48 protein-coding genes (2 of these 48 cut by a window edge) are annotated in these 57,671 nt (G+C 56.7%); 16 read left to right on the plus strand and 32 right to left on the minus strand.

Features of this window, described 5'->3' with window-relative positions; translation table 11 throughout:
• From P0120_17665 to P0120_17700, 8 genes are all read right to left on the minus strand, one after another.
• Positions 1-1,086: the 5' portion of an FG-GAP-like repeat-containing protein gene (locus P0120_17665; GenBank protein MDF0676139.1), read on the minus strand. Its footprint begins 492 nt before the window's first position; the window shows 1,086 of its 1,578 coding nt (coding positions 1-1,086); the start codon lies at positions 1,084-1,086; the stop codon falls past the left edge of the window.
• A 491-nt stretch (positions 1,087-1,577) separates the two neighbouring features.
• Positions 1,578-1,922, minus strand: a complete 345-nt coding sequence (locus P0120_17670) for a hypothetical protein (GenBank protein MDF0676140.1) — start codon at positions 1,920-1,922, stop codon at positions 1,578-1,580.
• A gap of 671 nt (positions 1,923-2,593) precedes the next feature.
• Positions 2,594-3,214, minus strand: a complete 621-nt coding sequence (gene msrA, locus P0120_17675) for a peptide-methionine (S)-S-oxide reductase MsrA (protein MDF0676141.1) — start codon at positions 3,212-3,214, stop codon at positions 2,594-2,596.
• A 136-nt stretch (positions 3,215-3,350) separates the two neighbouring features.
• Positions 3,351-3,893 carry a hypothetical protein gene (locus P0120_17680; protein MDF0676142.1) on the minus strand — a complete coding sequence of 181 codons (543 nt, stop codon included), beginning with the start codon at positions 3,891-3,893 and terminating at the stop codon, positions 3,351-3,353.
• A 31-nt stretch (positions 3,894-3,924) separates the two neighbouring features.
• Complete coding sequence (locus P0120_17685; protein ID MDF0676143.1) at positions 3,925-5,562, minus strand: hypothetical protein; 1,638 nt, start codon at positions 5,560-5,562, stop codon at positions 3,925-3,927.
• A 162-nt stretch (positions 5,563-5,724) separates the two neighbouring features.
• On the minus strand, positions 5,725-6,384 hold the full coding sequence (locus tag P0120_17690; protein MDF0676144.1) for a hypothetical protein: 660 nt from the start codon (positions 6,382-6,384) through the stop codon (positions 5,725-5,727).
• A 124-nt stretch (positions 6,385-6,508) separates the two neighbouring features.
• The gene (locus P0120_17695; GenBank protein MDF0676145.1) at positions 6,509-7,849 is read right to left on the minus strand and encodes a TldD/PmbA family protein; all 1,341 of its coding nucleotides are present in this window, start codon (positions 7,847-7,849) and stop codon (positions 6,509-6,511) included.
• Positions 7,846-9,303, minus strand: coding sequence for a TldD/PmbA family protein (locus tag P0120_17700; GenBank protein MDF0676146.1), 1,458 nt, complete (start codon positions 9,301-9,303; stop codon positions 7,846-7,848). Before P0120_17700 ends, P0120_17695 begins: the two co-directional genes overlap by 4 nt.
• Before the next feature lie 495 nt (positions 9,304-9,798).
• Between P0120_17700 and P0120_17705 the strand changes: the two genes are divergently transcribed.
• Complete coding sequence (locus P0120_17705) at positions 9,799-10,029, plus strand: hypothetical protein (GenBank protein ID MDF0676147.1); 231 nt, start codon at positions 9,799-9,801, stop codon at positions 10,027-10,029.
• A 161-nt stretch (positions 10,030-10,190) separates the two neighbouring features.
• Here P0120_17705 and P0120_17710 read toward each other — a convergent pair whose 3' ends face one another.
• The 6 genes from P0120_17710 to hpnR all read right to left on the minus strand — a co-directional run bounded on the left by P0120_17710 (position 10,191) and on the right by hpnR (position 17,122).
• Positions 10,191-10,658 carry a cupin domain-containing protein gene (locus P0120_17710; GenBank protein ID MDF0676148.1) on the minus strand — a complete coding sequence of 156 codons (468 nt, stop codon included), beginning with the start codon at positions 10,656-10,658 and terminating at the stop codon, positions 10,191-10,193.
• 253 nt (positions 10,659-10,911) lie between these two features.
• Positions 10,912-11,589 (minus strand): hypothetical protein, encoded by a 678-nt coding sequence (locus P0120_17715; protein ID MDF0676149.1) that lies wholly within the window; start codon positions 11,587-11,589, stop codon positions 10,912-10,914.
• A gap of 292 nt (positions 11,590-11,881) precedes the next feature.
• Positions 11,882-12,958, minus strand: a complete 1,077-nt coding sequence (locus P0120_17720) for a TIR domain-containing protein (GenBank protein ID MDF0676150.1) — start codon at positions 12,956-12,958, stop codon at positions 11,882-11,884.
• A 49-nt stretch (positions 12,959-13,007) separates the two neighbouring features.
• Entirely contained in the window at positions 13,008-13,544 is a 537-nt protein-coding gene (locus P0120_17725) for a hypothetical protein (protein ID MDF0676151.1), read from the minus strand.
• Between the two features lie 97 nt (positions 13,545-13,641).
• Entirely contained in the window at positions 13,642-14,736 is a 1,095-nt protein-coding gene (locus P0120_17730) for a toll/interleukin-1 receptor domain-containing protein (protein MDF0676152.1), read from the minus strand.
• Positions 14,737-15,571: 835 nt separating this feature from the next.
• Entirely contained in the window at positions 15,572-17,122 is a 1,551-nt protein-coding gene (hpnR, locus tag P0120_17735) for a hopanoid C-3 methylase HpnR (protein MDF0676153.1), read from the minus strand.
• Positions 17,123-17,715: 593 nt separating this feature from the next.
• Between hpnR and P0120_17740 the strand changes: the two genes are divergently transcribed.
• Positions 17,716-17,937: a hypothetical protein gene (locus P0120_17740; GenBank protein ID MDF0676154.1), complete on the plus strand. Its 222-nt coding sequence runs from the start codon at positions 17,716-17,718 to the stop codon at positions 17,935-17,937.
• 27 nt (positions 17,938-17,964) lie between these two features.
• Here the strand turns inward: P0120_17740 and P0120_17745 are convergent, their stop codons facing one another.
• From P0120_17745 to ettA, 3 genes are read right to left on the minus strand one after another with little or no spacing between them, the layout of a single operon-like run.
• Positions 17,965-18,798: a DUF1295 domain-containing protein gene (locus tag P0120_17745; GenBank protein ID MDF0676155.1), complete on the minus strand. Its 834-nt coding sequence runs from the start codon at positions 18,796-18,798 to the stop codon at positions 17,965-17,967.
• Between the two features lie 14 nt (positions 18,799-18,812).
• A complete protein-coding gene (locus tag P0120_17750) occupies positions 18,813-19,700 on the minus strand; it encodes an SDR family oxidoreductase (GenBank protein ID MDF0676156.1) in 888 nt (295 codons plus the stop codon).
• A 10-nt stretch (positions 19,701-19,710) separates the two neighbouring features.
• A complete protein-coding gene (gene ettA / locus P0120_17755; protein MDF0676157.1) occupies positions 19,711-21,393 on the minus strand; it encodes an energy-dependent translational throttle protein EttA in 1,683 nt (560 codons plus the stop codon).
• Positions 21,394-21,556: 163 nt separating this feature from the next.
• Between ettA and P0120_17760 the strand changes: the two genes are divergently transcribed.
• From P0120_17760 to P0120_17770, 3 genes are all read left to right on the plus strand, one after another.
• Positions 21,557-22,294, plus strand: a complete 738-nt coding sequence (locus tag P0120_17760; GenBank protein MDF0676158.1) for a lipid-binding SYLF domain-containing protein — start codon at positions 21,557-21,559, stop codon at positions 22,292-22,294.
• 113 nt (positions 22,295-22,407) lie between these two features.
• Entirely contained in the window at positions 22,408-23,391 is a 984-nt protein-coding gene (locus P0120_17765; protein MDF0676159.1) for a TIR domain-containing protein, read from the plus strand.
• Positions 23,388-25,343 carry a hypothetical protein gene (locus P0120_17770; GenBank protein MDF0676160.1) on the plus strand — a complete coding sequence of 652 codons (1,956 nt, stop codon included), beginning with the start codon at positions 23,388-23,390 and terminating at the stop codon, positions 25,341-25,343. Before P0120_17765 ends, P0120_17770 begins: the two co-directional genes overlap by 4 nt.
• Before the next feature lie 35 nt (positions 25,344-25,378).
• On the opposite strand, the gene P0120_17775 is transcribed toward P0120_17770, so the two are convergent.
• The gene (locus P0120_17775) at positions 25,379-25,645 is read right to left on the minus strand and encodes a type II toxin-antitoxin system RelE/ParE family toxin (GenBank protein ID MDF0676161.1); all 267 of its coding nucleotides are present in this window, start codon (positions 25,643-25,645) and stop codon (positions 25,379-25,381) included.
• The gene (locus P0120_17780; GenBank protein MDF0676162.1) at positions 25,642-25,917 is read right to left on the minus strand and encodes a type II toxin-antitoxin system prevent-host-death family antitoxin; all 276 of its coding nucleotides are present in this window, start codon (positions 25,915-25,917) and stop codon (positions 25,642-25,644) included. The genes P0120_17775 and P0120_17780 overlap by 4 nt, the downstream gene beginning before the upstream one ends.
• 292 nt (positions 25,918-26,209) lie before the next feature.
• Here P0120_17780 and P0120_17785 point away from each other — a divergent pair, with 292 nt between their 5' ends.
• The gene (locus tag P0120_17785) at positions 26,210-27,439 is read left to right on the plus strand and encodes an FAD-dependent oxidoreductase (GenBank protein ID MDF0676163.1); all 1,230 of its coding nucleotides are present in this window, start codon (positions 26,210-26,212) and stop codon (positions 27,437-27,439) included.
• On the opposite strand, the gene P0120_17790 is transcribed toward P0120_17785, so the two are convergent.
• Both P0120_17790 and P0120_17795 read right to left on the minus strand, forming a co-directional pair.
• The gene (locus P0120_17790) at positions 27,424-28,731 is read right to left on the minus strand and encodes a type II toxin-antitoxin system HipA family toxin (protein ID MDF0676164.1); all 1,308 of its coding nucleotides are present in this window, start codon (positions 28,729-28,731) and stop codon (positions 27,424-27,426) included. The genes P0120_17785 and P0120_17790 overlap by 16 nt on opposite strands.
• Complete coding sequence (locus P0120_17795) at positions 28,731-28,982, minus strand: helix-turn-helix domain-containing protein (protein ID MDF0676165.1); 252 nt, start codon at positions 28,980-28,982, stop codon at positions 28,731-28,733. The genes P0120_17790 and P0120_17795 overlap by 1 nt, the downstream gene beginning before the upstream one ends.
• 329 nt (positions 28,983-29,311) lie before the next feature.
• Here P0120_17795 and P0120_17800 point away from each other — a divergent pair, with 329 nt between their 5' ends.
• The 4 genes from P0120_17800 to uvrC all read left to right on the plus strand — a co-directional run bounded on the left by P0120_17800 (position 29,312) and on the right by uvrC (position 35,733).
• A complete protein-coding gene (locus P0120_17800; GenBank protein MDF0676166.1) occupies positions 29,312-30,529 on the plus strand; it encodes an FAD-dependent oxidoreductase in 1,218 nt (405 codons plus the stop codon).
• A gap of 91 nt (positions 30,530-30,620) precedes the next feature.
• Positions 30,621-31,490 (plus strand): diaminopimelate epimerase, encoded by an 870-nt coding sequence (gene dapF, locus P0120_17805; protein ID MDF0676167.1) that lies wholly within the window; start codon positions 30,621-30,623, stop codon positions 31,488-31,490.
• A gap of 352 nt (positions 31,491-31,842) precedes the next feature.
• Entirely contained in the window at positions 31,843-33,816 is a 1,974-nt protein-coding gene (locus P0120_17810) for a PAS domain S-box protein (protein MDF0676168.1), read from the plus strand.
• 111 nt (positions 33,817-33,927) lie between these two features.
• Entirely contained in the window at positions 33,928-35,733 is a 1,806-nt protein-coding gene (gene uvrC / locus P0120_17815) for an excinuclease ABC subunit UvrC (protein ID MDF0676169.1), read from the plus strand.
• Positions 35,734-35,757: 24 nt separating this feature from the next.
• On the opposite strand, the gene P0120_17820 is transcribed toward uvrC, so the two are convergent.
• On the minus strand, positions 35,758-37,131 hold the full coding sequence (locus tag P0120_17820) for an outer membrane protein transport protein (protein ID MDF0676170.1): 1,374 nt from the start codon (positions 37,129-37,131) through the stop codon (positions 35,758-35,760).
• Positions 37,132-37,365: 234 nt separating this feature from the next.
• Between P0120_17820 and P0120_17825 the strand changes: the two genes are divergently transcribed.
• Positions 37,366-38,190 (plus strand): LuxR C-terminal-related transcriptional regulator, encoded by an 825-nt coding sequence (locus P0120_17825; GenBank protein MDF0676171.1) that lies wholly within the window; start codon positions 37,366-37,368, stop codon positions 38,188-38,190.
• A 54-nt stretch (positions 38,191-38,244) separates the two neighbouring features.
• Here the strand turns inward: P0120_17825 and P0120_17830 are convergent, their stop codons facing one another.
• A complete protein-coding gene (locus P0120_17830; GenBank protein ID MDF0676172.1) occupies positions 38,245-39,000 on the minus strand; it encodes a GNAT family N-acetyltransferase in 756 nt (251 codons plus the stop codon).
• Between the two features lie 671 nt (positions 39,001-39,671).
• Between P0120_17830 and P0120_17835 the strand changes: the two genes are divergently transcribed.
• From P0120_17835 to P0120_17855, 5 genes are all read left to right on the plus strand, one after another.
• Entirely contained in the window at positions 39,672-40,475 is an 804-nt protein-coding gene (locus P0120_17835) for an ATP-binding protein (protein MDF0676173.1), read from the plus strand.
• 9 nt (positions 40,476-40,484) lie between these two features.
• Positions 40,485-41,165: a response regulator transcription factor gene (locus tag P0120_17840; GenBank protein MDF0676174.1), complete on the plus strand. Its 681-nt coding sequence runs from the start codon at positions 40,485-40,487 to the stop codon at positions 41,163-41,165.
• Positions 41,166-41,379: 214 nt separating this feature from the next.
• Positions 41,380-44,034, plus strand: coding sequence for a PAS domain S-box protein (locus P0120_17845; GenBank protein MDF0676175.1), 2,655 nt, complete (start codon positions 41,380-41,382; stop codon positions 44,032-44,034).
• Positions 44,027-44,761 carry a response regulator transcription factor gene (locus tag P0120_17850; protein MDF0676176.1) on the plus strand — a complete coding sequence of 245 codons (735 nt, stop codon included), beginning with the start codon at positions 44,027-44,029 and terminating at the stop codon, positions 44,759-44,761. Before P0120_17845 ends, P0120_17850 begins: the two co-directional genes overlap by 8 nt.
• A 208-nt stretch (positions 44,762-44,969) precedes the next feature.
• A complete protein-coding gene (locus P0120_17855; protein MDF0676177.1) occupies positions 44,970-45,545 on the plus strand; it encodes a TIGR00645 family protein in 576 nt (191 codons plus the stop codon).
• A gap of 6 nt (positions 45,546-45,551) precedes the next feature.
• Here the strand turns inward: P0120_17855 and P0120_17860 are convergent, their stop codons facing one another.
• From P0120_17860 to P0120_17900, 9 genes are all read right to left on the minus strand, one after another.
• Positions 45,552-46,316, minus strand: a complete 765-nt coding sequence (locus tag P0120_17860; protein MDF0676178.1) for a response regulator transcription factor — start codon at positions 46,314-46,316, stop codon at positions 45,552-45,554.
• Positions 46,317-46,464: 148 nt separating this feature from the next.
• On the minus strand, positions 46,465-47,091 hold the full coding sequence (locus P0120_17865) for a response regulator transcription factor (GenBank protein ID MDF0676179.1): 627 nt from the start codon (positions 47,089-47,091) through the stop codon (positions 46,465-46,467).
• A 206-nt stretch (positions 47,092-47,297) separates the two neighbouring features.
• Positions 47,298-47,939, minus strand: a complete 642-nt coding sequence (locus tag P0120_17870) for a response regulator transcription factor (protein ID MDF0676180.1) — start codon at positions 47,937-47,939, stop codon at positions 47,298-47,300.
• A complete protein-coding gene (locus P0120_17875; protein MDF0676181.1) occupies positions 47,929-50,418 on the minus strand; it encodes a PAS domain S-box protein in 2,490 nt (829 codons plus the stop codon). Before P0120_17875 ends, P0120_17870 begins: the two co-directional genes overlap by 11 nt.
• A gap of 115 nt (positions 50,419-50,533) precedes the next feature.
• Positions 50,534-53,116 carry an ATP-binding protein gene (locus P0120_17880; GenBank protein ID MDF0676182.1) on the minus strand — a complete coding sequence of 861 codons (2,583 nt, stop codon included), beginning with the start codon at positions 53,114-53,116 and terminating at the stop codon, positions 50,534-50,536.
• A 966-nt stretch (positions 53,117-54,082) separates the two neighbouring features.
• The gene (locus tag P0120_17885) at positions 54,083-56,239 is read right to left on the minus strand and encodes a DUF4157 domain-containing protein (protein MDF0676183.1); all 2,157 of its coding nucleotides are present in this window, start codon (positions 56,237-56,239) and stop codon (positions 54,083-54,085) included.
• Positions 56,240-56,313: 74 nt separating this feature from the next.
• On the minus strand, positions 56,314-56,556 hold the full coding sequence (locus P0120_17890) for a hypothetical protein (protein MDF0676184.1): 243 nt from the start codon (positions 56,554-56,556) through the stop codon (positions 56,314-56,316).
• 29 nt (positions 56,557-56,585) lie between these two features.
• Positions 56,586-57,128, minus strand: a complete 543-nt coding sequence (locus P0120_17895; GenBank protein ID MDF0676185.1) for a hypothetical protein — start codon at positions 57,126-57,128, stop codon at positions 56,586-56,588.
• 215 nt (positions 57,129-57,343) lie between these two features.
• Positions 57,344-57,671, minus strand: the 3' end of a protein-coding gene (locus P0120_17900) for a hypothetical protein (GenBank protein ID MDF0676186.1). 911 nt of this gene lie beyond the right edge of the window; only the last 328 of its 1,239 coding nucleotides appear in the window; its start codon lies off the right edge, out of view — the gene reads right to left on this strand; it ends in the stop codon at positions 57,344-57,346.

The following is a 57,671-nucleotide window of genomic DNA, read 5'->3' on the forward strand; positions in this document are numbered from 1 at the left end:
GGTACCGTCGGCCTGGGCGCGGGACACCCAGACCCCGGCGTTGCCGAAGCCGACGATGTCGGCCCGCCCATCGCCGGTGATGTCGGCCAGGAACCGCGGATGTTGGTCGACCCGCCAGCCTCCAGCGTCATAGCCAAAGCCGGCGACCACCAGCTGCGGGGCCGCGAAGGTACCGTCGGCCTGGGCGCGGGACACCCAGACGCCGGCGTTGCCGAAGCCGACGATGTCGGCCCGCCCATCGCCGGTGGTGTCGGCCAGGAACCGCGGATGTTGGTCGACCCGCCAGCCTCCGGCGTCATAGCCAAAGTTGGCGACCACCAGCTGTGGCGTCTCGAAGCGGCCATCTGTCTGGGCGCGGGATACCCAGACCCCGGCGTTGCCGAAGCCGACGATGTCGGCCCGCCCATCGCCGGTGGTGTCGGCCAGGAACCGCGGATGTTGGCCGACCCGCCAGCCTCCGGCGTCATAACCGAAGTTGCGGACTACCAGTTGCGGGGCCCAACCGAGGTGGCTAGGCGTGTACCCACAGAGGCTGAAGGTGTTGCCCTTCATGAGGCAGTCGACACCGGTGCCGGCAGCACAGTTCGCGCAGTTGCCGTTGACGATGCCGAAGCGTCCCCAGCCACCGCCACAATTGCACCCGCTGCTCGCATACTCGTCGGGGCAACCGAAGATGTGTCCGGTCTCGTGGGCAAACACTCGGTCGATGTTGTCGGGACCCCAACCATTGTTGTTGTAGTCCATAACAAGTCGCGGTCCGCCGATGCTCGCGTAAGCGAAATGCCCGAGCGGGTATTTCGTAAAAAAGGCGCAGTAGGTCCAGCGCGTGCCGAATCGGCTCCGAATATCTTCGATGTAGGACAGCACACCGTCCCAGTCCGCGCTGAAGCCGATTGCTCCCATCGCGGGGTTCCGCCAGTGGGCCTCCAGGTCGGGCGCCGCGGGATCTGCCGGTGTAGCCAGGTTCACATTCTGTATATCGTACGAGAAACTGATTCCAACGATTGGATTCGTCGTCGCGAACCAGCCGAGGCCGTTCTGAACCTCGGCGATGACTTTCGTGAGCTCGGCATCCGAGAACTTCAAGACGGCCGTTGGGCCCTGGACGATGATGATGCCGACTGCAACGGTCCCCTCAAGGTACGCGCTCGTCGGCCCAGCCGACCGCGCGCCGACTCCCCGTGCTCTGGCCCGCGGGGTAGGCATCACCGTGGTACAGGTAGGCATATCCCATTGCTCACCGGCTCGTGGTCGGTCGCGCGTGGCGTTGCTGTAGGCTTGCGATTCTCGCAGCCGCAGAGCGGCAAGCCCCAATTGCTCAACCTCGTTGAGACCATCCGGCCTGAGATCAGTCACACTAGGCGCACGTTCGGCCGTTGCCTTATCGGGCACAGCCAGGATGCTTACCCGGCCATAGCGATGGATGGTACGTCCCGGTACTTGTCGGCTCAGTGCTGCAGCCGACGGCTGCGGTGCTCCTTCGAACACAGCCCGTTCTGCTATGTTAAGGTCACCTGCCATTGAACACCTCCCTACCGTTACGAACGTTGAAGCTTGCTGCGGGTCGAAGCCTCCTATCAGCGACGGTTGACGGGTGGATCTGGTGGGAGAAAGTTCGGTGCATCCCATGAGAGGCCCTCACCGGGCCTGGTCTTGGCTTGCCGTCGTGCTTCCCAGGCGGAGACGAACAAACGCTCCGACGGCGTGAAATCCTGTGGGAGTTCAGCCAAAGTGCCATCGATCACGCTGAGCACGCCCTCGATCTGGGCAGCACGTGCCATGGTGTCCGGGGCAACTTGGACTAGGGCCAGCCGAGGCGCGAGCACCTGGGTGACATGACCGATGGCTCGCAGGTGCGCGAGCGCTCGGTCGGCTAAACGTGGTTCAAGTACAACGAGGAATTCACGTCGGGGGTCCGGCATTGCTTGGGTACCTCCCTGGGCAGGAGCCGCGAAGGCGATCAGCGAGGAGGAGAAGACCGGTAGCATGGATCCAACGAAAACGGACGCTTGTAGCAATGAACTGATGAGTATCATTGCAAGCTTCTTTTCGCTGAGTCCGATTAATAGGACGAGGCATCCCCTGTCTACGCTTTTATCTTCCACCATGTCAAGGTGAGAAAGCTTTCATCCGGGCACTGTCAACTTATTGAGAGCGGATAATCGGGATCAGTTCTTGTCCTTGCACCGCGTGAAGGCCTCCACTTGCCCGGTGTCAGGGTGCGGCTCTGGACCGTACTGTGCTTCTTCGAGATCCACAACGGTGAATGAAAATAACGATCTTGTACTGTGCATCATTTTATTTCTGGGCATTTACGACTGATTGTCGAATAGCGCAAGCCGACAACACGCCCGATGTCGGACAGGCTGTAGCCAAGTTCCAGGAGCAGGGCAGATGACGGCATTACGTCGCACGCGGTCAGCACAAGGACTGACGCCGAATAGGGGGTTCGGTGTCGGTCAGGGCGCCTCAACAGTGGCTCATACGATAATGTCACTTGAGACTGGTGACAGCAGGTGAGAAAAGACGACATGTGGAATCGGCGACTTATGGTTCGCTCAGCAAGACACCAAGCAGCGCGTGGTCATCACTCTTACGGTTTCCCCCACAAGGCTTCCAACCGCTGAGATCGGCCGCAGCTGAACTTGTAATACTTATACCGGAGCGGGTTTTCCTTGTAGTAATCCTGGTGATAGTCCTCGGCTGGGTAGAAGGTTGAGGCCTTGACCAGCTGCGTGACGATCGGGGCAGGAAGCCGCTTGGACTGTTCAATTGCCCGCTTTGAGGCTTCCGAGAGCTGCCTTTCTTCCTCAGTCGTATAGAACACCACCGACCGATATTGATTGCCATGATCGCAGAATTGCGCGTTCGGCGTGACGGGATCGACATTGCGCCAAAAGGCATCCAACAATTTCTGATAGGTGACCTTGGTTGGATCATACGTCACTTCGATGGACTCCGCGTGGCCCGTTTGTCCGGCCGAAACCTGTTCATAGGTGGGATTGGCAACGGTTCCGCCCATGTAACCGGACACCACCGCAAGGACTCCATCCACTTTTTCAAAGGCCTCTTCCATGCACCAGAAGCAACCTCCAGCAAAGTAGGCCTTGGCGGTAGTCGATGCGCCCTGAACTCCGCTTGAGAGTCCGCCCGTGAGAGCCGCACAAGTCACGAGACCGACCGCCATGAGTATCTGATGTCGAAGAGTCGCCATGTTCGTATCCTCCTTACCGGTAGTCATCGGAGCGGCTCGATTCTTACATCTTACTACGAGGCTCGTTGAGAGGTGGACCTGTGTACCACTCATGTGAAGCGAGGCGAGCCGGACCGGCATGTGAGTCTCTCACCCGTCAGACCGGAAGGTACCTGTCCAGATCTTGTTCTGCACGTTTCGCCCGTCGTTGCGGCCCATCCATGAGCTTCATGATCAGCTCAATGGCTGCTTCCGGCGAGACTGCGGTGTGGACCAATCGCTTGTCCAGTTTTCGAAAGAAAGCCACGTCGGCAGGGGAAGCTGCGACCAGAATGACCGGCTTGCCCGCTTTGACCGCCAGAGCCACCTCCGACACAGTGCCCGATCCGCTCAATCCACACACCACCACGACATGGCTGGTCAGGACATTGATGTTGTTACGGCCACTGCCCATTTCCGTGATGATCGGCACATCCACATGGCGAGACACCTTATCCTTGGCCGTCGGCAAGACGCCGATGGTCAAACTTCCGCCCACCCGCTTGGCCCCTTCGCAAGCCGCGTCCATGACGCCCACGTCACGACCGCCGGTCAAAACGACCCAGCCACGCCGTGCAATGAATTCTCCGAGGACTCGAGCATTGTCGAGATCCCTTTTCGAGGCCTTGGCCGGGCCCATCACACCAACCACGAATCGCATCACTCCCTCCTACGGTCCGTTTCCTCTCCTTTTAAAACCGGGAGGCCGTGAGGTGCACCTCTGCATGCTCCCATGCCTGTTGCCATTCCTTTTCCACGTCGTTCGCTTCACGGCTTTTCTGCTGAGCACGGAGGCTCTGCATGAGTCCAAACTGGGCCCAGCCGTTGCGTGGATTCTTCGCCAGGTCCGCTCGGTAGACTGCTTCCGTCTTGCCGGGTTTACCGGCCTTCAGCAAGACGGCGCCGAGATAGTGGCGAATCGGAATCGGCCAGAATGGAGGTTCGTTGTACGGGAGCTCGTCCTCCAGCTTGACGGCATCAGCGAACGAGGTGATGGCCTCATCGTATCTATGGCGGTGCATCGCGAGCTCACCGGCCAACAGTCGTTCCGCGATCTTGAGCAGAGCCCGTTCGGTTTTCTCCTCCGGAGTCCGATCCGGTCCGAAGCGGTTAGCGATACCTGTCAGCACCATGTGCTCGCCCTCAGCCCCGGGCAAGCGACCTGACACCGAGAGAGCCATTCCCCTTCCCAGTCGCCAGATCCCCTGTTGCAGGCGTAGCGGCTTGGGAGAAGGCGGTTCGCGCAGCAGTTCGTCCCACTGTCCGAACCTGATCATGGACCACAAAGGAGTGGGAAGGTACCATTCCTTCCATTTATCCCTCCGCGCTTCGGCTTCGGTGATCGTTCCCGTCAGTTGACGCGCCACCTTCAAGGCCTCAGTTTTTCGTCCCTCTATCGCTAGGGAAGCCCAAAGGAAATGTAGATTGTGGGTGTAGTAACCGTCGGCATAGTCGCCGGTCAACTTTCGGCCGGCCAAATAGTTGCGATCCACGTCCACGGCATGCCTATTCCGTTCAGCTGCCTCATGGTATCGACCCAGTCTCATGTAGATGTGGGCCGGCATATGGACCAAGTGACCGGCACCCGGCATGAGCCCGGGCAATCGTTCGGCACAGGCCAGGGCTCGGTCCGGGGCCCGGGAAGCTTCCACGCTATGGATGTAGTAGTGGCAGGCTCCGGGATGATCCGGAAAGCGGGACAGAAGCGACTCCAATGTGGACACGAGCTCCTCGGTGCCGGGCTTTGGCCGACCAGCTGCAGTCCATAGATCCCACGGGCGCAGGTCCATCAAAGCCTCAGCGAACAACACGCCGGCATCCGGATCGCTTGGAAACTGCCGCCAGACTACACGCATGGCATCCGCATAGGCTTTATCGAGAGCCGGTCGTGCATGTGCGTTGACATTGTATCGCTTGCCGATCGCATCGATATAGGCCTGCTCGGCTGGACTCGCCTGGGCACGATGAGCGCGAGCCTTTTGTACGGCATCCCACGCTCGTCGTTCGGCTACCTTATCCATCGCTGCGTTGATGTTCGGACCCGACGCGAGTGCCACACCCCAATAGGCCATCGCTGCGGAGGGATCGAGACGAGCGGCTTCCTCGAAGGCCCTGATAGCTTCTTCATGGTTGAAGGCGTACACGAGCCGTAAGCCTTGATCAAAGTATTGTTGCGCTTCGGTGGAGCTCGTCGTGATGGGATGATGAAGGGTGCCGAGATCGTCAAAAAGGGGTACCCGAGAGGCCTGGCGTTCAGCTGCCGCCGCCAGATCAATCGCCAACAGCCCGAGCCACGACACAGCCCACAATAAGAGGCGAAAGATGCTCATTGACGGCTTTTTAGCAGACGTGCCCCACGCCTGGCTAGAGGACAGGTGTGCCTGTTGAGGGGATCGCTGTCGCGCGGGTCAGTTGGATTCGCTCTTTTTTACTCGCGAAGTGCTCAGAAGCTTCCGGAGCCGATGGTCAACCCTGACCAGATCAGGCACAGCTTACAGATTGAGCGACGAGCGTTCACTTGTCTGAGGAGAAAACCGATGTTCAGCTTCCTCAGGAGGATTCGGCATCTCGATTTCAGTCGGTTTCTTCCGACCGATACGGCTTCGCTTGATGGAGGCGGCCGCCGTGCCGGTTGAGGTCGTCGAAAATGTACCGGCTTCCAGCTCTTCACCGAGATGAACGAGGACCTGTTGCTGAGAGCTGACCAAGGAGGTGAGCTCCTGAATGTGTGAAGTAAGCCGAGCAATCTCATCCTGTTGCCCGACCAGACAGGCCCGGAGTTCAGCGACCTCTTCCGACTGAACAAGAGTTGGTGCCTGGGCCGGCTTTTGCAAGATCGTGACCGTTGCTTCCGGTGGATGATCTGCTGCCTGAACTCGATTTCCGTTCCGCTGGACGTCATCTTGGCGGATCGCCGTGTGTTCCATCGTTCGGTCTGGTAGCGCAAGCGGTTTACGGATCCGCGAAGAAGCCTCGTCCTCATACCGTGTCACGTACGCGAAGAGCTCAACTACCTTGCGCCAGCAAACAGCTCCCGCATCGAGCAGTAGTTGGCCATAGGGAGCGGGCACCGGACGAGCTTCATCGATCTGCTTCTGCGATGGAATTCGATGAATGAGGTTGATCGGTTCTTTGTTGAATCGTGGGGCCATGTGGCGGATCCTCTCCCATTCGGACCTAGTGTGATGTTACCAATGTACCTACTCCTTCACGGATGCAGGAGTCAACCCTTTTGTTCTGCAAGAGACGAAATATGTTCGGAGTCCTTAGAGAATTCTAGAATCGCGTCACGCTCGAGAAATGAAACTGCGGGAGGGCCACGGCTGGAACCAGCATCTTTCCGGTTTCCGAAGTGACCGCCTCCATGGGCGCGGTCCAAGCGGTAAGGTGTCGAAATGCCTGGAGCGGACTTTCATGAAACCTGAAATTTCTTACGGCTGAGACGATTTCCCCCTTCTCGACAAGGAATGTCCCATCTCGTGTCATACCGGTCAGCGTGAGATCACGAGGATTCACGGGGCGGATGTACCAGAAATTCGTCACCAGAATCGCGCGTTCCGCACCTTTGATCAGATCCTGAATCGAATGCGCCTGGGGCCCCTCGACCGACAAGGCGGGAGCCTCGAGTGTCGGAATGGTTATCACTCCATGGACCTTCGCCGTAAAGCGGTCGTAAGCCAGTTGTTTGAGGGTTCCATGGTCGATCCACTCTGAAGCCGTACTGGGCAAACCTTCATGTGTAAATCCCTCTCCAAGCAGGTCGGCATGATCCGCAAGGTTCCGGAGAGTCAACCGCTCGTCCACGATCGCTTGTCCCAGCTTGCCGGCGAAAGGACTTGTCCCCTTCATGTAAGACTTGGCATCCAGTGACCAAATCAGCCACGCCCAGAGGCCGGCCACGGCAGCCGGTTCAAGGATGACGGGATAACGTCCCGGCGGGAGCTCGTACGCATCACGACCTCGCTTGGATTTGGCAATGGCCGCCAATGTCCGCTCTTGAATCCTCAAGTGATCGATCGACCGATGAGCAGCCGCGCTCCAACCGGTGGCATCACCGGCTTGGACTGTCAGGCTGAACCGGGCGTCTGCTCGACGTTCGTAACCGAACAGTCCGTTGTCGGCGGCAATCCCTACTGCCGTCGCCGACGACGAGACGACGCCGGCCGCCATGATGTTCTCCATCCGGCAGTGCCCGATCGCTTCATTGGCATACTCCAGCCTTTTGGCCGGACCTGCCGCCATGGTTTCCGGTTTCGCCGTCTCTCGAACAGGGAACCAGCTCGGATCGGGAGGCGGAAGGTATTCGGGATCAACCGGTGAGATCCGAGCAATCCGTTCGGCACGAGCCAAGGTGTCCTGAATCGCCCCGGCGGTAAAATCAGTCGTGCCGGCGGTCCCATGTCGACCCCCGAAGGCGACCGTCACGGCCAGAGAGCCCCGTCTCGCATCGACATTTTGAATGACTTGATTATTGGCGAATCTCGTCGTTCCCGCATGGTGATCGCGAAGACGGACGATCGTATGATCAGCGGATGAGCGGGTCATGACCAGCTCGCTCAGAAAACGAAACTCGTCCGAGCTGGTCATCTTCGGCCAGGTGCCGTTCAGTACGGTCATGAGCTTCCTTCTCCGCGGATCACCTGCATCTGGCGAAATCTCGCAGGAGAGGCGGCATGGGTCATCCAACCGGACTGGCCCGGCTGCCCCTTCCCACAGGTGATGAATCCGTACCGTTGTCGAAAAGAGCGGTCAGACACTCCGTCGCAGCTGTTCCAGAATTCCGGCGTGATCCCATGGTAGATGACGTCACGCAACATATGCGTTCGCCTGCCGTTTTCAATCAGCCAGAAGGCGTCACCGCCGAACTGAAAGTTGTAGCGGCGTTGATCAATGCTGTAGGATCCATGGCCTTCGATATAGATGCCGCGTTTCACGTCGGCAATGAGCTGATCACGCGTAGCCTCGCCGGGCTCAAGTCCGATATTGGCAATCCGCACGATCGGAATATTCGCCCATCCGTCGGCCCGATTCGAGCCGCATGAACGAGACTCGCCTATTTTCGGTGCCACTTCCCGGTTTGTACAGTAACCGACGAAGATTCCGTGGCGAACGATGTCCCATTGCTGGCACATCACTCCATCGTCATCGTAGCCGGTCGCGGCCAGCGTTTCCGGTTCGGTGTTATCGGCGACTAAGTTCACATGTCGTGAGCCATAGCGAAAGTTGCCGCGCTTCTCCATCGTCAAGAAGCTGGTACCGGCATAATTGGCCTCGTACCCGAGCGCACGGTCGAGTTCACTCGGATGGCCGCAGGATTCATGGATGGTCAAGGACAGATGCTCCGGGTCGAGCACCAGATCGTACTGGCCGGCGTCGACCGCCGGCGCCTTGACCTTTTCGACCGCCTGATCGGCAACACGTGAAGCCTCCCGTAGGAAGTCGGCTTCTTCAATCAGTTCATAGCCTTTCCTGAGATGGGGAGTATTGAAGCTGCGCGATGCAAACTGGCCGCCGTGCAGAGCAGTCGCCGTGCACTCGCCTTGCCCGGCCAACAGATCGAACTCCAGGTGTGTTCCCTCACTGGAAACAAACAACTTTCTGTCCCGACGCGCCCACAGGCTGGCGCTGCTCCTCGCGATACCAGACTGCAAGTGCAACACTTCCATGGTGTTGAGCAACAAGTCGGTCTTCTTCTCCAACGGCACGCTGAATGGATCGAGGCGATACGGCGTGACGACGCGATCCCGATGGACCGGCTCCGGCGCTAAGCGTACTCGCTCGATGGCCACCGAGGCGGAACTTTTGGCAATCTCGATGGCGAGGTCCGCCACCCGGGGAACCTCTTCAAGCGACAAAACCGAACTCGCCGCGAACCCCCAGGCTCCGTGATAGAGTACGCGCACACCGAAGCCAATATCCCGAGTATCCCGAATCGAAGCGATTCGACGATCCTCACCTTGGATGTGTTCCGTGCTACTGTCCTGAACGCGGATATCGCCATACTCGGCGCCTGAAGACGCAATGCGTTTCAGCGCAAGCTCGGCGAATTCGTCCCAAGCTGGAGTGCTCATGCAATCGATTCTCAGGTGTACGAAGAATGGGTCAGTATAACAGGTGGTGAGCAAAACGGTGAGCATATCGGATCGAATGAACGGGACCAGCATTGCTGTCGATGGACACTGGTGATGAATTCAGCCTCAGTAACGTGATAGAACGCACCAGAGGATTCGATGGGCAGCCTGGCTTAGCGATATACATAGAACAAGGCCTGACCCTAATTGGGATCTCGGTTTGGGATTGGGATCATATGAACAATGGGTATGGCTCATATTATGGCTACGGATATCCCTATGCATGCGGATACCGTGCGTACTACGGGTATCGTTATTTTGGTAGAATCGCCAGGGCGACAAGGCCCTTGGCCCGCTGTCAGAGCCGAAGGGCCGAATCCTGACGAGTCGACGATGTTCGCATCAACGAAGAAAGCCGTGATCGTCTAATCGAGAGGAAGAGGGCTGACAGAAAGTTTCGAAGCATCATAATCACTGTAGTAGGGAGGGACTGCAATGAAGGTTCAACATATCATGCTGGTGTCGGTCTTGTTGGTATTCTTGTTGACTGCATGTCAGCGCGTGCACCTGAAAGGAGATGAGATAGTCCACAGCGGCGAGGGCAATCAATCGGGTATGATCAGCGCCGCCGGCCAGCAGGGATCATCGAACGTCGAGGACCAGAGCGGGAGAACCAAGCGAGCCAATGGACAAGGCTTACGCCATCCGGACCCGTACCGTAAATAAGGACCAAGGTAGGAGAACCAGGCGAGCCAACTAAGCGTAATGAAGTCGTGTCTTCCTTCGAAGAGATACGACAATGGTGACGAGGAAAACGGAGAGCGTATCGAGATCGCATAAACGGAATAGAGCCAGGAGACTGTAGCGATGAGTTCAGCCTCTTGGCCTCAGCGGTGAAACATCTCAGCGAGTCGAGGCGCCTCAAGGTCACACCGCAACAGTGACCCCATAAGTAGCTTTGGAATATCCGGCGGTCCGGATGGAATCTCCCTGTCGATGGCCGTGAACATCTGAGCCGCGAGCGCGCCGGCCCCCGTAATCTCGAGCAACCGACCACCACCACTTCCGTAGCGAAAGCCATGCACAGTTCCTCCGGGAACGTGAACGAGAGTCCCAACGTTGCAGTTGTAGGCTTTCCCCTCGAATAGGAAGTGAACTTCGCCTTTCAGGGCGTAGAACGCTTTGTCCCAATCGTGGCTATGCGGCGGTGGACCTGTTCCTTCCTGGGCCTGCTGTAAGGTGATCCCGTAGCTTTGCGTCGCCGCGTTGGACGCCAACACAGTCACCTGTGTTCCGACCACATTCAACGCAGGCTCATGCTGATCTGGTCTCAAGACAAAGGGTTGAACGCTCATGATTTCACTGCCTCCTACAAAGATGGCGATTACTTCCTTTACCACCTAATGACCAAGGTAACCGGGCGGCAGCCACAAACCTTTGATTTATGAAAACGCTCCGCCCCGCCGCTCCGGTTGACCGTCTTGTTAGGTCGCGCGCATCATTTCGCCCTGAATTTATATGGACCAGCTTTCCATGGACCACGGGCGCGCGATAGTCGACCAGTCACCCATGACTGAAATCGGGCCACTGGCGCCCGTGACACGCAGTTCAATTGGGCGCCGAGCGTACGAGGCGCGCGAGTGCCCATGCGGTTTTGCCACCTTCCAACGCCTCCTCTTCAATACCGTCCGCCCTCAGCCACTGGCGGATCTCCCTAAGGACGACGTCCTGGTATTGTCCGCGCTTCGAGACCTCGATGACGCTCTCCTCGCCCACCGTCCAGCGTTCGATCGCGACGCCCTCGGGTACCTCCCACTTGACGGACGCGATTGGGCCCCAAGCGCTGAGCTTGTCCCACGGGAGCAGTGGCCACGCGGACTCAACCAATAGCTGCTGGTGCTTGTTGAAGAACTCTAGGGCCCGCTTCTCTTCCGCCACCACGGCCCGGAAGAGATTCTCCTCAAGGTGCTCCTCCGTGACTGACCACGCCGGCACACCGTCGCTGAGACTTGCATCAACCTCGGCCTTGAAACCTGGCAGTTGCTCCCATGCATCGCGCACGGGAACGAAGGGGGAAACCCAGCGCCGCCACTTGGCGGTCGATTCTGCCTTCTTCTTCTTCCGGTTCACACGGGCACGGAGCACAACCTCCTGCTGTTTGAGCGACAACTCCGGTGTCTCGAAGAACCAGACTTCCCGCTTCTTGTCGTCGATGTTCTCTGGAATGCGCTCCTTGATCTTCGCCCAATGCTCGTCGGAAATCAGTACCTTCACTTCAACGTCCACGGCCCCACCTTCAGGTTGATGTTCTGCATCGTTATGCGTTCTCAATGCCGCATGGGTTTGACGGAACCAGACTGGCCCGCCACATCCTCAGACATATCACTAAGGGGTTCACGTTCTTGCGCGCCGATGGTTCTGCTTTTCTGATGCTCAGGAACATTGTCATAGTCAACATCGGGTTTTCGGAGCAGTAGCCTAACGCTCAGGCTGACCCGGGGGCGCCTCGTCCGTCGGGTCGAGCCTGTTGTTAGCCGAGGCACCGCGCCGCTTGTGGTGCGTCCCCTGCATGGCGTTGTTAGGCAGAAAACTTGTCAAGATCGATTTCCTCTCCGGCCTTCGAGAAGAGGTTGTCCAGTTCCCGGAGAAACCATTTGTACTCTCTATCACGATTGGCCCGGAGAACCAGCTTCGGCTTCTGTTCGTTCTGAATCTGGTAGGGATAAAATTTGATGTACAAAACCCCACACGACTCGTTAGGATCCATCGCGTGCGCGCCGTAAGCGAGTGGATATCGTGTTGTGCGTATCTGCAGTTGCTCCTTATGCTGGGTGCCCGCCTGTCCTTTTCCTCCAAGAACCTCGCGAATCTCGCGAAGCGAGTCAACGCTCGCTTTGATCTCAGCGCTCTTCAACATGAGACCGCTGTCGATCACCTCACGACTAGATTTGCGAAGAACGGCGTGTTCGATGACCGACGGATCTGGGTCAGCGAGCAATACTCTCAGCTTAACCTGATTTCTGAGCCTATCTTTCCACGCATCTGTGTTGGATCTGAGTGTGTTCTCAAGTGAGACACCCACTAACCAGACCTCTTTTGCGTTCGCGAGATGCTGATCGTAGTCGTTCCGCGGAAATTCGGACACGAAAAGGCTACGCCATGGCTCAACTGCAGTATCGCCAGCACGGGTAAGGACGGCATCGAGGTCAGGCCATCTCTCCACAAAAGTTTCCTTCAGAAGGTCGTCATTTTGCTTGTCCGAACGTACGTCGTTTACGCTTTGTATTAACTTGAAGCTGCCTTCGCGATCGGCACTGACTGACTGAAATTGCCGAAGTGGCTCTGGCAACTCGTCGTGGCCTAGGCCGAACAGCAAATAGGGAATGACGCGAGAGGTTTTCCCCACTGCCTTCGATATCGCGCCCGCCTCGAAGAGAATCCAAGGCTTCTCGAGCGTTTCTTCAGCAATGCATAGAATCGCGAAATCCGTAGCGTGGAGCTGGCTTGCCAAAACTTCTGCCCATCGTTCGCCTGCATGAATATCCTTTTCCGAAACCCAGCAATCCAGGTCTTTAAACCAGTGCCCGAGCCAGTCACGCAAGCCCACAGCGACTTGAAGACTCCGCTCGCCCGACCAACTCGGAAACACCTTCATCACAACCAACCTCTTCATTGAAGCTTACCTTCGAGGTCCGTGGCGCGCGTTAGCGCGTCCGCTGCACCGCCGTGTTGGACTGCACTGCTGACAGCAGAGCAGAGAGGTCATTGGGAGTCTGGACAGGAGGTGATGGAAATACGGCTTTGAACACCAACTCATATAGCTTAACGAGCATTTCATTGATCTGCTCCGTCCTCCTGATCGTTGGGGTAGCGATAGCTCGGCGTGACCTCATAACCTGCCGACTTGAGTGAGATCCAATCTTGTTCCGTACAGTACGATACTGCGCGCTCATCGTTCTGATCTTCGATAATAATTCTTGAGCCTGAGATTTTCTGAGACCTTTCTTCATTGCATCGATCTCCGAATCGAAGCCCAGATTCTTGTGTCCATTCTGCACTGCCGGGTCGGTAAGCTTGCACAGCAATGCGCAGTAGGAAAGACGATAGGTATACACCATGTCATTAGCCAAGAACGGAAAGCGTTTCTTGAAGTCTGTTGCATGATCCAGAGTCGTCGCAATATGCCATGCATCCACCATATCGTAAATTTGGTCTGCAATCAGGTGCGGCTCAGGTTTCATTTATGCAGTCCAACGTAGCAGTGTTAACCCGCGAAAGCCCGAGCGGAGCGAGGGTTTCGTTGGCGTTCAACACAAAGTTGGGCAGCCCCAACACTTACTAGGATTGCCGAGCTCGGACAATGGCCGTTTGTCGGACGATCAAATCGCACAGGGCAGCAGGAACGCGGGCATAGTCTTTTCGATCGTGCCGGAGGCGGTCGGCTTCGGGTTTGAAAGCGTCGTCAAGCGTACACGCAGCACTTTGAGCGTACCCGCCCGTGAAGGCAACGGGCAGCAAAGGAATACCAGCGCGTTGAGCGAATTCAGCCTCTTGGCGTGCACGACCATCCTGCTTACCCCCCACCAGCACCGTGACGTCCGGTACTCGTCCGATCGATTCGAGAAACAGAGCGCGTGGTCCCCGGAAGGTTCGCAACGAGCCGAGAACGATGACAGGATTCGGTCTGATGGAACCATCGTCGCGATAGGTAGCTGCGGCCTCTGCTGCGGATTCGACGATATCTGCGTCCGTGGAAAGTTCCTGAGCTTGCTCGGCTAAGAGTGAACCTGCAAAGTCGTCCAGCAGCTCACTCCGGCCGAAGACACACTGCAAGCGGGCTCCAGTCATCGCGTGAGCGAGTAGGGCCATAAATCTTCGGTTGAACGCGGCTTGTTTGTTCTCCAGGCCGCTATTGGTTCCGATCAACCAAACGCACGGTCTATCGTCCGTCTCAGCAAGTGAGCTCGGAACGCGCAGTCGGGCAGCGGCGATCATTGTACGCAATTCGTTAGCGAGTTTCTTGCAATCTGCACGCAGAGGCGTGGAGGACAGTGTCTGAATTTCCGACAGGAGACGCTCTACGTCTTGCCTATCCGCCAGGTCGACGCTCTGTTTAGACTCGTAGATATGAGGAAGCTGCGCTTTCGAGAAGCCAGAGTGACAGAGTGGGATTACTTTCTTACGTGCCATGACTCCGTAGCCAGCCTCGATGTTTACCCAGGGCCGACCGACAGAGCGCGCCGAGAGGAGAACAAGGATTGCTTGAGCGTTTTCAAGTGCCTCCCGAATCTTCTCTAGCCAATCTGCTCCAAGGGGAACGCGGTGTTTGGCTACGAATACCTGAAAGGAATCCCCAAACGCGAGCTTAAGCGTCGCAGATAGCGCGGCTGCTAGTGGCTCCTCTTCATCGGAATGGGAAATAAACAATGCCATGTGCAATGCGTTTTCGGCGAGGAAGGTTTGGTCTGCCCAACTATGTTTAGACCGATCCGTATAAGAACCGGATCTGCTCATTGCTTTCCGTATAACACACCGCTACGGTTCAGGAACAATAAGCCATAACCATTGCCGTTTCAATGAGTTACGGCCGCGAGACTATTCATTACAGGTTCTTATGCGGATCGGCATAACACCTGTTCTTGAAGAAGGTCACATCCCGTTCAGCGAACTGCGGACACCCGCCAGTCTTCGATTGTTTCGTGCTGAGCCACGCTATTAGGGGAATAGGAAATCCCCATAGGTGGCAAGCCAACGAAACGACGGGCCGTGAGAACTTCTTTTGAACACAGCGCGCGGGATTAGCGGGCCGTTGTGTATCGGGTGTGAATCAGGACTCGAAAGCGCTGCGAGGGCCGGAAAGGATACGGAGCTTACCGATGCACCGCTTCAAAGCGGGTGACAAAGACCTGATGTGAAGCCGGCGTTCTACTTCGGCAGGGTCGGCAGATTCTAGAAACTGCTCAACCGCTTCTTTCAAATTCGCGGTAGCGGATTCAACTGTGTCCCCTTGGCTGGCTACGTCGAGTTCAGGGCAGAGCGCGACATATCCCGTCCCTTCTTTCTCTACGATCGCCGTATAGCTTCTGGATGCCACGACTTCAACCTACTTCCTTAGCAGGATCTATGGAGGCCTCATCATAGATAGTCAGTATAGATAGTCAATCGCCCACCATCAACCGAGATCACACCAGGTTGCCGATACGGGACTCATCGACGAGGATTCCGGCATCGCCGTAGACCAGCCCTTCGTGAACTTTTCCATATCCTCCTAAATGCTGGTCCCTGTGCGGGTGGCTTCCACAAACTGCTCGCTGGATTCGTCGAGCGCACGGCTGCGACGCCCCTTCGGAGGAAGAATATAGAGCAGTTTCGAATCGATGGTTTTATTTTCATGATGTGGCGGCGGGAGCGCCATCTCGTACGACACCGGACGTTGGTGATCGGCGATTTGGAGTTTCGGGTTGTAGACGCTGTTGAACTTCCAGAGCATCTTGATGAAATTCGTTTGCCCCCGCATGAGATGCCCTGCCGCAATCTTGGCCGTCCCCTTGAGCGCGGTCCAGCCAAGGTGTTTCTTGTTGAGCACCTGCTGCGTCTTGACCAGCTCCTCGTAAAACTCCGGTAGCGGCATCTTCGTCGGCATCACGGCATGTTGGATGTCGAAGAGGCGATAATCCCTCGTGTGAAACTTGCGCGATTCGGTGTGCCAGCTTTCGGTGCCGGGATACGGGGTATTGACGCTGATGTTCACGATCTCTGGAATTTCCAAACACCATTGCCGGATCACTTCAAACCGCTTGCGGTCCCAGTCCGGGTCGGCAATCAAATTGATGGCCACGGTGATGCCGAGGGAGCGGGCAAATTCCAGTGCCTCGAAGTTCCTCCCCAGCGAGATGCGCTTCCGGTGCATCTTGAGGCCTTCTTCATCGATGGCTTCCACGCCCAAGAACATGTATTGCAGCCCGAGGGTCTTCCACAATTTGAAGACCTCTTTATTGCGCAACAGGACGTCACCGCGGGTTTCCATGTAATATTGTTTCTTGATCCCCCGCCGAGCCACCGCTTCACCGATCTCCATGCCCTGTTTGGATTGGATGAAGGCCACGTCATCCACCAGGAAGATGCCCGGTTCTTGAACCTGCTCCAGCTCCTCCACAGCTTTTTCCGTGCTGACCGTTCGGTAGCTGCGACCGTAGAATGTCCATGCGCTGCAGAACGAGCAATCCCAGGGGCAACCCCGCGCAAACTCGATCGAGGCGCAGGGATCCAACACCCCAATGAAGTATTTGTGCCGGTTTCTGAGCAAATCACGCGCCGGACGGACATCGTCAAGATTTTCGATGAACTGCGCCGGCGGGCCCTCCCCGTCGTGCGTCAGGACTCCCGGCACTTTCGTGATGGCGTTGCGGTCATGCTCCACTGCTTCCAACAGTTTGGGGGCTGCGGCTTCACCTTCGCCCTTGAGCACGCAATCGATGGCGCCGTTGCCGTGCTCCAAAAACTCTTTCGCCACGAACGAGGCGCTATGGCCCCCGACAAAGACGAATGAGTTCGGCAGTTCTTGCTTCGTCAGCTTCGCCAAATCCACGATCTCCGGAACATTCGCCAGGTAATTACAGCCGAATGCGACTGCGTCGGGCTTCCAGGTCCGGATAAGCGCCTCGTAGTCTTTCCACGTATCAGCCTGCAAGTCGATCAAACGGACATCGTGTCCCGCTTGGCGGCACGCCTGAGCCACCATCTCAAGTCCAAGAGGCTCCAGGCGAAGATAAATCTTGGTATACATGAGCGGACCGGGATGGACTGCGAGGAACTTCATTGCTCCAAACCTCCTCGTCTATAGCACGCTGGGCCGGAAGAGAACCGATTCGGAGTACGAAGGACTGACTCGGCCAGCCTGGTTAATCGTGATGTGACAATCGACGCGGAAACGGATTCTGACAGAATGGCGCTTCTGGTGCAACCCTTTAGCTTGGCGCAAGGCTATGGAAGATTGACCCGATCAGGACATCTGGCATTTGCTCGATCGCATGTTTACCATAATGCCATGTTGCCTCCCGAACGGACTTCGCGTCAGCGCATCATCGATCTTCTGACAGACGCCAGGATGACGACCGATCAACTGGCTTCAATGCTCGGTATTCCGGAACGACAGGTGGAGGAGCACTTAGCTCATGTGGTAAAAACGGTGGCTCATGACCGTTCACGACGGTTTATCCTTGAACCGTCCATCTGCTTGGATTGTGGATTTATGTTCCGCGACCGCACAAGATTGACGCGACCAAGCCGCTGCCCACAATGTCGAAGCGAAGGGATTTCTGCCCCACGCTACGGGATCGATTCTCTTGGATCAGGGGCTACTCACGCGAACACAACAGGACCACGACGGAAAGATGCCAGGAAAGGATCATTATGATAACTGCACGACTCGTACTCTGTGCCCTTTGTTTGATGCTGCTCGGCTGCTCCGACCAGAAGGCTAAGGAGCTGTTTGAGACGGCCGCCTTCGAAGAAAATCAGGGTAATCTCCCTCATGCCAAGCAGCTCTACCAAGAACTGGTGAACGTCTACCCATCCACCAAAGTGGCCGAGATCGCTCGAGCACGGCTTGCCGATCTAGACAGCAGGAAATAGCAACGCCGTTACAACGGCAATTTTGCCTCAAGAACCGGTGGGCAGATCCCGCGTTCGTCGAGGAAACCACGGGAAAAACGCATTGGTCGTCGCCTGATAGGCTTTATACTCCTCTCCCCGGCTTGATAGAGCTTGCGCCTCTGTCCGTGGAATACCCGTCAGCTTGAGCAGCGCCACCCCCATCCCGATCGGCCCGATCCAGGTAAACAGCCAGCCTGGTGCTCCCAACGTCATCACAACGTACGAGCACCAGTGCAGCCATTCGAAAAAATAATTCGGGTGGCGGGAGTAGGCCCACAGGCCTCCTCGGCAAACGCGGCCCTGATTTCTTGGATCGGCGCGGAAATGCGCGAGTTGGCGGTCCGCCCTTGCTTCACCGGCCACGGCCACCCCCCAGATCATCAAACCAATCAACTCAACCAATGCGGAGGGAGGTCGGGGATTCCACATCAGCGCCAGAAACGGGAGCGAAAAGACGGCCACGGCCAGCGCTTGCAGGAGAAAGTACGCAAGCATTTTGGCCGATTCCGACTCGCCCCATTCCTCCCGCAGGCGGCGATACCGGGCATCCTCTTCCTTGCCGATCACGCGATTGAAAAGAATGTGGAGACCCAGACGTCCCGCATAGAGCGTCACCAGCATCACGGGCAGAAGGACTCGCGCGAAACCGCCGCTTGCTTGTGTGGCATACCACAGCACGACGAGAATAAGTCCAAAGCACCATCCGACATCTCCAATCGAGGCGTTCCTGGTCTTCCGCTGGACGGCCCACAATGCCCCCATGACCACCGTCATGAATAGATACGCCGCCAGGACAAGCGGCAACGGATCCGATGCAAATATCCCGTTCTCTGATTCCATTATCTTTTATGCCTCTATGCCTCAGGACAGACTGGCTCATAGTCCCACACATCGGTACCTCGATGCACCCGATCCTTCAACCAACTCCGAAAACCAGGTAAGGGAAACGACAGGTGCGTCTGGATTTTTTCACAGTTCAGCGAAAGATCGGCAGGTCGCGACGCGCCTGTATGAGAGCGAGCGGACCCTTCCGCCAGCCGGCCTTGTAGCTCCGGATACCATGGAAGCAACGCCTGGCCAATCTCCCAGCGCGACAACCGTTCTCGACCGCCGAGGTGATACAGGCCCGGTAGGTCCTTACCGGTTAACTCCCAGATCGCACGCGCAATGGCTCCTGCCGGCAACGGACAGCGAAATTCATCGCCATAGAGCGTCACGGGCTTACCACTCTTAGCCGCGCGACACATGTCTTCAACGAAACTCCGGTCGCCGTTCTGTGAGGTTCCCGCCGTGAGGACGATTCGAACGATCGTGTGACGAGGATTCTGCAGTACAAGCTGTTCCGCTTCACACTTCGTCTTGCCGTAGAAATTGATCGGGTTCGGGGCGTCTTCTTCCCGATACCAGCCGCGCTTGCCATCGAAGACTTCGCCGCTCGACAAGAAGATGAAGGAGATGTCTTTGCACAGACGGGCCAGATGGGTCGTAGCTTCCACATTGACACGATACGCCAGCTGAGGATCTTGCTCGCAATCCTTTGTACGGCTTAATGCGGCACAATGAATGACGATATCGGGCTGGATGGATTGCCAGGTTCGCTCGACAGCGACGGAATCGGTAAGATCGAGATCAGCGCGGGTGAGGCCGTGAACCTGCCAGCCCGGCGCCCATCGAGAGGCGGACTTCACAACATATTGCCCGATCAATCCCGCCGCTCCGGTGACGATGACGCGAGGTGCCATGACAGATGGCCTAGTGCCGCGTCAATTTGCGGTACCGAATCCGATGCGGCTGATCTGCTTCCTTGCCCAAACGCTTCTTTCGATCCGCTTCGTACTCGCTGTAGTTCCCTTCGAACCAGACCACCTTGCTGTCGCCTTCAAAAGCGAGGATGTGCGTGGCGATCCGATCGAGAAACCAACGGTCGTGACTGCTGATCACGGCACAGCCGGCAAAGTTCTCAAGCCCCTCTTCGAGAGCCCGCAAAGTATTCACGTCGAGATCGTTCGTCGGCTCGTCGAGGATGATCAGATTCGCGCCTTCTTTCAGCATGCGAGCCAGGTGCACACGATTACGCTCACCGCCCGAGAGATCCTTCACCTTTTTCTGCTGATCGGTCCCGGCAAAGTTGAACCGGGCACAGTAGCCGCGCGCATTCACTTCGGTTTTGCCCAGTTTGATGGTGTCCTGCCCGTCCGAAATGATCTCGTACACGCTCTTGTTGCCGTCGAGGCTCCGATCCTGATCGACATAGCCAAGCTTGACGGTCTCGCCCACCTTGATCGCCCCGGCGTCCGGCTTTTCCTTGCCGATGATCATCTTGAACATGGTCGTCTTGCCGGCGCCGTTGGGGCCGATCACACCGACGATGCCACCCTTCGGCAGACTGAAGTTCACGCTTTCATAGAGCACATTGTCACCGAAGGCTTTGCTGATACCGTTGGCCTCGACCACCACATCGCCCAGGCGCGGCCCCGGTGGAATGTAGATTTCCAGATCCTCCGCCACTTGGTCCTGCTTCTGATTGACCAGTTCTTCATAGCGGTTCAAGCGCGCCTTGCCCTTCGACTGCCTGGCCTTCGGCGACATCCTGATCCATTCCAATTCATGTTCCAGCGTCTTCTTCCGCTTCGACTCGGCCTTCTCCTCTTTTTCCAATCGGTCCTTCTTTTGCTCCAACCAAGAGCTGTAATTGCCTTGGAACGGAATCCCGTGGCCTCGGTCCAGCTCCAAAATCCAGCCTGCGACATTGTCCAGAAAGTACCGGTCGTGGGTCACGGCAATGACCGTGCCCTTGTACTGTTGAAGATGCTGTTCAAGCCACTGAACCGATTCGGCATCGAGGTGGTTCGTCGGCTCGTCGAGCAAAAGAATATCCGGCTCTTGGATCATCAGGCGGCAGAGCGCGACCCGTCGTTTCTCACCACCTGACAGGGTCCCGACCTTTTGATCGGCGGGCGGACAGCGCAGCGCATCCATCGCGATGTCGAGTTGGTTCTCCAGTTCCCATCCATTGGCCGCTTCGATCTTCTCTTGCAGCTGCGCCTGCTTGTCGAGCAGCTTTTCCATCTCATCAGGCCCAACCTCGCCGATCTTGTTGCTGACCGCCTCGTACTCGTGCAGCAGCGCCACCAAGTCGGCCTTCCCTTCCTCGATCACTTCCTTGACCGTTTTGTTCGCATCGAGCTGGGGCTCTTGTTCAAGCAGACCGACCGTGTAGCCTTTGGATCGTGTGATCTCGCCCGTATAGTTCGGATCGACGCCTGCGATGATCTTGAGCAGCGAACTTTTGCCCGAGCCATTCAAACCCAGCACACCGATCTTTGCGCCGTAGTAGAAGCCCAGATAGATCTCCCGCAGCACCTGCTTCTTCGGGGGATAGACCTTTCCGACATTGACGAGTGAAAAAATGACCTGCTTATCGTTCGTTGCCATGAGCCCTGCCGCCCTCCTTCGTCAGAATAATCGTAATAGGGCACCATACCAGACACCTTTATCTATCACAACCGAGGGCACCGACGAACAGCGGTCACTTGCATCAGACTCTCGGAGAGAAGAGAATCATAGAATAGACTCCAGCTCGAACCGAGGATGTGCCATGACGATCGTTCGATGGGTAAAGCTTTTCGTGTTGTTCCTCGTCTTGTCAGTCATACCGGCGCCGCTGCTTTCTGCGTCGGACGTCGAACAAGAGAACATTGTGGATCAGTCCAGGATGACGTTGCGCAGCTTCCTCGCAGACTCAAACATGGGGTGGTTTCGTGACCACATCAAGGAGGCGAAGGGCATTTTTATCGTACCCCAACTGCTCAAAGGAGCCTTCTTCTTCGGCGCTGCGGGGGGAAGCGGCGTCTTCCTTGTGAAGGATGAAAAGACCGGGGAATGGAGTGAGCCGGCCTTCTACACAATGGGGGCGGGCAGTTTTGGGTTTCAATTCGGGGCCCAGGCTTCGGAAGTGGTCCTGCTCGCCATGTCGCAGCGGGGAGTTGAATCGATGCTCTCCAGCACCTTCAAGCTCGGCGGTGACGTGTCCGTTGCCGTTGGGCCGGTCGGCGCCGGCATCGAGGGCGCGACAGCCATGAACCTCAGCGCCGATCTCCTCTCGTTTGCCAGAGCCAAGGGGTTATTCGGTGGGATCTCGTTGGAAGGAGCCGTCATTGCCACCAGAGACGAATGGAATCGGGACTATTATGGCCAGGACGTCAGGCCGATCGATATCCTCGTGAAACAAACCGTGACCAATCCTCAGTCATCCATCCTGCGAGCCGCGCTGGCTCGTGCAGCGACGGGAAAATCTTCAATGGACCAGAAGACTGAACAGACTCACAGACCGTAATCAACCGTTCCTCTCAAGCGGCCATTCTTTCCCCCCATTCCCTTGTCTACGTATGAAGTTTCGGGTACCGTACGTATCCGAAGTTACTGGCTTTCACCCGACACAGACCTGTCATGCCCAGTGTCTTTCTCAGCTACTCACGCACCGACTTCCCGCTCATCGAGCAGCTTGAAGCACAACTCAAGGACCATCCTGAGATTTCCATCTGGCGTGATCAGGAGAAGATTTACGGCGGGCAGAAATGGCCGAAGGTGCTGGGTGAAGCCATTGCCGATCAGGACGTGTTTCTCCTGGCGTGGTCGAAGCATTCTGCCGCCTCGCACTTCGTCGAGCTGGAGTGGAATACCGCCATCGCGCTCAGGAAAATCATCGTGCCCTGCCTGCTAGACGATACACCGCTTGCTTCATCTCTCCGGACATTCCATGGGTATCGTCTCAATGATGCGACTGGACTCATCCAGTCCGTGCGAGGCGCGCCGCTTGCCGATGTGCAAAGACGGGAACCGGTCATTCGCAAGCTGAGTGACATCGCCGCGACAGACGAAACAACCGTACTGGCCCAGGCTAAGTCCATCTTTGCCCAGCAACAATGGACGGTTCAGGGGAACGTGTACCAGGCCGGTGGCGATATCCACATTCACAGTGAGCCTTCGACTCCAAGGGCGCCAGAGAAAACCAAACCACTCATCGAGAAATGGCAGGTCTGGATAATGCTCATCGTAGGGGCGTTGACAGCTTTATCCCTAGCCGTTGATTTTCCTGGCAAGCTCGGCATCCACATCTTCCCGAATACCGAGCGCACTGGAGGAGACGGCCAAAATCGGATGCTGGATCAAGATCTCGCGGGACAAGTAGTGGACGCCGATACGCCGAACCTTGAACCACTGGCCGATGTCCAGGTCTCCTTGCTCGGCTTTGCTCGAGAAACCACGACCGATCAGAACGGCGTCTTTCGTTTCGACAAAGTCCGCGCGGCAAGGGAAACGCCAATCAAGTTTACGCTCCGAAAGGATTGCTACGAGGTTGAGACTTACGAGGCCACGCTTGGCAATACCGGTTTACGCCCCCCGCTGAGCAAGTCTGGAGCATGCAAATGATGCGCGCCCTCCTCTTATTTCTCATTATGCTTTACCCGATGGTAGATCCCAATAGAGTTTCGGCCAAGCAATTTGAGCAGCGGCGGCTCACTGGTCAAATCTTCCAAAAAGAAAGCGGCTCAGGTACGAGACTCGTTGCCGGCGCCGCCGTATGGATTGTTGGTGTAGGAAATGTCTATACCACCGGCTCAGACGGTGAGTATCGCGTTGTTGTGCCGGATGTCTTCCAGTTCGGACAAACAATCCGGCTCCATGTCAAAAAGAGAGGCTGGGGGATAGATCAGCCGAGAGGTGGCGAATTTGATCTTCCCAAAGCTCTGATCAAGGACCTCTTCCTCTTACCAGTAAACTCTTTCGAGTTCTTATCCGACGAGCAAATCGATGAACTGCTGAAGAATTTGCTCAAGAACATGACGGCACAGGTACAATCCGGCGCTAAATCAGAAGAGATTGATCCTACCAAGCTCGTGCAGGAATACGCATCTGATCACGGTATCGATTATGCGGAGGTGCGAGTCAAAGTAGAACACAGAATTCGGCAGTACGAAGCACAAGACGATCCGCGCTGGCAATGCTTAGCGGCTGTCTATCGAAATGACCGCGGTAAAGCAATGGAACTTTGCCAGGAGGACAAGGCAAGGGAAAAAGGGAATACAGAGCTAAGAGAGCAGAGGGAGAAGGTCAAAGAATTATCCAAGGCAACTCTGAGAGGCCAACGAAGTGACGATCGAGTTCCCGAAAGCTCTCGGTCTACCACTATCTCACCGACTTTTCATGTGAGTCAGCCACGGTCGTTCTCAACCGGCATCAAACTCTCTTTGCTCGTCGAACAGTCCCGGGGGGATACCAGGATTGTGCTGACCCAACGGACTCAGACGCTATCTGAGCTGGAACAAGCGAAACGCAAGCTCGTGCAGCTGATCGAAGAAGTCGTGGGCGATTTCCGGCTGGCGGGCGATACGTACTACGTCAACTACGAATTTACCAAGGCATTAAGAGCATATCAGGAAGGGTTGCAGTATGTAGAAAAGGACGAGCTCCCCACGCTGTGGGCCGATATGCAGATACTGATTGGAAATGCAAACAACGAAATCGCCATTCGTTCCGAAGGTGCTCCAATTCATCACTATCGAAGGGCTGCCCTCGCGGCGTACCAGGAATCGCTGACTATATATACGAGGCACGAGTTTCCACAAGCATGGGCCGGCGTGCAAAACAATCTGGGGAACACGCTCAGCGAGCAGGGCATCCGCACCGGCGGCGAGGAAGGGCGCCAGTTGCTCGCCCAGGCCGTCGCCGCCTATCGCGCGGCCCTCGAGATTCGCACCAGGAAATACTTACCGGAAGGCTGGGCGCAAACTCATAACAATTTGGCAAAAGCCGCGCTGTTGCTTGAAGACTGGCCAACCGCCGCCGAGTCCTATCGCAATGTGCTCATGCTTTACCCTGATTATGAAGAGGCCTATCAGTCAGCCCACTTCGTCTATCACGAGAGGCTTTTTGACTACACATCGGCTTTTGAGGTCACGGAGCAGTGGCTGAAACGTCATCCGAATGACTTGTCTGGTCAGGCCAATTTTGCGGAAGCGCACCTGACGACGGGACACTATGGAGAAGCAGAACGTCGGCTTGCGGAGCTGCTGAAGAAGCCTGACCTCGATCCCAATGTTTCGGTTGGGCTTCGCATCGTGGATATTGTCACGGCCCTCGCCCTGAAGAAGGCCAACACCGTTCCCCAGAAACTCCAAGACCTGCACGCGTTGGTTTCAACGCAACCCGAGAGTTTTCATGCCGATTGGAGTTTTGATGGAACGACACACTTTGTCCAGACCGAACAGGCCTTTGCTCGATACCGCACTTGGCTCATGGACCTGTTCGCGATTGTACAATCCAAGGATCGCGCCGCGCTCTTGGCCGCCCTGGATCGCGTGCAAGCCAGCTTTAAACCTTGAAGCCGTAGTGGAATCGCACACACCTTCCGTGCGGTTCAGTAGGTTTTCTGAAAATCCGGCTTGCTGAGGATGCGTGCGATATCGATGCGGATCCCGGACCGCTTGAACACGACTCGATAATCACCGGCCCTCAATCGGTAGAGCACTTCCTTAAAGCCTTGCAACTTCTTGATGCGTTTTCCGTCGGGGATGGGATTACCGGCAAGACGGGCGCAGTCGGTGAGAATCTGATTCACGATCTTGTCAGGGAAACTGTCGAGGTCTCGTTGGGCCTGTTCGGAAAGAAAGACCTGGAAGGTCACGCGCGCCGGACCTTTTTCCTAATCCGCTTCACCTTGTAGTCGGACAACGCCATCGTTCGGCCCGCACGGATATCTCTGAGGCCTTCTTCGATCTTCTTGCGAAGCTTTGGACTATAGGCCAGCAAGGCATCCTCGATGTCGTCTTCGGTCACAGGAACCAGCATCGCAGTCGGCCGCCCGTGCGTGGTCACGAGGACCGTATTGCCTCGCTCGACGGTTCTGAGCATTTCGGAAGTCTTGGTCTTGAGTTCCCGCACGTTGGTAAATTTCACGAGTTCCTCTTCTGTGGTTACAAGTGTGACCACATGGTAAAGTCTCACCCTAACGAAGTCAAGGACGTGTGGGCTATGGAGAAGGCAGATACTGGATTGTAAAGAATATGTCCCAGGAGACCTCATCTCGGACGCCCTCGTACAAGGAGGCGAGAGTTGTTCTATTTCAAGCCGTCATGGTCCGGTTTGTGATGCCACTACCATCCCGACGGCCCGACCATAGGTCGCCGACGATCCAGCTTTTGCATATAATGCTTCGCGATCCGCTTTCTCCATATCTATCGGAGCTGTGATGCCTGAAACCCTGTCGGTCCAGTGTTGCATTGCCGGAGGAGGGCCGGCCGGGATGATGCTGGGGCTCCTGCTGGCCCGGGCCGGCGTCTCGGTGGTTGTCCTGGAAAAGCACGCGGATTTTCTCAGGGATTTTCGCGGCGACACCTTGCACCCCTCAACGTTGGAAATCATGCACGAGTTGGGCCTACTCGAACGATTCCTGCGATTGCCTCACCAAAAGGTGATGCGGATCAACGCGCGGTTCGGAGATCTGGAATTCACGGTGGCGGATTTCTCTCATCTGCCGACCCAATGCCGTTACGTGGCCTTCATGCCACAGTGGGACTTTCTCAACTTTCTCGTGGAGGTGGGGAGCGGGTATCCAAGTATTCACGTCCGAATGAGTGCGGAAGTGACGGATGTGATCGAGACCGGAGGTTCAGTCGTAGGGCTTCGCGCTGAAACGCCGAAGGGGCCGCTGAACGTTCGGGCCTCGCTCGTTGTGGGGGCCGACGGCCGATACTCTGTTGTCCGCAAGAGAGCGGGGCTTTCTGTAGAAGAATTCGGTGCTCCGATGGATGTGCTCTGGTTCCGACTGTCACGCAATCCCGAGGACCCGGTCGATCCGATGGGCCGTTTCGATGCCGGCCGGATCTTCATCATGTTGAACCGAGGTGACTACTGGCAGTGCGGCTTCGTCATTGCCAAGGGAACACTGGGCGAAATTCGAGCGCAAGGCCTCCCGCTGTTCCGCGACAGTGTGGCGAAGTTGGCCCCGTTTGCCGCAGACCGCGTACACGAGCTACAAGACTGGGAACCGATCAAACTGCTGACCGTACAAGTCGATCGGTTGCGGCAGTGGTATAAGCCTGGGCTGCTCTGTATCGGAGATGCGGCTCACGCCATGTCGCCGGTCGGGGGAGTCGGAATCAACCTGGCGATTCAGGATGCGGTGGCGGCGGCTAATCTGCTGGACCAACCGTTGCGTGAAGGGCGAATGACCGAGGCGGATTTGGCCAAGGTGCAGGCCCGCCGTGTGTGGCCTACTCAGCTGACTCAACAGGCCCAACTCATCATCCAGAATCGCGTCATCAGACATGTGCTGGATAGCAAGGGTACGCTGCCAGCTCCTTGGGCCGTCCGGCTCCTTGCGCGGTTTCCCTTCCTTCGGCGTGTCCCTGCTAGGCTGATTGGCCTTGGCGTCCGGCCTGAGCGTGTACGAACGCCGGTCGGCTATCCCTTAAGCTGATCCAAGCGCCCCATCACACCCCTACTGACTGATGCATGAAGAACTGTTGGGAAATTCTCCGGCAACACGCTCTCAACTTTTTGAAGCGCGTGCGGCGCAGTCTCCACCATTTCTTCGATCACAGCCAGCACCACCGATTCCGCCAGGCCCGTCGCTTTCCCTGTCTGGACGAAATGTCGACCCCGGATCTCGCCGATCCGATAATGGCGATTCGTGCCGACCGACATGGAGAGCCTCATGTGTCTACGGTCGATCTGTCGCCCATCGAAGCTCGGCTGCGCGGTCAGGACATCATAGAGCGGCGTCAGGTGATAGCGGCCCCCTGGGCTGAGAAAGATGCTGAAATTCTTCGCGTGCCCGTCTGTTGCGCCAATCAGCCAGAAAAATATCTGTGCCTTCAAGACGGTGATCCGGTCTACTGCCGGCTGATCGCTCCCTTTCAACAAGTCCAGAATCCGGACCAGTCCAGGTCCTCCCTCGCTTTGATATTTTCTGGTTGGCGGAACGGACAATGCCTGACAACAATCCTCCTGTGGCAAGCGCAAGAGTCGTTTGTCTTTCGTCCACCGCCGGTCGAATCGCTCGATGACCAACGCTCGGCTGTCCCCAAATGTGTGCATCTCCGCCTTGTTCACCGGCAAGCCGAAGGCTTCTCCCAGTTTCAGGCAGTAAAACTCGTTCTCGACACTGTCCGATAGGTCGAGGCCGTTGGGTAGACGCCCAATCTGTTTCTTGATGATATGCGTGGTCGGTGTAGTACCTGTCGGCTTCCACCACCGGCCTTTATGCCGCAGCAGTGCGGTTTTTTCCTGTGCCCCGGCCACAGAAATCCTGAACGCCTCATCGCGGCTCAACCCCAGTGGGGCCTGCGAAAGGCCACGGAGCAGTTTTTCAATCGCGGTATCAGTAATGGTTTCTCCCTTGATCGTGGCTGTGTCACCCTCATCGGCATCATCGATCCCCGTGAATTGCAACGCGCCGACGCAATCCCGACCAATGGCCGCGAGCAGGCTATAGAAATCCGTTCCAGCCGCTCCTACTCTTTCGGCGACAAGCCGCCTCAGCACGTCGGAATCCGGCAAGAGATTCTCGAACACCGCCCCGACAACCTCTCCTCTATAGGCATCCTCCCGCAATGGAAGCGACAACGAGACTGGTAGCGCGTGCTCCCACTCCAACCAATGAGCGTCATACTGAAAATCGATCGCGCCGGTGGACGATTTGCTGAGCCGACCGACCAGCCGGTTGTTCAGCAGCACGCGCAACGGCGCATGGGTGCGGCGGCGTGCCATCAGAAAATCTCCTCAATATCGGCCGCCCGGCCTTTGGATCGCGGCGCAATTTGGAATTCCAATTCGAGCGCAGCCAGCACGCTGAGGATGGTTTCCATCGTCGTCGATGGATTCCCCGTCTCGATCAGAGAGATTGTCTCCTGCCGAAGACCGGCCTTTTCTCCCAGTTGCGTTTGACTGAGTCCCTGTTTCTTCCTGATACGCCTGATCAGATTTCCTATCTGTCTCGGATCTCGTGCAAGATCACCCATAACTCCTCCGTTGTGCGCATTATGCGCCATTCACGATATCATGACAATATAGCGATTAACGCATATGTCCTATTTATGAACCAAAGGCGATAAGTTCAACGCTTCGGGGGTTCCGGTGAGTTCGACGGCATATACAATGTGACAGGGCAGGAAACCTAAAAGGCTGGTGCGACAGCGAGGACGACGCAGCTGCAAGCTATATCCCCAGTTCTTCCGATAGTCGAACTTCCGACTCGTCGAGAATCTCTTCCAGGCAGATGAAGCAGGGAAAGGAATTTTCAGCTTATAATCCCCGCTATCCGCTTTCTTCACTTATGGTCGGAGATCTGATGCCTGAAACCCTGTCGGTCCAGTGTTGCATTGCCGGAGGAGGTCCTGCCGGGATGATGCTGGGGCTCCTGCTGGCCCGGGCCGGCGTCTCGGTGGTTGTCCTGGAAAAGCACGCGGATTTTCTCAGGGATTTTCGCGGCGACACCTTGCACCCCTCAACGTTGGAAATCATGCACGAGTTGGGCCTACTCGAACGATTCCTGCGATTGCCTCACCAAAAGGTGATGCGGATCAACGCGCGGTTCGGAGATCTGGAATTCACGGTGGCGGATTTCTCTCATCTGCCGACCCAATGCCGTTACGTGGCCTTCATGCCACAGTGGGACTTTCTCAACTTTCTCGTGGAGGTGGGGAGCGGGTATCCAAGTATTCACGTCCGAATGAGTGCGGAAGTGACGGATGTGATCGAGACCGGAGGTTCAGTCGTAGGGCTTCGCGCTGAAACGCCGAAGGGGCCGCTGAACGTTCGGGCCTCGCTCGTTGTGGGGGCCGACGGCCGATACTCTGTTGTCCGCAAGAGAGCGGGGCTTTCTGTAGAAGAATTCGGTGCTCCGATGGATGTGCTCTGGTTCCGACTGTCACGCAATCCCGAGGACCCGGTCGATCCGATGGGCCGTTTCGATGCCGGCCGGATCTTCATCATGTTGAACCGAGGTGACTACTGGCAGTGCGGCTTCGTCATTGCCAAGGGAACACTGGGCGAAATTCGAGCGCAAGGCCTCCCGCTGTTCCGCGACAGTGTGGCGAAGTTGGCCCCGTTTGCCGCAGACCGCGTACACGAGCTACAAGACTGGGAACCGATCAAACTGCTGACCGTACAAGTCGATCGGTTGCGGCAGTGGTATAAGCCTGGGCTGCTCTGTATCGGAGATGCGGCTCACGCCATGTCGCCGGTCGGGGGAGTCGGAATCAACCTGGCGATTCAGGATGCGGTGGCGGCGGCTAATCTGTTATGGCAACCATTGCGTGAAGGGAGAGTGACCGAGGCGGATTTGGCCAAGGTGCAGGCCCGCCGTGTGTGGCCTACTCAGCTGACTCAACGGGCCCAGCTCATTATCCAGAACCGTGTCATCAGGCCTGTGTTGGATAGCAAGGGTCCGCTGCCGCCTCCTTGTGCCGTCCGGCTTCTGGCACGGTTCCCCTTTCTACGCCGTATCCCCGCCAGGATGATCGGGCTTGGAGTCCGACCTGAGCATGTACGGACGGCGGTGTACTGAATCATCTTCGCCCATTGACGATTCCGTATCCCCACAGTATTGTTCCCCCGCTTCACGCGGCACGAACGATGAGACACCAAAGGAGCTTGGCATGAAGAACGGTTTTTTTCGAGGACATGGGCTCGGCAATGACTATTTAGTAGTGGATCCCAAGGAAATGACCGTTAAATTGACTGCCAAGAACATCAAAACTATTTGCAACCGCAACTGGGGAGTAGGCAGTGACGGGATTTTAGCCTTGGTCCCCTCTAAGAAGGCCGATTTCGGACTGCGCATTTTCAACCCGGATGGCAGCGAGGCGGAAAAATCGGGGAACGGCCTCAGAATCTTTGCGCGCTATCTCCACGCGACCGGTAAAACGAAGAAGAAGCATTTCACAGTCGAGACCAGGGGTGGCCTCGTCACAATCGACCTGCACCTCGATCGGCTCGGGGATGCGAGCGCGGCAACCGTTGAGATGGGGATCGCCACGTTCAAACCGGATGCTCTCCCCTGTTCACTTGACGTGCCCGAGTTGATTCAGCAGCCGATCGAAGCAGCCGGACGAGCCCTGACTTTTACCGGCGTGAGCGTCGGCAATCCCCATTGTATCGTCTTCAAGCCCGCCGGAGAATCCTGGTCCCGGGAAGAACTCGTGGCGTTGGGGCCGGCCCTAGAAAACCACGAGCTGTTTCCTAAACGGACGAACGTGCAGCTGGCTGTTCCAACCGGACCTAAGGAAATCTCCATTCTGATTTGGGAGCGTGGCGCAGGCGAGACGCAGGCCTCTGGCTCTTCATCCTGCGCTGCTGCCAGCGCCGCGGTACGCCTAGGACTCGTGAGGAGCCCCGTCACCGTGAAGATGCCGGGTGGGGTTCTGAATATCGATGTGGCTCCAGACTTCAGCCTCACCATGAAAGGGCCGGTGGCCGAAGTCGCGCGAGGCGCGCTGAGCCCCTCGTTCGTGCGCGGGCTCAAGTAGAGCCGACGATGTGCAGGTTATGGCCCACAGGGCGGCGATCCGGATGCGCGATCTTTGAGCTCTGTCGCACGCTAGCCCGCATTGCTCATAACGGTTCGTCGCGAAAACGCGAAGACGCGTCGTGAGACGGGCAAGCGCAGCTACGACGGAGGGAGTCATACTTGAAACAGTATGTTGACCGACTGAGCGGCGAGCACGCCCGTTGCCACAGCGTCTTCGCGTTTGCAGCAGAAGCGGTCATAATTATCCGGGCTAGGTTTGCCCGTTGTGAGCGCGTATAATAGGCCCGTCTATCCTGGTCGAAGGAATAATCGAGCCATCTGAAATCCCACCACCGCGCGACGAGGGGAAGATGGACGATCCGCTCGACTCCGCACAAGACCTCTCCACCGAACTCCAACAGCTACGCTGCTCCGTCCTTGAGCTCCAACGAGAGCTGCTGACGCAGAAGAGCAAGGAGACCAAACCGGTAACCTCGCTGGCACACTTCACGGCGCTGTCCCATATGCTGGAATCGGCCCTCCTCTTCGAAAACGCCGCGCGGCGGATTACCTTCATCAACGAAACATTCTGCGCGATGTTCGACATCTCCGAGCCCGACTCCCTCATCGGCCTGGACAGCCGGGCCGCCATCGAGCGGGTCCAAGCTTTCTGTGCGGACCCGACCCGCTTTCTGTCCCAAATCGAGCGCGTGGTGGGCGGGCAGGTGCCGCTCAATGGCGAAGAGATCCGACTCGCAGACGGTCGATGGCTGGTGCAGGATTATGCCCCCGTCATGGTGGACGGGACCTGCGCGTGGCATGTCTGGAGCTATCGGGACATCACTGAGCGCAAGCGGACGAAGATAGCCCTGAGTGAGAGCGAATCGCGGTTCAGGATGATGGAGGATACCGCGCAGGTTCTGATCTGGGTGGCAGGTCCCGACAAGCTCTGTACCTATTTCAACCAGGGCTGGCTCGATTATACGGGCCGGACGTTGGAGCAGGAACTCGGCAACGGCTGGGCCGAGGGCGTGCACCCGGACGATCTTGCCCGCTGTCTGAAAACCTACGAAGAGGCCTTCGATCGCCGGGAACCCTTCCAGATGGAATACCGCCTGCGCAAGGCGAACGGCGAGTATGGATGGATTCTCGATAGCGGCACCCCTCGCCGGCTCCCGAACGGCGGGTTCGCCGGCTACATCAGCTCCGGCATCGACATCACTGAACAGAAGCAGGCGCAGGCGGTGCTGGAAAGCATCGTGAGGGGAACGGCTTCCGTGACGGGCGAGGAGTTTTTCCAGGTCCTGGTGCAGCAGCTCGCCGCAACGCTGGATGCCCGCTTCTCTCTCGTCACCAAGCTGGTCGGCGGGTCACGAACCAGGTTGCGCACCCTCGCTGTGTGGCATGGCGCTGGCCCCGGACGGAATTTCGAATACGACACGCGCGGCACTCCTTGTGAAGTCGTACTCGCACAGGGCTCTGCCTGTTATCTGACGGGGGTCTGCGCGCTGTTTCCCGACGATCAGGATCTGGTCAAGCTGGAGGCGGAAGGGTATCTTGGGCATGTGCTGCGCGACGCACAAGGCGTGCCGATCGGACATCTCTGCGTGGTGACGAAGGCACCGTTGCGGATCGGAGACCAAGGCTTGTCCATTATGGCGGTCTTTGCCGCCCGCGCCGCGGCGGAACTCGAGCGCAAGCAGGCCGAAGAGACGCTGCGCCGATCGTATGAGGAGCGCGAGCGGATCAGCCACGATTTGCACGACGGTATCCTGCAATCGCTCTATGCGATCGGGCTGGGGTTGGAAGCGATGAAACGACGTGTGAAACCCGCCACGCGAGTCCTGCTTGAGCAGCTGGACGACTCCATCATGCAGCTCAATGCCTTGGTGCGGGAAGTCCGTGGTTTCATCACCCACATGACGATGCCCGCCGAGGATACCTGGGACATTACCCAGACGCTTCAGGCGTTGAGGGGAGCCTTCGCTGCGACGGAGGCCGGCGACATCGCCATCCAGGTCGAACCTGCCGTCGCCGCTTCGTTCTCATCTGAGCAATCTGCCCACCTGGTGAAGTTCGTCAGGGAGGCGCTGAGCAACAGCATGCGGCATGCGCACGCCGCGCGCCGGTCCGTCACGCTGGGCCGGTCTCGCAAAGGGATTCGCCTGGAAATTCGCGACGACGGCGTCGGTTTTCGCGTGAGCCAGCGTCGAGGGGTCGGCATGGGATTGTCCACGATGCAGGCGCGGGCGAAAAAACTGGGAGGCCGTCTCTCCATCATCTCGCGACCGGGACGCGGCACGCGCGTGGCGCTCGATCTCCCCCGCAACCCGCCTTCATCATGATGGGTCGCTGCCAACTTGCTCCCGGCAGACGCGCGGTTCAGCAAAAGGGTTCGTCAACCGTGGAGAAGAGCGAACGAGTTTCTTGATGCCCTTTCGATTGACGATTGACGCATGACGCTCGACGTTCTCCAATCCAAACTCGCCCATCTGCCCGGTAGTCCCGGCGTCTACCTCTTCAAGAGCGAGCAAGGAGAGATCATTTACATCGGAAAAGCCGCGGTGCTCGCAGATCGCGTCCGATCCTATTTCCAGAAGGGAGCGGACCACAACCCCAAGACCAGTCTTCTCGTCAGCCACATCGCCGACGTAGAGACGATGGTGACCCGATCCGAGCTCGAAGCACTGATTCTTGAGAGCAACCTGGTCAAGCGGCACAAACCCCGCTTCAACATCGTGCTGCGGGACGACAAGCAGTACCCCTATGTGCGGCTGCCCATCAAAGAAGATTTTCCCCGGCTCTCGATCGTGCGCCGCGTGCAAAAAGACGGGGCGTTGTACTACGGCCCCTATACACCGGCGAACGCACTTCGGGAGACGTTGAAAGTCATCAAACATGTCTTCCCCCTTGCCACGTGTACGATCGATATCGACGGGACCGCCGCCCGCGCCTGCATCGAATTTGAGATCAAGCGGTGCATGGCGCCCTGCACCGGCAATCAGTCGAAGGAGGAGTACCATCAGATCGTCAAACAGGTCCGCCAATTTCTGGAGGGCCGGGATCGCGAATTGCTGGACGATCTCCGTGCCCGCATGGAAGCGGCGGCGGAGCGGGAAGAGTTCGAAGAGGCAGCCCGACTGCGTGACCGCCTCTTCAAGATCGAACGGATGCTGGAAAAGCAGCGGATCACGCAGACCTCGGCAACCGATCAGGACGTGATCGGCTTAGCCAGACAAGGTTCGGCGGTGGACCTCCAGATTCTGTTCGTGCGCGGCGGCCTGCTGATCGGACGGAAAGATTTCTTCTGGCCTCAGTCGGCTGCGGTGGCTGACGAGGAGCTGGTGCATTCCGCCATCGAGCAGTTCTACAACAAGGACGGGCAGCCACCGAGAGAAGTCCTCGTCCCGACCGACATCGAGGACGCCGCGCTGATTCAACAATGGCTCTCCGACAAGCGAGGCGAATCCGTTCATGTCCGTTCGCCTGAGCGAGGCGCCAAGCATCAACTCGTCCTCTTAGCTGAAGAGAATGCAGCGGCGGCGGTCGCCGATCACTTGCGGGACGAGGAACTTGACCGGCAAGCCGGTGAGGAACTGAAACGGCTGCTGCGTCTGGTGCACGCTCCTCGCCGGATTGAAGGGTTCGACATCTCTAATACGATGGGGAACCAATCAGTGGCCTCGATGGTCGTCTGGGAAGACGGACAGATGAAGAAGGCGGACTATCGGCGGTTCAAAATCCAAACGGTGACGGGGGCCAATGACTTCGCAAGTATGAAAGAGGTCGTCACACGTCGCTACGGGCGGGAGGAGAACCTCGCTCAGCCGGATCTGATTCTCATCGACGGCGGGTTAGGCCAGCTGGCTGCCGCTCTGGAGGGGCTCAAAGAAGCCGGACGCCAAGGTCTACCGATCCTTGGGCTGGCCAAGGCCCGCGGTGACAAGGAGGAGCGTGTCTTTCTGGCCGGAAGAAAGAACCCGATCGTGCTCAAGCCGCAATCTCCTTCCACCCATCTACTCCAACGCATTCGTGACGAAGCCCATCGTTTCGCGATCACGTTCCATCGCAAGCTGCGCGGCAAATCACTGGTCGGCTCCAAACTGGATCAGGTCATCGGAATCGGTGAGATTCGGCGCAATCAGCTGTTGGAGAAATTCGGCAGTCTTGACAACCTGGCCTCGGCCAGCGACGAAGCCCTACGGGAAGCCGGACTCACTGCAAAGACCGTCTCAAATCTCCGTCGAACACTTGATAAATAGCATTCATCAGCCCAGATCCGCCATCTAGAATAGAGTGCGCACACTGAAGGTTCCCAAATGCACGAACGCATGGTACGTCCCGTTGACGGTCGGATTCAGATTGTCAACAATCGTGCGTGATTCGTAGAACCACTCCTGATAGGCTAGGTCCAGTCCGATGCCCTTCGGCCAAAGAGCTGATCCTCCGCTGCAGGGAATTATCCCCAGAAATCGCCCTGCGCCCTTGCACAGAAAGCCGGTGCCAAGAGACAGGGTATGAGCCGGCAGGGAAATGGTGGCAGGACTGAAGGTCCGATCGGGAACGGGATCATCCGTGTACGTATAACCGGACCGAACGGCTATCTCCCAGTAAGGCAGCCAGGCAGGATTCAGCCATCGGTACTCGGTTCCCAGTGCGATGACCGGCACATCCTTCCACTCCTGAGGCTGTGGAATCGTTGCTCCGTTCGACAGGCGGACATCAAGATTCTTATTTGAACTCCAGCCCACATACTCGATATCAAGCTCCACCTTCCACTCTCGTTCGCTCGTACGCACCGGCCAAACAGCCACAGCTCCAGTAAATATTTGTGGGAGCACAAGATCGGTTGAGGCATCGGCGATCTTGGCTCCGTTGACCAACAGAGATCCATTCAAGGGCACCACCGCCTGAGAGCGGTAGACGAATCCGACGGAGACGAGCGGTCGACCGGCCTCGTTTCTCACAGGCGTATAGAGCAGGCTGGCTTTTACGCCAGCGCCCGTCCCGTTCCCGTTCAGTTCGATAGACGCTCCGGCTGGGATTCCCAAGGCTCCGGAGCTCACCTGTTTCTGCTCCACATGTCCTTCGCCCAAAAAACTCGCAAACGTGTAAATATCGGCGCCCACACCTACCGACAGATTCTTGGTTACCCTGTAAGCGATGGTTGGCTTGATATCGATCAGCGGCAGCGCAGCCGAGGTCACAGCCGTGTTGAGGGGACCATCGACCGGGTAGCTCGTATTTGAGCCGAACGGAGAAGTTAACCCAATCCCGACGGTCACGGAGGAAAGAATGGGCAACCTGATAGGGGAGAGGTTGGCGCTTAAATAAAAGTGGCTGGGAGGGGGCCAGTTCACGCTGCCGTTGAAATCACCGCGACTGTCAACGCCAGAGGGGCTCTGGTATTCGACAGAGCCACCGACCGCAGTGGAGCCGAACAGGCTTTGAATGCCTTCTACTTGGGCCAAACCGGCGGGGTTGAAGTGGATAGCTGATGGATCATCGGCCTGGGCCGCAAAGGCATTCCCCTGTCCTGCGGCGCGTGCCCCTTGAGGCTGAAAGCGAAGCGCCTGAGCTTCAGCACCCGTCGACTTCATGAGACAAGACAAGAGAGTGACTAGGACGATACCTCTGCCGAGATACGATGAATGCGTCACAATGTGAACCTTCTCCTAAAGCGTTTCTCTCGCTTGAGGAACGGCTACAATGCCCGGCTGTGATCCTCGTCAATGCGTTTCATTTGATGTTAAGCGTAATGGTGGTATAGGTCTCAGGTATAGAGGCGATCAGCTCTAGACGAAAAATTGGACGATCCTAGTAAGATTTGTTGTGATTCTTGACTTGCTCGTGTAGTATGTTTTACTTGTACTGTCAGTTCTGGAGACTTCCCGATGTCTCATACACCAACGAGACTACCCTTCCCGCACAAGACGTTTGATACGCTCTCCAAGGCTGAGTGCCGGGACTTCATGGAGATTCTTCATTTCGTGATGCAGGTTGAGACTCCTGATGACTTGCGGGACGTGCTTATTCGATCCCAGAATTATTTCTCCTTTACAAGGGCCCTTGGGGGACTCGTTCGTCTTGGACCAAATCGAACATTTGCCGGTTTCAGTAATGTCGTCAACGCCAGTTATCCGGATGACTGGCTCTACATGTACTGGAAAAATGGGTTTGCCGACGTCGACCCGGTGTTCAAGGCAGCCTTAACATCACCAGGTACGCAACATTGGCAAGAGATCTATCAGAACATGTCCTCCGAAAAAGAGCAGGAGTTTATCGTCACCGCGCGTCGATTCGGTCTGAATGACGGCATCACCACAGGCTCCGTCGATCAGGCCTGTGGAGTCGCTACCTTCTGTTCGTTTGCCAGCGAGCAGTCGCTTGATGCGAAACGAGTGATGCCAGTTGTCGAATACCTCGGATATTACATACATATGGCTCTGCTCAGAACCGCGCCGAAATCGGCGCCGGCAACGAATCGATGCGTCAAAGAGCTTTCTTCTCGAGAAGTCACGATTCTCAATTGGATGAAGAACGGAAAGACCAATTGGGAGATCGGCAAGATCCTCGGAGTCAGTGAACGAACCGTACGATTCCACATCGAGAGCATCTTTTCCAAGCTAGAGGTGACCTCCCGCTCTCAGGCCGTTGCGACCGCCATCGAACACGGCCTACCCGCCCTTCATGGGTTGCCAACCGCCAGCCAGGCATAAATCGCAGCAGTTGCGGGGTACCTACAACTACTGCTGTCGGTGCACTGATAGCGGCTAGGCGGCGCGTACCAGAAGCCGATCTTCTGCCAATTCCGCATATTCTCCCATATCGCTTTCCTGGCCGTTTCTTAGGGACGATAGGTGTGCCGGGCTGGGGACCGGATTCGTTGTTGTGAGCCAATCGAGCATGCTGGGACGACACGCTGAAGCTTGCAAGCGAAATTCGTCCAGATCGAGTAACCCTCCGATAGAAAGAACCTCGGCCGGTGGTAATGCTACCGGTTCCCCTATGGCCCGGCATGGCCATCCCATGCGCTGGACCACCCGCAAGAGCCTGTGTTCCACCACCATATAGGTGTAGCGGACATCATGAAGCAGGCACCATTGATACATGCCCTTGAAGATTGTTTTCATCAACCTTGCCGAAAGGCCACGATCCGCGATCGCTGGATCAACGGCCAGTCGGGTAATTTCCGCCGTATCAGTTTCCTTCCGAACACGGTGGCTACCCACAAGACAGGCGCTGAATTCACTCTCCAACATGAACGGGACAGGTGCATGGGTCATGCGGACCAATCCCAGCAATCTGGTTTCGTCTGCAAATACTCCGATTGAAGTACTCCACGTATCGTACACATCGGCTTCGAGTCGGTCTGGCTGTTCAGGTACCCACTTCAGCCGTTCAGCGAATACGCGATGCCGCAACTGATAGGCCTGGGTCATCTCCTCCTTTGTTTCGAGCGTCTTGACGAAAAACTCTCCTTCGCAGAACGCAATTCCTCTTTCCTCTCCGATTGCCGTGGCTTGCATGTGGAGCCTCCTTTTAGGTTAGGGCCCGATATAGACCCCAATTTATTTGCGGACATAGGGTCATTCGGGATTGGTTGGCCAGATGGGTCCGGATAGTTTCATCTCAGTAGAAATACGTCACCTGGCGTGTCAGCCAGGTGTTTTACTAGTCTATTTAGCCTACAAGTACTGACCATTCGGACCTGAATCTGTCGATTTTTAGATAAGAACGTGAAAGGGGAACGCTGGAGTACCAGAATGATGTGGGTATCGCACTCTTATATGACTAGGCTTTCATTTGTTGAGGCACCAGGTGTTTTACTTGTCGCTTTGGCGTAAGTACCGTCCATTCAATTTCGAACGAGTGGGTCTATTTGAAGAAACACAGAGGAAGTGAAAGGCAGGTGGTGGCATGATAGCTGACAAGATCATTGTTCAATTGCTGGACGGTCACCTTCGATCCACCTCAGCACTTTCTGTCTCACGGTCTGTTCCACCTCTAAAGGAATCTTTGGGTCTGCGCCGGTTGGAGTCATGTACCGATGAGTTATCGACCGCCGCCAGGCACCCCCTGGCGGATCCGCCAGGTGATTTCCGGTCCGAGATGCACTAAATATCCAACCTGCATCTGGGTGGTTTAGCTTGGTAAGGCTCGAATATGAAGATGAAGATCAGGAACAAAGGAGGGAAGCATGAGAGAAGGTAGGACACGATTTCAATTGTTGCACGGTAAACTTCGATCGAGCTCGGCAGGTTCAGCTGCCCCGTCGGTCCGATCGTCGGAAGCATCGCTGGACCTGCACCAGTTAAAGCCTTGTGCAGGCGAGTTGACGACCGCGATACAAGCGACTGAAAGCCGCTTGAACACGCTCCTGGAAGATCGCACCCGTATCGGGCGAGATCTCCATGACTGCGTGCTGCAGTCGTTGTATGCCATCGGCTTGAACATTGGAGCGGATCAGCGGGCCCGGAGAAATCAAGCGGCGGAAGCAACAGAGGCCGACGACCAGGTAATCCTGCAGCTCAATCAACTGATTCATGAGGTCCGTGGGATGATTCGAGAGTTGGAATCGGGAAGTGTCCAGGCGTTTGACTTGTCGTCAGAGCTCGTCGCTTTGTGCGCGACCTATGAGCAAACAGGACGACTACACATACAGCTGGATCTCCAACGCAGCGCTATTGATGTTCTCACGAATGAGGAAGAGCGAGAGATTCTGAATATCGTGCGGGAAGCCCTCAGTAACAGCGTCCGCCATGCCCACGCGACCGAGATCGTCGTCTCGCTTCGCATGCGAGGAGCCAGAATTCGGGTGAGTATCCTTGACGACGGCATTGGATTTTCGACGGCGGATGGACAGCCACGAGGATATGGGCTGGCCAATATGGAGGCTCGAGCGAAACGACTCGGTGGGACGTTGAAGCTCCAGTCCAGGGCCGGAGAGGGTACGCAAGTCATCGCAGAGTTTTCTTTGGAACCCCTTCTAGTGTCCGTATGAGGTGTCCGTATGAAACAGTCACAGACCAGCATCGTTCTCATTGACGACCATGAGATGGTCCGTAGAGGGCTACGGGCCCTGCTTCATCTCGAACCGGATATGGCGATCGTCGGAGAAGCCGCAACCGTGGCGGCAGGTGTGGCGCTCGTTGAACGTCTGACCCCCCACATGGTGCTACTCGACGTGAAGCTTCCTGACGCTTCGGTTACCGAGGCCTGCCGACGGCTTCTGGCCGTTGTACCCAAACTTCGGATTCTCGTCCTCACCAGTTACGCTGAAGATTCCACAGTGATGGCAGCAGTCCAGAATGGTGCCCACGGATACGTCCTCAAGGATGTCCGAATGGATGACCTGATTCGTGCCATTCGTACCGTCGCGGGCGGCCATGGTTATCTCGACCCGCGAGTCACCCAGCAGGCTCTGCACTGGATTCGGACCAGTTCACACCTTGGAGAGGCCTCCAATGGGACTTCCCGACTGTCTCCACAAGAGCGCTTGATCCTGCCCCTTCTGGCTGAAGGAAAAACAAATAAGGAGATCGCCGTCCATCTTCGCTTGAGCGACAAAACCGTGAAAAACTACCTGGCCAATATCTTTGATAAACTTCATGTTAAGCGCCGTACGGAAGCCGTCGCCTGGTTCATGAAAGAGGCCCATGTGCCAGGTGCTGCGCGAGGTCAAACCTTTTAGCGCTTCTGTAACCTGTTCGTGCCCTTGGTGCGTCCGCCTTCCTAACACCTCCTGACTGCGACGCCCCCCTCTGGCATCGGTAGACCCGCTGGTTCTATACTACCCCTCCAAGATAGACTCACCTGTGACGGGAAGCGGACTAACCCTTATAGCTTCCCCATGTGTAACGCCTAGACCCTTCTCTATGACTGTGCCGCTGGATACCGACAGCTCAATGTCAACCGAACTTGCTGATCTCCGCCGCCAGGTTTTCGAATTGCAACAGACGTTGGCTGACGCCGAACGCAACCGTGTCCCAGAACACATCTCGGCATGCAAAGCGTTGGAACGGGCCGTCGGCGAACTCAAGCAGGAAATCGAACGGAGGCAAGAAGCTGAATCAGCGCTCAGGACAAGCGAGCAGCAATACCGGTTGCTCTATGAACAGAACCCTTTCATGTGTTTTACCCTCACAACCGACGGCACCGTACTATCCGTAAACCGCCTGGGAGCTGATCGTCTTGGATACCTGAAGGAAGATCTGATCGGCCAATCTATCGTGAAACTGTTTGATTCACATGACCAACAAACCGTGCTGGCACACCTGCGGGACTGTGCCGACAGTCCCTACCAGCTCTTTCAATGGGAAGGTCCAAAGCTCCGGAAGGACGGAGTCAGACTGTGGGTCAGAGAACGAGCGCGGGCAATTCATGACCAGACAGGCCACATCCTCGTTCTGGTGGTCTGCGAAGACATCACGGAGCGCAGGGTGATGGAAGGTCAGCTCAAACAAAACTCAAGGCTGCTCCGTACCCTCGTCAGAGAATCAGCGCTTCCGCTCGTCAGCCTCGATCAAAACGCGCGCGTGACCAGCTGGAATCAAGCCGCGACACGCCTGTTCGGTTGGTCGGAAGAGGAAGTGTTGGGGTGCGAACTCCCCTATATCCAGCCTGGCGAAGAGGCAGCCGCCGATACACTGTGGCAAGTAGGCACGCGAGGGCAGCTGGCAGGCCCGATCGAGCTGAAACGCCAACGCAAAGACGGTGTCATGCTCGACCTCCTCCTCTGGCCCGTTTTTATCTACGATGAGTTCAAACAGGTCTCGGGCGCCGTCGGCATCTATGTGGACCGGTCGGACCTGAAGCGGGCCGAGGAAGCCAAGATCAAGAGCGAAGCCCGACTCCGCTCATTTCTGGACGCCTTGGACGACCTCGCCTTTGAATTCGATGAGAACGGACGATATCTCAATGTGTGGACGCGCAATGATGACAAACTGCTGTTGCCGAAGCAGGATTTGGTCGGCAAGCGATTGACCGACATCTTTGGACCAGAGACTGGTTCCCACTATCTTGAAACGATTCGTCGCGTCATTACGACAGGCGAACCCGAGACCGTTGACTATACCTTGTCGATGGGTGGGGAGTTACGGTATTTTTCAGGGATTCTGACGCTTATTCCGGGGAGTGGGGCCGATCGCGCCACGGTCGGGTGCATCGTGCGCGACATCTCCGGTCGCAAACGTTCTTACTCGCTCCTTCAAGCCGCCATTAATTCGGTCGCGGACGGCCTGCTCGTCATAGACCGACAGGGCAAGGTGACCAGCGCCAACCAACGCTTTCTACAGTTGTGGCATATTCCGCAGTCCCTGGCCGACTGCCGAGACGATGAGGCGTTGCTGGCGTTTGTCTTGGACCAACTACAAGATCCCGATGCTTTTCTGCACAAGGTTCGAGAGCTGTACGAGAATCCCAATCAAGAGAGCTTCGATGTCCTTCACTTCAAGGACGGACGGGTCTTCGAGCGCTATTCTCGGCCACAGATTCTCGATGGTGAAATCGTCGGCCGCGTCTGGAGTTTTCGAGACATCACCGAGCAAAGACGCACTGAAGAAGCCTTGCGTGCAAGCGAGCGTCGGCTTCAGCGCTTCGTGGCCGAAGCCCCGGTCGGGCTCAATATCCTCGACGAAAACTGGCGAATGGTCACCGTCAACAAAGCCTTTTGTGAGCTGACGGGATATGAAGAACATGAACTTATCGGCAGTACCTATGCACTGTATACACACCCGGAAGATCTTTCCGCCAACATCGTGCTGACGGACGAATTTTTCCGCGGGATTCGATCGGAATATACCTACGAAAAGCGATACATTCGTAAGTCCGGTGAAATCATTTGGGTCTCAGTCAAAGCGACTCGGGTTGAGTTATCAGGCCATGCCGGGCCGCTCCTTCTTGCCGCGGTTCAGGACATTACTGAGCGCAAACTGGCAATGGAGGAACGTGAGCGCTTGAGCCGAGACCTGCACGACAATATTTTACAAGCCCTCTACGCGGTCGGTATGCAGCTGGAAGCCGGCAAGTTGTCGCTGGGCAAATCATCCCGGCGGTCCAAAATCCACATGACTCAAGCCGTTGACCAACTGAATAACCTCATGCTCGATGTTCGCCGGTTCATTGCCTTGCTGACGCACAGCACCACCAGGGAGCCGGATTTTCGGCAGGCTCTCCGGCAGCTCATCGTTTCGATGACCGGCGCCGGCCAATCCGCACCTGAACTGGACGTCACAAACCCGGTCCTGTCCTTCATCACCCCCAAGCTGGGAGAGCAGTTACTCAACATCGTACGAGAAGCTCTTAGCAACAGCACTCGTCATGCTCGCGCGTCCCGTCGGTGGGTTCAACTCAGTCTGGCGGATAACACGATCCATTTGATCGTCGGCGACAATGGGGTCGGATTTTCCTCCAAGCGCAAACGTCGAGGCGGTAATGGATTAGGCAACATGGCTGCTCGAGCCAAGCAAATCTCCGCCGTCTTTACGCTGGAAAGCGCGCCGGGGAAGGGAACCACGGTCCTGGTCGATGTTCCGCTGAAGAAGGGACATCTGTATGAATAAGCCCAGACCCATTCGGCTCGTCCTTGTGGACGATCATGAGGTTGTGCGTATCGGACTCTGTGCGGTCCTCAATTTGACGACCGGGATGAAGGTTGTGGGTCAAGGTGGGCGGATGGAAGAGGCGAAACAACTCTGTTATCGCCTTAAACCGGATCTCGTATTGCTCGATATCCGACTGCCCGACGGCAGTGGGGTAGATGCCGCGCGCGAGATTCTCGCGAGGCGTCCCAAAACTCGCATATTGTTTTTGACGAGCTTTGCCGATGATCATACTGTGATCGAGGCCGTTCTTTCCGGCGCTCAGGGCTACATTCTGAAGGACATTGCGTCCGATGCTCTGATCCGTGCCATTCGGACTGTAGCCTCTGGTCAAGCTCTCATCGACCCTCGCTTGACGAAACATACACTGGAACGGCTGAGTAATGTGTGTAGTGAGCCGGGGCAATCAAAACGCTCTCTTCTTACTCCACAGGAGCAACGTCTTCTGCCGTTGGTGGCCAAGGGCCTGACGAACAAAGAGATCGCCCATGATCTGCGGTTAAGCGCAAAGACCGTTAAGAACTATCTTGCGAATGTCTATTCAAAACTGAATATCGGACGCCGATCCCAGATTGCGGCCATCTATGCCGGAAGCTTTAAGGGCTCAGGGTCACTTTACCCATCGAGACTCGCTGAACCGATCAAGCCTGACCGCGAGAGGACGACTCCCCATCTCAACTCTTGTTGATGCTCACCGGTTACCGCGAGGAAAGGCGCAGCCCGATCGCAGATCAAATCCCCATCCGTCCAGATGGCGATCTCTCTCTACGCCACTCACGGAACCCGGAAACGCGGCGATGCATTGAATTGACAGCGTTGAACTCGCTGACTAGGATACGCCTCGCCGTCGATTCGTCATTGACGGCATGTCATCGTTGTACTGTGAGGAGGTGTTCATGTCCGATTCGCATTCGCTCGAATCCCGAGAGGCCCACAGATCACCGAAGCCCCATCACTCGGCCAGCAATCAAGTCGAAGCGGTTTTTGAGACGATCGTCTTTGCCAGTCGATGGATTCAAGCTCCGCTCTATGCCGGACTCATCGTGGCGGAGCTACTCTACGCCTACAAATTTCTCATCGAGCTCTGGCACATGGTGGCGCATGTCCACCAGATGGAGGAGACGGTGTTCATGCTGGGAGTCCTGGGACTCATCGACGTCACGATGGTCGCCAATCTGCTGACCATGGTCGTTATCGGCGGGTACGCGACGTTTGTCAGCAAGCTGGACTTGGAGCAACACCCGGACCGGCCTGATTGGCTCACCCACGTCGACCCCGGGACGATCAAGATCAAACTCGCGGCCTCGCTGATAGGGATCTCCAGCATCCATCTTCTTAAAGCTTTCGTCGACGTGGCAAACGAGAACCCTGAGCATATCAAGTGGAAGATCTTTATTCACATGACCTTCTTAGCTTCTGCCATCTTACTGGCCTGGACCGACAAGATCATGCAGAAGGACAAAAAACATTGAAGCACTCTACACGGATATCTCCTCGCGCATCGAGTGCTGATGTTGCTGTGCCTTCATGTACAGCGTAGCCGCTTGGGTGCGGCGCTCGATCTCCAACTTGGCAAACATGTTTCCGATGTAGTTTTTCACGGTCTTATCCGACAGCACCAGTTTGGCGGCGATCTCTTTATTGGTGTTTCCCTCCGCAATCAGCGCGATGATGCGCCGTTCTTGCGGTGACAGGATATGCAACGAGGACCGGGCGCACCTCGTATCCTGCTGCCGTCTCAAGAGGTGGAAGGTCTGATCGGCTTCATCCGAACTGAGATAGGAGCCGCCCTTGGCGACCGTACGAATCGCTTCAACCAGCTCGATCCGTCCGGTGCTCTTACGCAGAAACCCTTGTGCACCAGCCTCGATTGCCTTGCGGAATGCCTCGGCGTCACCGTCCCTCATCAAACTGATGATCCGAAGTGATGGAAGGTATTTAAGGAGGGTCTTGTAGAACTCGGACTCCGAACTGCCTGAGAGACCGGATTCCAGCAAGACCACATCCGGCCTGGTTCGTCGCGATCCGGAAAACACGTCCTCCGCATTGTCGGCCTCACCGACTACGGTGAGGTCTCGTTCCCCTTCCAACAGCGCCCGCACCCCGGCTCTGACGACTTCGAAGCCATCGGCGATGAAAACACGGATCGGGCGCGAGGGAGAAGTGGTGATGCTTGAGGGGCCAGGGAGAATCCACTTCTTGTTCTGTCGCTCTCGTCTGTGGTTCTGCGTCTTCTGTCGCATCGAAACAACCTCCTATGTGACGAGCCGCCACGCGGACTCGATTCTGTCTTGAGGCTATCAGGAAACAGTGCGCGTAAATATCAGCTCGAATCGGAATTGGATATCGTGTTTTGTCCTACATGGAACCATGGAAGTAACCGATTCGCTGTCACACAAGCCGATGAACGACGGCGTAGCGGATGAGCTCGGCGGTCGTCCCGAGGCGCAGCTTTTCGAGTAACTTGGTCCGATAGGTGCTCACGGTCTTGACACTCAGCTTCAATCGTTTCGCGATCAGTGAGACCGTCAAGCCCCTGGCGAACAGAGATAAGACTTCCATCTCACGAACAGAAAGGGCTTCGTCAGGCCATGTCGCACCAAGTCCCGTCGAACGACGGTCGATCATTTCACGGAGCGGTTGCCTCACTACCTGGCGTCCGGACAGAATGGTCCCTATCGCATCGGACAGTTCCCCCGAGGTCGCTCCTTTGGTGAGATAACCGGAAGCCCCGTGGGCCATCGCGAGACGCGCATACTGGGCATTGTCATGCATAGTCAGCACCAGACACCTGAGGGGAGGGCGTACCTGTTTCATTCGCCTCAGCACCGCCAAGCCACTGATATCCGGAAGACTGATCTCCAGAATCGCAAGCTCTACGGGCTCCGCCAGCACGATCCGAATAGCGTCCTCCCCGGTAGACGCTTCCCACAGCACCGACGAAGGGAAGTGGCTCTCTATGACGTCCTTGACGGCCTGGCGAAAAAGTGGATGATCGTCGACGAGTAGCACAAGCATAGGCAGCCATGAGCCTCTTACGCAAAACCATACTGGTACAAGCAAACGAGATCTAGCAGACAGGAACTGACCTGGATGTCCGTCGCCGTCCTACAGGCACGGCAGCTCTAGCCATGACCAGCACCGCATTGCTGGACTATGAATCGATCTGCGTGGGTCTTTCGCAAGCGGTGGGTAATCGAACAGGGAGGGAATTACTGGAGAGTTCAGGTTGCCAGGTGGTGTTCGATCGCGTACCTGATGAGGTCTGCTGTAGTGGCCAGGTTGAGTTTTTCCAACAACCTCCCACGATAGGTGCTGACAGTCTTCACGCTCAAGGCCAATTCATCGGCAATGGCCGAGACGGCTTTGCCCTGTCCCAGAAGCCGAAGGACTTGCATCTCCCGGTCGGACAGTCGTGCATGCAGCGTCTCTGGTTGCCCGCGATCCAACAAATCAGCCAGCTGGTTGGCCAGCGAGGGAGTGATGTACCGTCGTCCGGCGACAACTTCTTCAACCGCTTTCACGAGTTCAGAGGGCGATCGATCCTTCGTGAGATAGCCCGCCGCACCAGCCTTGATCGCGCGCAGGGCGAACTCTCGTTCAGGATACAGACTCAACATAATCACTCGGAGGGAAGGGCGTAGGAGTTTGACCTCCTTCAGGACCTCGATGCCATGTTTGTCGGGAAGCGCCACATCAAGGATCAGCAGATCCCACGATTCTCGGCGAACTGCTGTGAGCGCCTCCTCAGCAGAACCTGCTTCAACGACGGCATGACAAAGCCCCTTTCCAAGCAACAAGTCCTTGACTCCCTGGCGCATGAGCGGATGGTCGTCGACGACCAAACATTTATACTTATGCCTCATCGCGCCGGCTCTTCTTGCCTAGCTTCGCCGGCAGTGGCGGGGGCATACAGCGGCTGTCCAGCTTCTTCGAATCGATCGGAATGGACACCGTCACGCAGGAGCCCTTGCCCGGCGCGGACTGGATCTTGACCGTCCCCCCCAGCAATTCTGCCCGCTCCCGAATGCCCTGAAACCCGTGGCGCCCTTTGCGCAACGCCTTGTCGACCTGAAACCCTCGGCCGTCGTCCTGCACCGTGAGGTGCACCCATCCCTCGACAGAGCGGAGGGTGACAGTCGCGGACTTTGCGCTGGCGTGGCGAACGATGTTCATCAGCAACTCCTGGATCATGCGATACAGTGCGCCTTCGAGTTCCACGCTACCGATGGACGTGCGCATTTCGGGATCCGCAACGATTCGACAATTGAGCTTCGACTGTTGCCCCAGTTTGACCGCCATCGACTCGATCGCGGCGACAAGCCCCAACTCTTCCAACACCGCCGGCCGTAGACCTTCGATCATCTCCCGCAGCGATACGAACAATCGCTCCACCGTTGCCAGTGCCGACGTGGCGAGCTGACGCACGGACCCGGAAGGAGTAGTTTTCCCGGAACCGCTCTCAGCCAGACGGGTCAAATCGAACTGGAGCGCGCCGAGTGACTGACCGAACTCATCATGCAGTTCCCGTGACAGCCTGGTACGTTCCCGTTCTTGCGCGACCTGCACCTCGCGACTCATCGATCGAAGGGAGCGATAGGCGTCACTCAGGGCGTCGAAGGCCTGCCGCCTGTCCGTGATGTCGGTAATCGACCCCGCCATCCGGTAGGGACGGCCGTCATCATCCCACTGTGCTTGCCCTCGCGATCGGAACCAGCGGTACGATCCATCCTTGCATCGCAATCGAAACTCGAGATCATACGGAACCCGCCGTTCCAGATGAACGAGGAGGGCATCCTTCGCCCGTGATTCATCGTCAGGATGCAGCCGGCCAAAGAGAGACTGTAGGCGATTCGACACCTCTCCGTCTTCGAACCCGAGAAGGTGCTTCCAGCGTGGAGAGAGATAGGCTTCGTCGGTCGCCATGTTCCAATCCCAGAGACCGTCGTTCGCCCCCTGCGCCGCCAATGCGAACCGCGCCTCGCTCGCCCGCAGTGCCTCCGTCGCCATTCTGCGCTCCTCCACAGTGAAACTGAGCAGGACATGGTCGGCTGCCGCCGCCACAAACGAAGTTTCCTCTGCGGACCAGACCCGCTGCTCACCGACGTGTTCGCAGCACAACACTCCGACCAGGTTTCCGGCCCGTCTGATCGGTGCATCCAGCATCGACGCGATGCCGAGCGGCCGCAAATAGGGTTCGGCGAGTTCCTTCGTCACATCATCGCTGCTCGCGCTGGTCGCTTCCACGCTCAACCCTCGCTGAAGCGCCTCGAAATAGGCCGGATAGCGCGAGACCTCCAGTGCCGGTTCGGTCTCGTATGTCCCGAGGCTGCGTCGGTAGAGCTCGCGACAGACGAGCGCAGAACGGTCGCCGTTGAAGAGCCAGAGTCCGACTCGTTCGACCCCGATGGTCTCCGCCGTTATTCTGATGATGGTGCGCAGGTCCGGCGTCAGCTCTTCATACGTAAGCCGAGCGAACTTCAGCTGTCCTTCTTGAAGCCGGATAACCCGCTCAAGCCTGGCTCGCTCGCGTGCTTCCGCAAGCCTCCGTTCCGTAATATCGTAGGCCGAACCGATTCTTGCAGGCTGGCCGTCGATCAGGATCGTCGCCGCGCTGAAATCCAGCCACCGAGTTTCGCCGTCTTTGCGAAGGATCGGGATTTCCAGACGTGAGGGATCCTGGTCGCCCCGTTCGATAGCCGTCAGTCGTGATCTGGCCCAGTCCCGAAACTCCGGGTGAATGATGTGCCATAACGATATCGTCAACAACTCCTCAAGGGTATATCGGGAAATCGCAAGGGCCGCGGGATTGGCATAGAGAAACCTGTCATGTTGATACACAAAGATGGCTGTCGTCGTCGCCTCGCTCAAAGCGCGGAACCTTAGCTCGCTGGCCCGTAACGCCTCCTCGATCTGCTTGCGTTCGGTGATATCTTTGAGGATCGCGAGATAGACGGTCGGCGATTGTCCGATGTCACAGGGAGAAGATAGCCACAGCGCCACCCATATAATGGAGCCGTCAGACTTGAAGCACCGGTGTTCCAGAGACACTGTTGGAGTCCGCCCGGTTTTCAGTGTCTCGATCTGATGGAGGATCGTCGGCACATCGTGAGGGTGGATGATGGCATGGAGAGGGGTCGCAATCAGATCTGCCTGTGGCAACCCTGTAATGTCTTCGCACCGTCGGTTGGCTGCGACAATCCGACCCGTTGCTGTCTCGATGAGAGCAACCGCGACAGCAGATTGTTCGAGGAGGGCGTTGAATAGTTGTTCCGGCCTCGCGGACATAACAACGGCGGCGGCATGGTGGGAAGTCGGGTCTTCCCTCTTCGAGGGTTGGGTCATGGCCGTCTCCCTAGCAGCATGGCAGAAACACGAACAGCACGTGACCGAGCCGGGCCATTTTACGCCCAACGTCCCAAGAAACACGAGTGGCTCTTAGAAGAAATTGCCCTAAGGCCTAGGACCAGGCTGATGAGAGGACCCCCTCGGCATCCCGCCAGTGCGGGGTCCAGGCGAGGGTCACCAGCTTCACGGCAATGTTGGCTTTGGTGGGTTTGATGGATATCGTTTCGAGCTTCTCATTCAGTGGATCGGTTGCAGCGGCCAGCATATCGCTTTCAGCCTTGAATTGTGCTTCGAGATCGCCCAACTGTTTTTGTAACGCTGCCACATTTTCTTCGGCTACCCCGACATCCTGAGACTCTTTCATGACTCGGCCGGCACTCCGGATCGCGGTCGTGGCCCGACCGATGTTCGCGGCGCTGATCGTCTTTCGTCCAAGAAACGCCCCGAGAATGGAGGCTCCGACAGAAATCGCCGCCTGCACTTGGCTGGAACGAGATTCGGTCTGCTGTTTTTCTTTCGCCAGTTCCGCCCGTCTAATACGCTCTTGAAGTGTGGCAATCTTCGACGCATACTTCTGGCGAAGCGTCCCGGCGCTCTCATCGCGTTGTTCTCGCCCGGTTTGCTGCAACCGGACGCGGAAATCTCGCTCGGATTCTCCAGGTTTTGATACTTCCTTGGTGCTGGGACTCCTGAACAACTCCACCTTTTGTGTACGGAAGAGCCAGCCGCCAAAGTCCTTGTTCCAATCGGCGTAGCTCTTGGCCTTGCCGGCACTCGCCGCCAACGCTAGAAACCGTGCTCCCGCTTCCGGATCTCGTTCAAGATCAGCCACCGCCAATTCAGCCGCTGTCGCCTTGTCCCAATCGACCGCTACAGGACCGTCCACTAGAGGAGCCAATACGACCACATTCTGTGTATTGTCGGTTGCGCTTTTCGAATCGACGAAGCGAATCTGTGAGGAACCCAAGAGCATTGGGGTATAGACCAATTCACTTCCCTCCGGCTTGCTACCGCGCAACGGCACGAAGTGCTGCGGAACATCCGGAGGCAACATGGGACGGGATGTCAGTGCTGAGGACTCGCTCGCCTCGCTGAGCGGGCCCGCGTCGATGAGTCTGCGAGGCGTGCGAAGCGGGCTGAGTGCTGAGCGCGGAGTTTCTGCCGTTCCACGCTTCACGTCTAAGGTTTCACGTCTTCGTTGGTCCATCAACTGCTTGATCTGCATTCTGGTGAGCGGTCCGCGCAGATAGGAGAGACACCACCTCGTCTCAAATACGACAGGCTCATCTTCGTGCACATTGTTCATAAGAAAGATGCGATTGCCGAGGCCCGCCAGAGTTTGTTCCATGCGGCCTCGATCAAACTTCTTTCCGGCACTCGTCGAAGCCCCTTCCAATCCCTCAAGCACCCTCGCCTTGTCTCGCTCCGTCTGCAATCGTCCAATGAACCAGGTGCCGGTGTTAGCCAAGCCCTTGTAGTCGAGATCCACCGGGTTTTGCGTGGCAAGCACAACTCCGAGTCCGAACGCGCGCGCTTGTTTGAGCAAGGTCATCAAAGGGAGCTTCGAAGGAGGATTGGCTACCGGTGGGAAGTAGCCGAAGATCTCGTCCATGTAGAGCAATGCTCGCAGGCTCGTCGTACCAGATTGCGTCCTCATCCAACCGACCATTTGACTCAAGAGCAGCGTGACAAAGAACATGCGCTCGGTATCGCTAAGATGCGCGATGGAAAAGATCGCCAGACGTGGCTTGCCTGCCGGCGTATAGAGCAAAGATTGAATATCGAGGGCTTCTCCTTCCATCCAGGCCTGAAATCCTGGAGCAGCCAACAGATTGTTCAGCTTCATCGCGAGCGCGAATCGGTCTTTCGAGGGGAAGAAGGACTCCACATCCATCACACCGATCTTCGATACCGGCGGTGATTGGATGGCCTGAATCAGTGTGGCAAGGTCGAGATCTTCTTCCCTCTTCCACGTCCGATCGAGAATTGTGGACAAGAGGATGTGCTCACGGCTCTGGATCGGATCGGCCTCGATGCCAAGCAGGCCGAGCAAACTCGTGACGGTCGTACTGATACGCTCCCGCAGCAGCTCCGCATCTTCACGCACATCGGCAGCCGGCGCGGCGAACGATTTAAGGATGGAAACCGGCAACCCGGCGTTGCTTCCCGGCGTGTAAATCGCAACATCCGCTGCATCTCGAAGCCGTTGAATCCGTGCCCCATCCTGTTGCCAACTTGCCAAACCTTTCGTCCAGAGTTCGGCCTGCCCCCTAGCATAATCTGCTGACGACAAGCCTTTCTTGCGCGCATCGTCCTCGTTGATCCAGGGTTGAAAGTCTTCACCCTTGAGCGATGGAAACGTCAGCATCAAATTGCCGAGGTCGCCCTTCGGATCGATGATGATGGCGGGAATGTTGTCGATAGCGGCTTCTTCGAGCAGCGCGAGGCACAGGCCTGTCTTGCCGCTGCCGGTCATCCCGACGCAGACCGCGTGCGTCACCAGATCTTTCGAGTCATACAGCAGCCATCCAGGTTTGGCCTGCTTGGTGGCCAGATCATACGGCCGTCCCATATAAAAGACGCCGAGCTTTTCGAAATCTTCCGCTGTGGACGAGGCAGGCGAGGGTGACGGAGTGGATTTCTTCGAGACGCTCTGGGCCTTTGCAGTGGAATCGGTCTTCCTCGCTTTCGGCATGCCACAGTCTCCCTTCGCTCGATGGTCGGGATGAATTGCGCGATATTGTAGAGGTCTAAAAGACGAGCTGCAAGCTGGCGTGGAACACCGTAGCCGACAGTCAACGGATAGGAGCCATGTTGGAACTTGCGTACGCGCTGGTGTGGACGGGACTCAGAGGTCAAGCACATTGCGGCATCCGCATTGAGCTGTATGCCTGCAAGATGCGACCCCACGACCCCAATCTCGCATTTCAATCTTAGTTGGACGGGACGCCCTTTAACAAGAAAGGATCGTCATCGGTTACCCGCCAGAACTCTTCTTTCCAGAATGGGAAATTGCCGAAATCTCCATGCGTCTGTGGGCTTGTGTCTACGGTTCGGCTTCCTGAATTAAAAGCCTTCAGCGAAACCCTTGGCCGAATGCGACGGACATTATGCAGGTGAACGACACGAAGCAGATTTGGATATCAACCTGCTACGAGGTCCAGAGGAGAATCCGGACGAGCAAAAAACCCATCGAACCACACCAAGAGGGATCCGGGGAGCGACAATCCTAAAAATTGCTCAGCCGCTCACCACTGTATTCCGTAGCTCGTTCGATCGACCGACGCGCCATGTTCATTCCCCTATGAACGAAGATCAATATCCTTCGTTTATCCGTTCCAGGGCGAGTGGGTGTTGTGTTCCTTATCGACGTAAAAAGTTCGCAAAAAGTTCCGGTCGGATCTTCCGGCTTTTTGGGTTTGCACGTTGGTTGTGAGAGTCTGGAATATGGCCAAAACAGAAGGTGCCGGTGGGACTCCGGCTTTCCAACGTTCGCTCTCGGATCGATCAGCTCTCCATCTCCGTCGACCATCACAACATGTTCTTTGATGTTGAAGAGCAGCCCCCACTACGCTCTCTTGCCCGGCGTATGACAAGACGGAGAGGCTTCAAAATTCATATTTGGCTCGTTGAACTTAGTAGTCTGAGTAGAAATGCGACCTCATCCGCCTGTCGTGCCTCGCCATCCAGCGACGGCATGGGCTGCCGCAGTTACGGCATTGGCCAGTTCTAGCGCGTAATTGGGATCCGAAGGATTGAGCAGTGCAGTACGCGAGTTTATCCCAACAGCCTGAAGATCACCAGGATTGCCGGTCCCAGCAGCGGTGTTCAAGGCAAAGACATAACGGAAGATGTCCATCGCCATCAGTGGGAAAATGCCCGCCTGGATCTGCGGCAGGCCTCTGAACTCAAGGATCGGAAGATGGATGGCGCCCATCGTATCGGTGGTTACGCCATAGCTACCCAGGGATTCAATTTCGCTGGTATGGCGGAGCCGCTGCGATGGGAAGTTAACACGGGTCAGCTTATCGACGCCGCTCGCGATCCCCTCCAGCCAGTCACGCCGCCGCAGGTGGCCTGTCAGAGCTGCCCGTTGAGCTGAGGTTTTAGGTTCCGCAGAGGCTGGACCGTATTTAAGGTTGTCGTTATAGATTCCGCCCGAGAAAACGTCGCCATCGTCGTTAATATTTGCATTCACGCGCCGGGCGGCACGACAGACCATCAGCGCGAAGAGATCAGGATGTTTATCGGTCGTCACTCGCCCAACTGGCGGAATCTGCTGATAAACTGTGTCAAAGGCGGTTCTCATCATCAGACCACCAGCGATTGTCTTGCCGTAACCGGCAACTCCTTGCTCTCCTTGATCGAGATAGAGAATAAGATGGGCCATCAACGCCTCCATCTCGACCGACTGCTCGCTATGCGGAAGCGAGGCAACTATCTCCGCATGGGCCGCCGCGCGCGCAGCACCGACCCTGGCAAGCCCAGTCGTGGCGGCCGTTCCGCCGACGGAGGTACCAAAGCCACTGGGATCTAGCCCACCCCCGAAGAGTTCCTGAGCCGCAGTGGGTGCCGCCGCGCCCCCGCCCGGGTTAGTCGCGATGTCCTGAAACAGCGTACCGAGTGCGGCCAGACTGAGCCCTACGGTCGCTTGAGGCTTGCCGGCGAGCAAGCCTCCATTGAATCGTAGATAGCGGTTAGCCGTTGCACTCCCTCTCGGTAGCATGTCTGCGGGAATATCGGTATTGGGATGACTATGGATGTGGGTGATGAGGGCTGCGATGTCGGTTAGAGCCTGGGTGAGTTGCGTGAAGCCCGTAATACTCACAGGAAAGGCATCGGTCACAAACTCCAGATCTGAATAGCCAGAATAGGAGGTGTTGCCGTAGTTCGGATCTTGAGCGGTTTCCTCGTCCGCCTCGACATTGTAGCCCGTGCCGTTGACCAACACATCTTTCTTGGGAAGCTTGTCGCGGCGGGCACTGCGCCCAAAGCGGGGGGTGAGCTTAGTGGTAGAAACGGCACCAATCTCAAACTCGAAGCCTACGGCGCGCTGAACGGGGGCAGACGAAGGAGCATTGCAGCACTGAGCGGTGTTGATGGTGGAATTAATGGTGTCAGCCTTCATTGAATTTTCTTGCGCCATCCCAACCACTGCCGCCTTCGCCCCCATCACATCCGCCTCATGCTCCAGTCCCTGATCGTCGTTGGCCAGCACGCCGCCAGTCAGCTGCATCGTCGGCTGGACGCGGCCCTGCGTCTGCTGGACGACATGCCAGGCTTCATGAGGCAGATGCTGTTCCTGCCCTGGCGCTACATGAATATCTGTTCCTTGCGTATAGGCGAGCGCATTGAGTCCTGCCGGTTGGGAAGAGTTGTAGTGAACATTGACATTGTCCATCGACAGGCCGGACAGAGACTCGATACCGAATTTGAGGTGATCGGGGAGGCCGGTTCGGTTCGGGTGTCGAGCCGGTGGTGCAGCGGGAGCCCCCGGGTTCCTCTGGAGTGCGTCGTCTGGACGGTTGCGCTGGACCATGGGAACCTTCTCTTGGGGAAACTTCCCTTGGAGTCGTTCTTCTTCGTCCGATTCCTGCCGTTGCACTCGTGTGTCACCCGGCCGGCTGACCATGAGCTTGGTCTGGAACGTGCCTGATTGCAGGAGCCGATTCACGGCTTGATTTCCGATGGTACCTTGCAACTGGAGAATTGGGTGACGCGTGGCACCGGGTTGCGTCTCGGATAGCGCCGGTCCTGTCCCCCGTCGCGCTCGATCTGGCTCCACTGTGACGGCTTTATCTGCGAGGTGCTGCTTCATGGACCTGTTCCTCCTCGACAACGATGAGGATCGGTGTCAGGCATGGTAACGAAGGGTGCCTGATACTGCCTATCCTAGGACGAGACCACTGATTCTTCTCGTGGACGGTCACCGTTGCTTTCTTCCACAGATGACTCCTTCAGCACTTCCTCCAATACCTGAATAGCGCCGCTGATGCGCAGCAGAGTATCCCGCAGATACATCTGCTGTCGTTCTAACTCCTGAAGGCGTCCTTGACCCGCCTCCAGCTCCTTTTTTAAGGATGCGATGCGACTTTGTACAGCTTGTTGCATGGTGTTGACCCTTTCTCGAACCATCAGTGCCGTCGTTCGTCAGGATGTCGTCCTTACTGCAACATCACCAGCACGGCAATCTTGCCTTTTCCTTTTTTTAAGTTGCCCAATGACTTCCCCACGATAGCCCCCACGGCCTTGCTGGGATCGATAACTTTCTGCGCGTGTCCTTTCGTGTGGCTGGTCGTGAGCAGATCGCCGGCCTTGATCGGCGCAATATCGGCATCCACTTTACAGTGCGCAAAGGCTCCAAGCGTGACCATGAACCCCTTTTGTCCTGGATTGATCTTTGTGTGATCTATTTTGGCTAACTCTTCTATCGTGTGCGTTCTCTGCGGCGCACCCGCTGTCTTCTCTCCATTTTTCTTGGTTTTTGCTTTCTCTGATTGCTTTGCTGGGAGCCCCAGCTGATCGATGCCGACATGGGACACCACCCCACAGACCCGAGTATCATAACTTCGATCCGATACATCCACCTCAGGAAAAAGAGCCGGCCCTGAGGCAGAGGGCCACATCGGCTGCTTATCGGCAATCACAACGACATCCCCTGTTTCGAGAGTGTCTGAAATATTGTTGAGAAACTGTGCGATATCCATAGTCTGTCCCTCGTCCTACTCCGGCTGAAGCTCTTCGACTCCGTTCTTCTTCCTGTCTCGTTTCAACATTGCACACACCCTATGCAACATTTGTTTCCCATCAAAGAGATTCAAAAAGCTTCCGATAATGGTTCACATTTGCCCCTTGCTTGATTCGTCCATGCTCCAACACAGCGATTATTTGATGCAAGGAAGAGCACTATCCGGATGCCACGCTAGAAAGCGGTCCCCGACAAAATTACTCTATACGATGCACTTTGATTGTCCCTCCAATAGAAATAGAGCCCGCTTCCCCATGCGCCTCCAACAATGAGAGAGTTAGCAGGAAGTTGCGCAAGCAGTGCTTTTGCATCAGAATCACTCGCAAATGCGCCTTCAATCACAATAGGATTGGGAACACCCGGGTTACGAACAATATGAAGAGGCTTTTTCGGCGTCACTGCCCCGATGCCGACGTTGCCGTTGGCCGTATTCATACTTAACCCCCACCCGACACCGGTATTTCCCCATAAACCTACGTGATCATCATCGACCATCCCAATG

Origin of the sequence: Nitrospira sp. (assembly GCA_029194675.1) — a bacterium.
GTDB lineage: Bacteria > Nitrospirota > Nitrospiria > Nitrospirales > Nitrospiraceae > Nitrospira_D.

Coding starts and splice junctions, on each gene's coding strand:
- P0120_17670 (MDF0676140.1), bottom strand. CDS start 1,922: ATGCCGGACCCCCGACGTGAATTCCTCGTTGTACTTGAACCACGTTTA.
- msrA (MDF0676141.1), bottom strand. CDS start 3,214: ATGGCGACTCTTCGACATCAGATACTCATGGCGGTCGGTCTCGTGACT.
- P0120_17680 (MDF0676142.1), bottom strand. CDS start 3,893: ATGCGATTCGTGGTTGGTGTGATGGGCCCGGCCAAGGCCTCGAAAAGG.
- P0120_17685 (MDF0676143.1), bottom strand. CDS start 5,562: ATGAGCATCTTTCGCCTCTTATTGTGGGCTGTGTCGTGGCTCGGGCTG.
- P0120_17690 (MDF0676144.1), bottom strand. CDS start 6,384: ATGGCCCCACGATTCAACAAAGAACCGATCAACCTCATTCATCGAATT.
- P0120_17695 (MDF0676145.1), bottom strand. CDS start 7,849: ATGACCGTACTGAACGGCACCTGGCCGAAGATGACCAGCTCGGACGAG.
- P0120_17700 (MDF0676146.1), bottom strand. CDS start 9,303: ATGAGCACTCCAGCTTGGGACGAATTCGCCGAGCTTGCGCTGAAACGC.
- P0120_17705 (MDF0676147.1), top strand. CDS start 9,799: ATGAAGGTTCAACATATCATGCTGGTGTCGGTCTTGTTGGTATTCTTG.
- P0120_17710 (MDF0676148.1), bottom strand. CDS start 10,658: ATGAGCGTTCAACCCTTTGTCTTGAGACCAGATCAGCATGAGCCTGCG.
- P0120_17720 (MDF0676150.1), bottom strand. CDS start 12,958: ATGAAGGTGTTTCCGAGTTGGTCGGGCGAGCGGAGTCTTCAAGTCGCT.
- P0120_17725 (MDF0676151.1), bottom strand. CDS start 13,544: ATGAAACCTGAGCCGCACCTGATTGCAGACCAAATTTACGATATGGTG.
- P0120_17730 (MDF0676152.1), bottom strand. CDS start 14,736: ATGGCATTGTTTATTTCCCATTCCGATGAAGAGGAGCCACTAGCAGCC.
- hpnR (MDF0676153.1), bottom strand. CDS start 17,122: ATGAAGTTCCTCGCAGTCCATCCCGGTCCGCTCATGTATACCAAGATT.
- P0120_17740 (MDF0676154.1), top strand. CDS start 17,716: ATGATAACTGCACGACTCGTACTCTGTGCCCTTTGTTTGATGCTGCTC.
- P0120_17745 (MDF0676155.1), bottom strand. CDS start 18,798: ATGGAATCAGAGAACGGGATATTTGCATCGGATCCGTTGCCGCTTGTC.
- P0120_17750 (MDF0676156.1), bottom strand. CDS start 19,700: ATGGCACCTCGCGTCATCGTCACCGGAGCGGCGGGATTGATCGGGCAA.
- ettA (MDF0676157.1), bottom strand. CDS start 21,393: ATGGCAACGAACGATAAGCAGGTCATTTTTTCACTCGTCAATGTCGGA.
- P0120_17760 (MDF0676158.1), top strand. CDS start 21,557: ATGACGATCGTTCGATGGGTAAAGCTTTTCGTGTTGTTCCTCGTCTTG.
- P0120_17765 (MDF0676159.1), top strand. CDS start 22,408: ATGCCCAGTGTCTTTCTCAGCTACTCACGCACCGACTTCCCGCTCATC.
- P0120_17770 (MDF0676160.1), top strand. CDS start 23,388: ATGATGCGCGCCCTCCTCTTATTTCTCATTATGCTTTACCCGATGGTA.
- P0120_17785 (MDF0676163.1), top strand. CDS start 26,210: ATGCCTGAAACCCTGTCGGTCCAGTGTTGCATTGCCGGAGGAGGGCCG.
- P0120_17790 (MDF0676164.1), bottom strand. CDS start 28,731: ATGGCACGCCGCCGCACCCATGCGCCGTTGCGCGTGCTGCTGAACAAC.
- P0120_17795 (MDF0676165.1), bottom strand. CDS start 28,982: ATGGGTGATCTTGCACGAGATCCGAGACAGATAGGAAATCTGATCAGG.
- P0120_17800 (MDF0676166.1), top strand. CDS start 29,312: ATGCCTGAAACCCTGTCGGTCCAGTGTTGCATTGCCGGAGGAGGTCCT.
- dapF (MDF0676167.1), top strand. CDS start 30,621: ATGAAGAACGGTTTTTTTCGAGGACATGGGCTCGGCAATGACTATTTA.
- P0120_17810 (MDF0676168.1), top strand. CDS start 31,843: ATGGACGATCCGCTCGACTCCGCACAAGACCTCTCCACCGAACTCCAA.
- uvrC (MDF0676169.1), top strand. CDS start 33,928: ATGACGCTCGACGTTCTCCAATCCAAACTCGCCCATCTGCCCGGTAGT.
- P0120_17825 (MDF0676171.1), top strand. CDS start 37,366: ATGTCTCATACACCAACGAGACTACCCTTCCCGCACAAGACGTTTGAT.
- P0120_17830 (MDF0676172.1), bottom strand. CDS start 39,000: ATGCAAGCCACGGCAATCGGAGAGGAAAGAGGAATTGCGTTCTGCGAA.
- P0120_17835 (MDF0676173.1), top strand. CDS start 39,672: ATGAGAGAAGGTAGGACACGATTTCAATTGTTGCACGGTAAACTTCGA.
- P0120_17840 (MDF0676174.1), top strand. CDS start 40,485: ATGAAACAGTCACAGACCAGCATCGTTCTCATTGACGACCATGAGATG.
- P0120_17845 (MDF0676175.1), top strand. CDS start 41,380: ATGTCAACCGAACTTGCTGATCTCCGCCGCCAGGTTTTCGAATTGCAA.
- P0120_17850 (MDF0676176.1), top strand. CDS start 44,027: ATGAATAAGCCCAGACCCATTCGGCTCGTCCTTGTGGACGATCATGAG.
- P0120_17855 (MDF0676177.1), top strand. CDS start 44,970: ATGTCCGATTCGCATTCGCTCGAATCCCGAGAGGCCCACAGATCACCG.
- P0120_17860 (MDF0676178.1), bottom strand. CDS start 46,316: ATGCGACAGAAGACGCAGAACCACAGACGAGAGCGACAGAACAAGAAG.
- P0120_17865 (MDF0676179.1), bottom strand. CDS start 47,091: ATGCTTGTGCTACTCGTCGACGATCATCCACTTTTTCGCCAGGCCGTC.
- P0120_17870 (MDF0676180.1), bottom strand. CDS start 47,939: ATGAGGCATAAGTATAAATGTTTGGTCGTCGACGACCATCCGCTCATG.
- P0120_17875 (MDF0676181.1), bottom strand. CDS start 50,418: ATGACCCAACCCTCGAAGAGGGAAGACCCGACTTCCCACCATGCCGCC.
- P0120_17880 (MDF0676182.1), bottom strand. CDS start 53,116: ATGCCGAAAGCGAGGAAGACCGATTCCACTGCAAAGGCCCAGAGCGTC.
- P0120_17885 (MDF0676183.1), bottom strand. CDS start 56,239: ATGAAGCAGCACCTCGCAGATAAAGCCGTCACAGTGGAGCCAGATCGA.
- P0120_17890 (MDF0676184.1), bottom strand. CDS start 56,556: ATGGTTCGAGAAAGGGTCAACACCATGCAACAAGCTGTACAAAGTCGC.
- P0120_17895 (MDF0676185.1), bottom strand. CDS start 57,128: ATGGATATCGCACAGTTTCTCAACAATATTTCAGACACTCTCGAAACA.